Origin of the sequence: Streptomyces sp. NPDC001933 (assembly GCF_042890955.1) — a bacterium.
Taxonomy (GTDB): Bacteria; Actinomycetota; Actinomycetes; order Streptomycetales; family Streptomycetaceae; genus Streptomyces.
Map to the genome: position 1 here is coordinate 462,488 of NZ_JBIASS010000003.1, position 55,598 is coordinate 518,085.

General features: G+C 71.5%; 55 protein-coding genes (1 of these 55 cut by a window edge). 20 read left to right on the plus strand and 35 right to left on the minus strand.

Annotated elements, in window-relative coordinates; translation table 11 throughout:
- Nucleotides 1-257 precede the first annotated feature (257 nt).
- Entirely contained in the window at nt 258-530 is a 273-nt protein-coding gene (locus tag ACFYY7_RS09865; protein WP_388659223.1) for a hypothetical protein, read from the plus strand.
- A 35-nt stretch (nt 531-565) separates the two neighbouring features.
- Here the strand turns inward: ACFYY7_RS09865 and ACFYY7_RS09870 are convergent, their stop codons facing one another.
- Nucleotides 566-1,300: a ferritin-like fold-containing protein gene (locus ACFYY7_RS09870; protein ID WP_266729862.1), complete on the minus strand. Its 735-nt coding sequence runs from the start codon at nt 1,298-1,300 to the stop codon at nt 566-568.
- A gap of 483 nt (nt 1,301-1,783) precedes the next feature.
- Between ACFYY7_RS09870 and ACFYY7_RS09875 the strand changes: the two genes are divergently transcribed.
- Together ACFYY7_RS09875 and ACFYY7_RS09880 are read left to right on the plus strand one after the other, a co-directional pair.
- On the plus strand, nt 1,784-3,646 hold the full coding sequence (locus tag ACFYY7_RS09875; RefSeq protein WP_388659226.1) for a DEAD/DEAH box helicase: 1,863 nt from the start codon (nt 1,784-1,786) through the stop codon (nt 3,644-3,646).
- A 143-nt stretch (nt 3,647-3,789) separates the two neighbouring features.
- Nucleotides 3,790-4,641, plus strand: coding sequence for an alpha/beta fold hydrolase (locus ACFYY7_RS09880; protein WP_388659229.1), 852 nt, complete (start codon nt 3,790-3,792; stop codon nt 4,639-4,641).
- Between the two features lie 27 nt (nt 4,642-4,668).
- On the opposite strand, the gene ACFYY7_RS09885 is transcribed toward ACFYY7_RS09880, so the two are convergent.
- Entirely contained in the window at nt 4,669-5,556 is an 888-nt protein-coding gene (locus ACFYY7_RS09885; RefSeq protein ID WP_266729865.1) for an NYN domain-containing protein, read from the minus strand.
- Between the two features lie 220 nt (nt 5,557-5,776).
- Between ACFYY7_RS09885 and ACFYY7_RS09890 the strand changes: the two genes are divergently transcribed.
- Nucleotides 5,777-5,929: a hypothetical protein gene (locus tag ACFYY7_RS09890; protein WP_266729866.1), complete on the plus strand. Its 153-nt coding sequence runs from the start codon at nt 5,777-5,779 to the stop codon at nt 5,927-5,929.
- A gap of 76 nt (nt 5,930-6,005) precedes the next feature.
- On the opposite strand, the gene ACFYY7_RS09895 is transcribed toward ACFYY7_RS09890, so the two are convergent.
- The 3 genes from ACFYY7_RS09895 to ACFYY7_RS09905 all read right to left on the minus strand — a co-directional run bounded on the left by ACFYY7_RS09895 (nt 6,006) and on the right by ACFYY7_RS09905 (nt 8,574).
- A complete protein-coding gene (locus ACFYY7_RS09895) occupies nt 6,006-6,611 on the minus strand; it encodes a MarC family protein (RefSeq protein WP_388659231.1) in 606 nt (201 codons plus the stop codon).
- 150 nt (nt 6,612-6,761) lie between these two features.
- Entirely contained in the window at nt 6,762-7,628 is an 867-nt protein-coding gene (locus tag ACFYY7_RS09900; protein ID WP_388659233.1) for a PHP domain-containing protein, read from the minus strand.
- A gap of 307 nt (nt 7,629-7,935) precedes the next feature.
- Nucleotides 7,936-8,574: a DUF6758 family protein gene (locus tag ACFYY7_RS09905; protein WP_388659236.1), complete on the minus strand. Its 639-nt coding sequence runs from the start codon at nt 8,572-8,574 to the stop codon at nt 7,936-7,938.
- Between the two features lie 156 nt (nt 8,575-8,730).
- On the opposite strand from ACFYY7_RS09905, the gene ACFYY7_RS09910 reads away from it, so the two are divergent.
- Complete coding sequence (locus tag ACFYY7_RS09910; RefSeq protein ID WP_388659237.1) at nt 8,731-9,963, plus strand: MFS transporter; 1,233 nt, start codon at nt 8,731-8,733, stop codon at nt 9,961-9,963.
- 133 nt (nt 9,964-10,096) lie between these two features.
- Here ACFYY7_RS09910 and ACFYY7_RS09915 read toward each other — a convergent pair whose 3' ends face one another.
- Entirely contained in the window at nt 10,097-10,681 is a 585-nt protein-coding gene (locus ACFYY7_RS09915; protein ID WP_388659240.1) for a suppressor of fused domain protein, read from the minus strand.
- 417 nt (nt 10,682-11,098) lie between these two features.
- Between ACFYY7_RS09915 and ACFYY7_RS09920 the strand changes: the two genes are divergently transcribed.
- Together ACFYY7_RS09920 and ACFYY7_RS09925 are read left to right on the plus strand one after the other, a co-directional pair.
- On the plus strand, nt 11,099-12,214 hold the full coding sequence (locus ACFYY7_RS09920; protein ID WP_388659243.1) for a magnesium and cobalt transport protein CorA: 1,116 nt from the start codon (nt 11,099-11,101) through the stop codon (nt 12,212-12,214).
- 35 nt (nt 12,215-12,249) lie between these two features.
- Nucleotides 12,250-12,777: a hypothetical protein gene (locus ACFYY7_RS09925; RefSeq protein ID WP_388659245.1), complete on the plus strand. Its 528-nt coding sequence runs from the start codon at nt 12,250-12,252 to the stop codon at nt 12,775-12,777.
- Nucleotides 12,778-12,814: 37 nt separating this feature from the next.
- Here ACFYY7_RS09925 and ACFYY7_RS09930 read toward each other — a convergent pair whose 3' ends face one another.
- Nucleotides 12,815-13,576: a hypothetical protein gene (locus ACFYY7_RS09930; protein ID WP_388659247.1), complete on the minus strand. Its 762-nt coding sequence runs from the start codon at nt 13,574-13,576 to the stop codon at nt 12,815-12,817.
- Between the two features lie 203 nt (nt 13,577-13,779).
- Here ACFYY7_RS09930 and ACFYY7_RS09935 point away from each other — a divergent pair, with 203 nt between their 5' ends.
- Genes ACFYY7_RS09935 through ACFYY7_RS09945 form a run of 3 tightly spaced genes read left to right on the plus strand, consistent with a single transcriptional unit; the run spans nt 13,780 to nt 16,780 of the window.
- Entirely contained in the window at nt 13,780-15,054 is a 1,275-nt protein-coding gene (locus tag ACFYY7_RS09935; RefSeq protein ID WP_351261049.1) for a magnesium transporter MgtE N-terminal domain-containing protein, read from the plus strand.
- Nucleotides 15,044-15,601, plus strand: coding sequence for a DUF1003 domain-containing protein (locus ACFYY7_RS09940; protein ID WP_388659251.1), 558 nt, complete (start codon nt 15,044-15,046; stop codon nt 15,599-15,601). Before ACFYY7_RS09935 ends, ACFYY7_RS09940 begins: the two co-directional genes overlap by 11 nt.
- Nucleotides 15,602-15,646: 45 nt before the next feature.
- On the plus strand, nt 15,647-16,780 hold the full coding sequence (locus tag ACFYY7_RS09945) for an Mrp/NBP35 family ATP-binding protein (protein ID WP_388659254.1): 1,134 nt from the start codon (nt 15,647-15,649) through the stop codon (nt 16,778-16,780).
- Between the two features lie 63 nt (nt 16,781-16,843).
- Here ACFYY7_RS09945 and ACFYY7_RS09950 read toward each other — a convergent pair whose 3' ends face one another.
- The 5 genes from ACFYY7_RS09950 to sigE form a co-directional block, all read right to left on the minus strand.
- The gene (locus ACFYY7_RS09950) at nt 16,844-17,503 is read right to left on the minus strand and encodes a hypothetical protein (protein ID WP_388659257.1); all 660 of its coding nucleotides are present in this window, start codon (nt 17,501-17,503) and stop codon (nt 16,844-16,846) included.
- Nucleotides 17,504-17,623: 120 nt separating this feature from the next.
- Nucleotides 17,624-18,109 (minus strand): sec-independent translocase, encoded by a 486-nt coding sequence (locus ACFYY7_RS09955; protein WP_388659260.1) that lies wholly within the window; start codon nt 18,107-18,109, stop codon nt 17,624-17,626.
- A gap of 99 nt (nt 18,110-18,208) precedes the next feature.
- Nucleotides 18,209-19,957: a S1C family serine protease gene (locus ACFYY7_RS09960; RefSeq protein WP_388659263.1), complete on the minus strand. Its 1,749-nt coding sequence runs from the start codon at nt 19,955-19,957 to the stop codon at nt 18,209-18,211.
- Nucleotides 19,958-20,067: 110 nt separating this feature from the next.
- Entirely contained in the window at nt 20,068-21,099 is a 1,032-nt protein-coding gene (locus ACFYY7_RS09965) for a zf-HC2 domain-containing protein (protein ID WP_388659265.1), read from the minus strand.
- Nucleotides 21,096-21,857: an RNA polymerase sigma factor SigE gene (gene sigE / locus ACFYY7_RS09970; RefSeq protein WP_351261037.1), complete on the minus strand. Its 762-nt coding sequence runs from the start codon at nt 21,855-21,857 to the stop codon at nt 21,096-21,098. Before sigE ends, ACFYY7_RS09965 begins: the two co-directional genes overlap by 4 nt.
- 181 nt (nt 21,858-22,038) lie before the next feature.
- On the opposite strand from sigE, the gene ACFYY7_RS09975 reads away from it, so the two are divergent.
- Nucleotides 22,039-22,704 (plus strand): O-methyltransferase, encoded by a 666-nt coding sequence (locus tag ACFYY7_RS09975; RefSeq protein ID WP_388659268.1) that lies wholly within the window; start codon nt 22,039-22,041, stop codon nt 22,702-22,704.
- A gap of 147 nt (nt 22,705-22,851) precedes the next feature.
- Here the strand turns inward: ACFYY7_RS09975 and ACFYY7_RS09980 are convergent, their stop codons facing one another.
- On the minus strand, nt 22,852-23,019 hold the full coding sequence (locus tag ACFYY7_RS09980; protein WP_003966491.1) for a DUF3117 domain-containing protein: 168 nt from the start codon (nt 23,017-23,019) through the stop codon (nt 22,852-22,854).
- A gap of 313 nt (nt 23,020-23,332) precedes the next feature.
- Between ACFYY7_RS09980 and ACFYY7_RS09985 the strand changes: the two genes are divergently transcribed.
- Nucleotides 23,333-24,145: an enoyl-CoA hydratase/isomerase family protein gene (locus ACFYY7_RS09985; protein WP_388659271.1), complete on the plus strand. Its 813-nt coding sequence runs from the start codon at nt 23,333-23,335 to the stop codon at nt 24,143-24,145.
- A gap of 8 nt (nt 24,146-24,153) precedes the next feature.
- On the opposite strand, the gene ACFYY7_RS09990 is transcribed toward ACFYY7_RS09985, so the two are convergent.
- Together ACFYY7_RS09990 and ACFYY7_RS09995 are read right to left on the minus strand one after the other, a co-directional pair.
- Entirely contained in the window at nt 24,154-24,738 is a 585-nt protein-coding gene (locus ACFYY7_RS09990; RefSeq protein ID WP_388659274.1) for a DNA-3-methyladenine glycosylase I, read from the minus strand.
- The gene (locus ACFYY7_RS09995) at nt 24,735-25,184 is read right to left on the minus strand and encodes a hypothetical protein (RefSeq protein WP_388659275.1); all 450 of its coding nucleotides are present in this window, start codon (nt 25,182-25,184) and stop codon (nt 24,735-24,737) included. The genes ACFYY7_RS09990 and ACFYY7_RS09995 overlap by 4 nt, the downstream gene beginning before the upstream one ends.
- Nucleotides 25,185-25,327: 143 nt before the next feature.
- Here ACFYY7_RS09995 and folP point away from each other — a divergent pair, with 143 nt between their 5' ends.
- The gene (gene folP / locus ACFYY7_RS10000) at nt 25,328-26,200 is read left to right on the plus strand and encodes a dihydropteroate synthase (protein ID WP_388659278.1); all 873 of its coding nucleotides are present in this window, start codon (nt 25,328-25,330) and stop codon (nt 26,198-26,200) included.
- Nucleotides 26,201-26,249: 49 nt separating this feature from the next.
- Here the strand turns inward: folP and ACFYY7_RS10005 are convergent, their stop codons facing one another.
- Nucleotides 26,250-26,999, minus strand: coding sequence for a TIGR00730 family Rossman fold protein (locus ACFYY7_RS10005; protein WP_388659281.1), 750 nt, complete (start codon nt 26,997-26,999; stop codon nt 26,250-26,252).
- 102 nt (nt 27,000-27,101) lie between these two features.
- Nucleotides 27,102-28,181, minus strand: coding sequence for a succinyl-diaminopimelate desuccinylase (dapE, locus tag ACFYY7_RS10010; RefSeq protein ID WP_266729886.1), 1,080 nt, complete (start codon nt 28,179-28,181; stop codon nt 27,102-27,104).
- 61 nt (nt 28,182-28,242) lie between these two features.
- On the opposite strand from dapE, the gene ACFYY7_RS10015 reads away from it, so the two are divergent.
- Nucleotides 28,243-29,190 (plus strand): hypothetical protein, encoded by a 948-nt coding sequence (locus ACFYY7_RS10015; RefSeq protein ID WP_388659284.1) that lies wholly within the window; start codon nt 28,243-28,245, stop codon nt 29,188-29,190.
- A gap of 287 nt (nt 29,191-29,477) precedes the next feature.
- Complete coding sequence (locus tag ACFYY7_RS10020; RefSeq protein WP_388659287.1) at nt 29,478-29,879, plus strand: ATP-binding protein; 402 nt, start codon at nt 29,478-29,480, stop codon at nt 29,877-29,879.
- A 91-nt stretch (nt 29,880-29,970) separates the two neighbouring features.
- On the opposite strand, the gene dapC is transcribed toward ACFYY7_RS10020, so the two are convergent.
- Entirely contained in the window at nt 29,971-31,065 is a 1,095-nt protein-coding gene (gene dapC, locus ACFYY7_RS10025) for a succinyldiaminopimelate transaminase (RefSeq protein ID WP_388659290.1), read from the minus strand.
- Nucleotides 31,066-31,205: 140 nt separating this feature from the next.
- Nucleotides 31,206-31,526, minus strand: a complete 321-nt coding sequence (gene fdxA / locus ACFYY7_RS10030; protein ID WP_018956287.1) for a ferredoxin — start codon at nt 31,524-31,526, stop codon at nt 31,206-31,208.
- A 117-nt stretch (nt 31,527-31,643) separates the two neighbouring features.
- Here fdxA and ACFYY7_RS10035 point away from each other — a divergent pair, with 117 nt between their 5' ends.
- Entirely contained in the window at nt 31,644-32,645 is a 1,002-nt protein-coding gene (locus ACFYY7_RS10035) for a GNAT family N-acetyltransferase (RefSeq protein WP_388659293.1), read from the plus strand.
- 18 nt (nt 32,646-32,663) lie between these two features.
- Nucleotides 32,664-33,512: a tetratricopeptide repeat protein gene (locus ACFYY7_RS10040; RefSeq protein WP_388659296.1), complete on the plus strand. Its 849-nt coding sequence runs from the start codon at nt 32,664-32,666 to the stop codon at nt 33,510-33,512.
- A gap of 75 nt (nt 33,513-33,587) precedes the next feature.
- On the opposite strand, the gene ACFYY7_RS10045 is transcribed toward ACFYY7_RS10040, so the two are convergent.
- Both ACFYY7_RS10045 and ACFYY7_RS10050 read right to left on the minus strand, forming a co-directional pair.
- Nucleotides 33,588-35,585 carry a GTP-binding protein gene (locus ACFYY7_RS10045; protein WP_388659299.1) on the minus strand — a complete coding sequence of 666 codons (1,998 nt, stop codon included), beginning with the start codon at nt 35,583-35,585 and terminating at the stop codon, nt 33,588-33,590.
- Nucleotides 35,586-36,115: 530 nt separating this feature from the next.
- Complete coding sequence (locus tag ACFYY7_RS10050; RefSeq protein ID WP_388659302.1) at nt 36,116-37,138, minus strand: hypothetical protein; 1,023 nt, start codon at nt 37,136-37,138, stop codon at nt 36,116-36,118.
- Between the two features lie 285 nt (nt 37,139-37,423).
- Here ACFYY7_RS10050 and ACFYY7_RS10055 point away from each other — a divergent pair, with 285 nt between their 5' ends.
- Together ACFYY7_RS10055 and ACFYY7_RS10060 are read left to right on the plus strand one after the other, a co-directional pair.
- Nucleotides 37,424-38,152: a class F sortase gene (locus ACFYY7_RS10055; protein ID WP_388659305.1), complete on the plus strand. Its 729-nt coding sequence runs from the start codon at nt 37,424-37,426 to the stop codon at nt 38,150-38,152.
- 121 nt (nt 38,153-38,273) lie between these two features.
- Complete coding sequence (locus ACFYY7_RS10060; RefSeq protein WP_388659308.1) at nt 38,274-39,785, plus strand: VCBS repeat-containing protein; 1,512 nt, start codon at nt 38,274-38,276, stop codon at nt 39,783-39,785.
- A 215-nt stretch (nt 39,786-40,000) separates the two neighbouring features.
- Here the strand turns inward: ACFYY7_RS10060 and ACFYY7_RS10065 are convergent, their stop codons facing one another.
- The 8 genes from ACFYY7_RS10065 to ACFYY7_RS10100 all read right to left on the minus strand — a co-directional run bounded on the left by ACFYY7_RS10065 (nt 40,001) and on the right by ACFYY7_RS10100 (nt 47,534).
- Entirely contained in the window at nt 40,001-40,612 is a 612-nt protein-coding gene (locus ACFYY7_RS10065) for a response regulator (RefSeq protein WP_383714722.1), read from the minus strand.
- Nucleotides 40,609-41,793, minus strand: a complete 1,185-nt coding sequence (locus ACFYY7_RS10070) for a sensor histidine kinase (protein WP_388659311.1) — start codon at nt 41,791-41,793, stop codon at nt 40,609-40,611. Before ACFYY7_RS10070 ends, ACFYY7_RS10065 begins: the two co-directional genes overlap by 4 nt.
- A complete protein-coding gene (locus tag ACFYY7_RS10075; protein WP_388659313.1) occupies nt 41,790-42,545 on the minus strand; it encodes an ABC transporter permease in 756 nt (251 codons plus the stop codon). Before ACFYY7_RS10075 ends, ACFYY7_RS10070 begins: the two co-directional genes overlap by 4 nt.
- Complete coding sequence (locus ACFYY7_RS10080) at nt 42,539-43,477, minus strand: ABC transporter ATP-binding protein (protein ID WP_388659316.1); 939 nt, start codon at nt 43,475-43,477, stop codon at nt 42,539-42,541. The genes ACFYY7_RS10075 and ACFYY7_RS10080 overlap by 7 nt, the downstream gene beginning before the upstream one ends.
- A gap of 185 nt (nt 43,478-43,662) precedes the next feature.
- On the minus strand, nt 43,663-45,480 hold the full coding sequence (locus tag ACFYY7_RS10085) for a peptidoglycan binding domain-containing protein (RefSeq protein WP_388659319.1): 1,818 nt from the start codon (nt 45,478-45,480) through the stop codon (nt 43,663-43,665).
- A 418-nt stretch (nt 45,481-45,898) separates the two neighbouring features.
- On the minus strand, nt 45,899-46,345 hold the full coding sequence (locus tag ACFYY7_RS10090; RefSeq protein ID WP_388659322.1) for a DUF6113 family protein: 447 nt from the start codon (nt 46,343-46,345) through the stop codon (nt 45,899-45,901).
- A complete protein-coding gene (gene mshB / locus ACFYY7_RS10095; RefSeq protein WP_388659325.1) occupies nt 46,342-47,241 on the minus strand; it encodes an N-acetyl-1-D-myo-inositol-2-amino-2-deoxy-alpha-D-glucopyranoside deacetylase in 900 nt (299 codons plus the stop codon). The genes ACFYY7_RS10090 and mshB overlap by 4 nt, the downstream gene beginning before the upstream one ends.
- A gap of 98 nt (nt 47,242-47,339) precedes the next feature.
- Nucleotides 47,340-47,534 carry a hypothetical protein gene (locus tag ACFYY7_RS10100; RefSeq protein WP_093896879.1) on the minus strand — a complete coding sequence of 65 codons (195 nt, stop codon included), beginning with the start codon at nt 47,532-47,534 and terminating at the stop codon, nt 47,340-47,342.
- Between the two features lie 165 nt (nt 47,535-47,699).
- Between ACFYY7_RS10100 and ACFYY7_RS10105 the strand changes: the two genes are divergently transcribed.
- Nucleotides 47,700-49,832 (plus strand): prolyl oligopeptidase family serine peptidase, encoded by a 2,133-nt coding sequence (locus ACFYY7_RS10105; protein ID WP_388659328.1) that lies wholly within the window; start codon nt 47,700-47,702, stop codon nt 49,830-49,832.
- Between the two features lie 64 nt (nt 49,833-49,896).
- Here the strand turns inward: ACFYY7_RS10105 and ACFYY7_RS10110 are convergent, their stop codons facing one another.
- The 6 genes from ACFYY7_RS10110 to ACFYY7_RS10135 form a co-directional block, all read right to left on the minus strand.
- Nucleotides 49,897-50,898 carry a hypothetical protein gene (locus ACFYY7_RS10110; RefSeq protein ID WP_388659330.1) on the minus strand — a complete coding sequence of 334 codons (1,002 nt, stop codon included), beginning with the start codon at nt 50,896-50,898 and terminating at the stop codon, nt 49,897-49,899.
- Nucleotides 50,899-51,093: 195 nt separating this feature from the next.
- Nucleotides 51,094-52,338, minus strand: coding sequence for an ABC transporter ATP-binding protein (locus tag ACFYY7_RS10115; RefSeq protein ID WP_388659333.1), 1,245 nt, complete (start codon nt 52,336-52,338; stop codon nt 51,094-51,096).
- Nucleotides 52,328-53,305, minus strand: a complete 978-nt coding sequence (locus tag ACFYY7_RS10120; protein WP_351260990.1) for an ABC transporter ATP-binding protein — start codon at nt 53,303-53,305, stop codon at nt 52,328-52,330. Before ACFYY7_RS10120 ends, ACFYY7_RS10115 begins: the two co-directional genes overlap by 11 nt.
- 13 nt (nt 53,306-53,318) lie before the next feature.
- Complete coding sequence (locus tag ACFYY7_RS10125; protein ID WP_388659336.1) at nt 53,319-54,293, minus strand: ABC transporter permease; 975 nt, start codon at nt 54,291-54,293, stop codon at nt 53,319-53,321.
- The gene (locus ACFYY7_RS10130; RefSeq protein ID WP_266729909.1) at nt 54,286-55,209 is read right to left on the minus strand and encodes an ABC transporter permease; all 924 of its coding nucleotides are present in this window, start codon (nt 55,207-55,209) and stop codon (nt 54,286-54,288) included. The genes ACFYY7_RS10125 and ACFYY7_RS10130 overlap by 8 nt, the downstream gene beginning before the upstream one ends.
- Nucleotides 55,210-55,323: 114 nt before the next feature.
- On the minus strand, nt 55,324-55,598 hold the 3' end of the coding sequence (locus ACFYY7_RS10135) for an ABC transporter substrate-binding protein (RefSeq protein WP_388659339.1). It continues 1,360 nt past the right edge of the window; only the last 275 of its 1,635 coding nucleotides appear in the window; its start codon lies beyond the right edge, outside the window — the gene reads right to left on this strand; its stop codon occupies nt 55,324-55,326.

Below are 55,598 nucleotides of genomic sequence, written 5' to 3' on the forward strand. Positions count from 1 at the left end.
TCGGCGTTGGGGTCTTCGGGGGGGCGCGCCCCCCCGGGGGGGGGGGGGGTGGGGGCGGGGCGCGCGCCCCCCCCCCCCCCGGCGGGGGGGGGGGGGGGGGGGGGGGGCCCCCCCCCCCCCCCCCCCCCCCGCCCGTTCCCGCCGGTGCCGGCGTTCTCCGTGTGAAGCCTGTGCCCAGGAGGGTTGCGTTCAGCGGCCCACGGGTAGGACCGCTAACGACCGATTTACCCGCCCCGCAACTCGCGAGGTGATCATCTGTGATCCTGGAAATGCTCGGCTCCGCAGTGCTCGGACTCGCCCTCGCCTGGCTGGCGCTCCGCTTCCTGCCGGACCGGCTCCCGTCCCGCCGTGCCGTCCTCACCACCGGCGCCCTGGGAGCCCTGTTCGGCGCATATCTCATGCACTCGGTGCTGGGTCCGGGCCATGTCGTGGCCACGCTGGTCGGCGCGGCGCTGGTCGGGGCCGTGACGCTCTCGCTGCTGATCCGGCCGCGGAGCAGCAGTCGGCTGAGCCGATCAGCGGCGGCCTGACGGCCGGCCCGGAGGGCCGGCCCCCGGTGATCCGGTTACGCGGCCAGTCCCAGCGCCGCCATCCGCTTGGTGTGCGCCTCGGTGATCCGCGAGAACATCCGGCCGACCTCCGCCAGGTCGAAGCCGTCCGCCACGCCGCCGACGAGCATCGTCGACAGCGCGTCGCGGTCGGCCACCACCCGCTGCGCCTGGGAGAGCGCCTCGCCCATCAGGCGGCGCGCCCAGAGCGCGAGCCGGCCGCCGACGCGCGGGTCCGCCTCGATCGCGGCGCGCACCTTCTCCACGGCGAAGTTCCCGTGCCCGGTGTCGTCGAGCACGGCGAGGACGAGGGAGCGGGTGTCCGAGTCGAGACGGACCGCGACCTCCCGGTAGAAGTCACTGGCGATCGAGTCGCCGACGTACGCCTTGACCAGGCCCTCCAGCCAGTCCGACGGCGCGGTCTGGCGGTGGAAGTCGTCGAGCGCCTTGGCGAAGGGTTCCATCGCGCCGGTCGGCTCCACGTCGATCGCGGTCAGCCGGTCGGTGAGCCGCTCGAAGTGATGGAATTCGGCGGAGGCCATCTTTGCCAGCTCCGCCTTGTCGGCCAGCGTCGGCGCGAGTTTGGCGTCCTCGGCGAGCCGCTCGAAGGCCGCCAACTCCCCGTAAGCGAGTGCTCCCAGCAGGTCCACGACCGCTGCCCGGTACTGCGGCTCCGCGGACGCGGTGGCCCAGTCCTGGGCGGCGATTCCGGTGGGTTCGGAGGTTTCAGTGGCGTTGTCAGGCGTCTCCATGAAGCGCAGAATAGCCCGCCCGGCGGGGTACGGAAGGGCCTGGCCGGCCAGTGACATCACACCGTTCCGATGAATTCGCCCAACACACATGCGCGAATCCGGGGTACAGTGGTATTGCGCCTACTGAGTATTTTGGATGTTCGGTGGCGTGAAAATGGTGAAAACGAATGAGGATGCCCGGTCGGTGGCCCGATCGGCTCCGACCCGACAGCCCTCCACGCGGGGCGTACGACACGTACGACCGCAGATGAGGGGCCCCCTCAGCGGCACGAGCGCTCGAGCGACGGCAGTGGTCCCGCGCCACCCGGCCCATCCACGGCCGGATGACCAACCCCGGCACGGTACGACCCCCAGCGTTCGCCTCGGGCCGCGTCTCACAGAAGAGGCAGCACCCTGACTACGTTTCGTGAACTCGGGATTCTTCCCGAGACGGCCGAGGCCCTTGAGGCCGTCGGCATTGTGTCCCCGTTCCCCATCCAGGAGATGACGCTCCCCGTCGCGCTCTCCGGCTCCGATGTCATCGGCCAAGCCAAGACCGGTACGGGCAAGACCCTCGGTTTCGGTCTGCCGCTGCTGGAGCGCGTCACCGTCCCCGCGGACGTCGAGGCCGGCCGGGCCGCGCCCGAGGAGCTGACCGAGGCGCCGCAGGCGCTCGTCGTCGTCCCCACCCGTGAGCTCTGCCAGCAGGTGACCAACGACCTGCTGACCGCCGGCAAGGTGCGCAACGTCCGCGTCCTCGCGATCTACGGCGGGCGCGCGTACGAGCCGCAGGTCGAGGCCCTGAAGAAGGGCGTCGACGTGATCGTCGGCACCCCGGGCCGCCTGCTCGACCTGGCCGGGCAGCGCAAGCTGGACCTCTCGCACGTCCGGGCGCTGGTGCTCGACGAGGCCGACGAGATGCTCGACCTGGGCTTCCTGCCCGACGTCGAGAAGATCATCACAATGCTTCCGGCGAAGCGCCAGACGATGCTGTTCTCGGCGACCATGCCGGGTGCCGTCATCGGTCTCGCGCGTCGCTACATGTCGCAGCCGACGCACATCCGCGCCACCTCGCCCGACGGCGAGGGCGCGACCGTCGCGAACATCTCGCAGCACGTCTTCCGGGCCCACTCGATGGACAAGCCGGAGATGGTCTCCCGCATCCTGCAGGCCAACGGCCGCGGGCTCGCGATGATCTTCTGCCGCACCAAGCGCACGGCGGCCGACATCGCCGAGCAGCTGGAGAAGCGCGGCTTCGCGTCCGGCGCGGTCCACGGCGACCTCGGCCAGGGCGCACGCGAGCAGGCGCTGCGCGCGTTCCGCAACGGCAAGGTGGACGTGCTCGTCTGCACCGACGTCGCGGCGCGCGGTATCGATGTCGAGGGTGTGACCCACGTCATCAACTACCAGTCGCCGGAGGACGAGAAGACCTACCTGCACCGCATCGGCCGGACCGGCCGCGCGGGCGCCAAGGGCATCGCGATCACGCTGGTCGACTGGGACGACATCCCGCGCTGGCAGCTGATCAACAAGGCGCTCGACCTGAAGTTCAACGACCCGGTCGAGACCTACTCCACCTCGCCGCACCTCTTCGAGGAGCTCGACATCCCGGCCGGCACCAAGGGTGTCCTGCCGCGCGCCGAGCGGACCCGGGCGGGTCTGCGGGCCGAGGAGATCGAGGACCTCGGCGAGACGGGCGGCCGCGGCCGCAAGTCCGCCGCGGCTTCGGCGCCCGCCGTCCGCGAGGAGCGCGCACCGCGCACGCCGCGTCAGCGGCGTCGCACCCGGGGCGGCTCCGCCGTCTCCGACGCGGCGTCCACCGCCGCGGTGCCGGCCCCGTCCGCCGAGGCCGGCGACGCCCCGGCGGAGCCGCGTACGCCGCGCCGCCGTCGCCGTACCCGGGTCGGTGCCGCGGAGGCCGCTGCCGAGGCCGTGGTGAGCACGGTGGAGGCCGTGGTCGAGGTCGTGGTGGAGCCGAAGGCCGCCAAGGCTGCCAAGGCCGCCCCGGTCGAGGCCGAGCCCGTGGCCGAGACCAAGCCGCGCCGCCGCCGCGCCCGCGTGGTCAAGCCGGCCGAGGACGAGGTCGACTTCCAGATCGCCCCGTTCTCCGAGCCGGTGGCCGAGACGAAGACGGTGACCAAGCCGCGTCGCCGCCCCCGTGTCGTCAAGCCGGCCGAGGACGAGGTCGACTTCCAGATCGCGCCGATCTCCGAGCCGGTGGCCGAGACCAAGCCGCGCCGTCGCACCCGTGCGGCCGCCAAGCCGAAGACGGAGACCGTGGCCGAGGCCCCGGCCGCCGAGGAGGGCGAGGCGAAGCCGCGCAGGCGCCGGGCGCCGCGCGCGGCCGCCGCCAAGACCGAAGGCTGAGCAGCAGCCGACCGACGCCGGACGGGCCCGAGGACATCCTCGGGCCCGTCCGGCGTTCGCACACCTCCGCACTGTCCCCGGACCGGGCCACGACTCCGGGCCTGTCCCACCCTGAGCCGCCGGACAGGCCCTACCCTCGTCCCATGAGCCGGCCGCACACCTTCACCCCGCCCCCCTGCGCCCACGCCCACCAGCTGCGCACCTCGCGCGGCGACTTCGCCGTGCTGGACGCCTCGCCGCCCGGTGCCGTGCGCGGCACCGCCCTCCTGCTGCCCGGATACATGGGCAGCAAGGAAGACTTCATGGCGCTCCTGGAACCGCTCTCGTCCGCCGGGTACCGGATCGTCGCCGTGGACGGCCGCGGCCAGTACGAAAGCGACGGGACGGACCGTCAGGAGGATTACGCGCAGGGCGAGTTGGCCCGCGATGTGCTCGCGCAGGCCACCGCGCTCGGCAACGGGGGCGCGGGCACCGTACATCTGCTGGGGCACTCGCTCGGCGGGCAGATCGCCCGCGCCGCCGTGCTGCTCGACGCCTCGCCGTTCCGCTCGCTGACGCTCATGTCGTCGGGGCCCGCCGAGGTCGTCGAGGCCCAGCATCTCAAGGTGAAGGTGCTCAGCGACGCGCTCGCGACGCTCAGCATGGCCCGGGTGTGGGACGCGATGCGCGCCCTCGACCCGCCGGAGGAAGCGGCGACGGCGAACGGCGAGGCGCTGCGCCGGCGCTGGCTGCGCCACCGGCCCGCCCAGCTGATCGCCACCGGCCGCCAGCTGGTGACCGAGCCGGACCGGGTGGCCGAACTCGCCGCCCTGCCGCTGCCGGTCCATGTGCTCTCCGGCGAACGCGACGACACCTGGCCGGTGCCGCTGCTCGACGAGATGGCGCGGCGGCTCGGCGCGCACCGCACCCGGATCGCGGGGGCCGAGCACTCCCCCAACACGGACCGCCCGGAGCAGACGGCGGCCGCGCTCGCCGCGTTCTGGGACAGCCTGTAGACGGGGCGGGGCAGGGCCGCGAGTGGCTCAGTACTGCGACTGGAGGTGCTGCCAGAAGCCGTCGCGCAGCGCCCGCCGCAGATGTGCGTGGCCGCGCAGCGAGTGCTGGAGCAGCCGCTCGGCCTCGACCAGCAGGTCCTGGTCGACGGAGCCCGGCAGGTACGGGTGTCCGGGCAGCAGGTCGGCGAGGGACTCGCGGCCCCGGGCGGCCAGCCAGGCCGCGGCGATCTGCGCGCCGACGAAGCGGACGTCCTCGCGCGCGGGTGCGGGGGTGTCGTCCTCGTAGGTGGTGACGGGGCGTCTGGTGACGTACGGGCGGCAGAAGTCCAGGTCGAAGGTGCGCTGGCTGTCGACCTCCCAGAGCAGCGGCTCGGCCTGGTTGCGCCCCTCCCCCGCCTCGATGCCCCACAGGTGCACCCGGGCCCCGTACCCCTGCGCCGCCTCCACCGCGGAGACCAGGTCCTCGTCGCCGCCGACCAGGGCCGCGTCACTGATGGCGCGATGCCGGGCGAGCGATTCGAGGTCGGTGCGGATGAGTGAGTCGACGCCCTTCTGCTGGTTGTTGGCGTTGAGGTTGCCGAGCCGGACCTTGACGTCGGGGAGTTCGGCGATGGACTGCTGCTCGGTGGTGTGGATGCGCCGCCTGGCTCCGTCGTACCAGTACACGCGCAGCAGCCTGCTGTCCGCGAAGATCGTGCGGGCCTTGTCGATGAAGGCCTCGATCAGTCCTTCCGCGTCGAGGTCGAAGGAGCGGCGGTCCTCGGTGCCGGTGACGAGCAGTCCGGCCGCGGCGTACACATAGCCCGCGTCCACGAAGATCGCGTGGGTCGAGGGGGTCTTCGACACCTCGGCGAGCATGCGCTGGAGCAGCTCGTTGGTGCGGTCCAGGCGCTCGCGGATCTCTGCCTCGTTCATTCGGGCCTCGTCGTGGACCTCGTCGCCCGTGCGTGCTCGATGACCTGCTGATACTTAGACATCCAAAAAATTTCCTTAGCGTAGGGAATGTTTGCAGGCAGCAAGCCGTTGTACATCTCGTGGAGCGCAGGACAGTGATTCCGGTGCTCTCATCCTTGCGGACGGGACACCCGTCCTCCCAGTAGTTCTCCAGCAGGAGGATCAGACGAAGGGAAGCCTTATGCGCTTCGAGATCATGCGACTCGACGATGTCGACGGTACCGCCGTGGACAGCACCGTCGTGGACGCCGCCTCCGTCAACCGGATCGTGCAGCAGGCCGCAGCCGTGGGCCAGCGCATCTATATCCGCCCGGCCGAAACCTCGGCTTCGTAACGCACGACGACGCACAAAGACGTGGCGCCCCCGTACGGAAGGTCCGTACGGGGGCGCTGTGGCGTCCGGGGAGCCGTCAGGCGTTCTGGATGACCTGGGTGACGCCGTTGATGATCTGCTGTACGGCGATGGCGGAGAGCATCATTCCGGCGAGCCTGGTCACCAGCACGACGCCGCCGTCCTTGATGACCCGGATGATCAGCAGCGAGTAACGCATGGTCAGCCAGAGCACGATGTGCATGACGACGATCGCCGACCAGACCGAGATCTGGCTGCCCACGCTGTCGGCGTGCTGCACCGCCAGGATCACCGACACGATCGCGCCGGGCCCGGCGAGCAGCGGCATGCCCAGCGGTACGAGCGCCACGTTGACGTCCTTGGTCTGCGTCGGCTCGTCGGTCTTGCCGGTGAGCAGATCGAGTGCGATCAGCAGCAGGAGCAGTCCGCCCGCGATCATCAGTGCGGGTACGGAGACATGCAGGTAGTCGAGGATCTGCTGGCCGAGCACACCGAAGACGGCGATCACGCCGAAGGCGACGGCGACCGCCTGCAACGCCATCCTGCGCTGCATCTTGGCGGGGCGGCCCGCGGTGAGTGCGAGGAAGATCGGGGTGATCCCGGGGGGATCCATAATCACAAAAAGCGTGAGAAAAAGGGATCCGAAGACAGCGACGTCGAACACAGTGAGCCTTGCGAGAGAGAAACGGCCTGAAGGAGCGCACCCCGAAGCCATGACGGCGGCCCGACGGCCGGGTGCGCGGAAGTGGAACGTGAAGGTGGAGGGACGGCGGTACGTGTACGGGTCCGTGCTCCGGCCCCGACGCGTGCGTCGTTACGCGGGGCCCCGCCCGCCGGCGCCCGGCACCGGGAAGGCTCCCGTGGCGCGCCGGGTGATCTCGCCGTAGATCTCGGGGTCGGTGGTGTACTCACCGAGCCCGACGGTCTTGCGACTGCCGTGGTAGTCGCTGGATCCGGTCGTCAGCAGCCCCAGATCGCCGGCGAGCCCGCGCAGCCTGGCCCGGGTCGGCTCGTCGTGGTCCATGTGGTCGACCTCGATGCCGTCGAGCCCCGCGGCGGCGAGGAGCGCGATCGAGGACTCGGGCACCACTTCGCCGCGCTTGACGGCGGCCGGGTGCGCGAAGACGGTGACGCCTCCGGCGGCCTTGACCAGCCGTATCGCGTCGAAGGGGTCGAGTTCGTGCTTCTCGGCGTAGGCGCGTCCGCCGTCGGCGAGCCATTCGGGCGTGAAGGCGTCGGAGACGGTCCCGACGACGCCGAGCTCGACGAGCGCGGTGGCGATGTGCGGCCGGCCGACCGATCCGTCCCCGGCGATCCTGGCGACCTGCTCCCACTCGACGGGCACGCCGAGCTCCTGGAGCTTGCGCACCATGGTGCGGGCGCGCGGCACCCGGTCGTCCCGTACGAGCTCGCGTTCGCGGGCGAACTCGGGCTCGTCGGGGTCGAAGAGGTAGGCCAGCATGTGCAGGCCCACGCCGTCGACCCGGCAGGAGAGCTCGGCGCCGGTGACGAGGGTGAGCCCCTCGGGAAGGGCTGCGACCGCAGCGGCGTGGCCGCGCACGGTGTCGTGGTCGGTGAGCGCGACGACGTCCAGGCCCGCGGCGGCGGCGTTCGCCACCAGCTCCGCGGGGGTGTCCGTGCCGTCCGATGCGGTGGAGTGGGTGTGCAGGTCGATGCGCACGACGCGTACTCCAGTGCTCGGGGCCGGACAAGGGGACGTTCTAGGATAACCGCCCTTCGTCCGCCGCCCGGCCGGTGCGCCGGGCCCCTCAGGTCGGCGAGGCCCTGAGGGCTGTCCCGTAATCCCTGGCGGATCAGCGTGCGGCGTCGGACGCGGTGCATCGCAAGGCGGAGGGACGCCCGAATACTGGATGTGTTCGGGCGTTCCGACAACACGGCGAGGGATGGGGTCTCCCCTGCTCGAGCGCAGCCGAGAGCTTGGGGAAGTGGCTGTCGTCGCACGCCCGCCAGGGATTACGGGACAGCCCTCAGTTGAGCAGGCGCGGGGTGAGTGCCCCGCAGGGTACGAGCTCCATCTCGCCCCCGGCCTCGCGCAGATCGGCGAGCACCAGCTCGTCGTACATCAGGAGCCCCGACTGCTCGGGCCAGACGATCGCCCAGAGCCAGAGCCCGCGCGCCTCGCCCGCGAAGACCGCCCGGTCCGCGGGGGCGCCCTTGACGTGCCACAGCGGGGTGGGGCGTCCGGCGGCGAGCATCTTGACGTCCGGCGGGCCGCCGACGTCCAGATGCGGGCCGGGGTCGGGGCCGTCGATCCCCGCGTAGCGCGCACCCAGCCCGACGCCCAGGTCCTCGGTGACGAGCAGCAGTTCACCGATGCCGCCGACGGGACCGGGGCCGGAGCAGGCGACGGCGGTGGCCCGGCCGCCGCTGCGGTCGTCGCCCGCGCTCGCCACTCCGGTGAACAGCCAGCCCACCGGGAGCGGCCAGGGCATCCACACCGGGACCTCGGCCCGGCGCACCACCACTCCCAGCGCTTCGACGCTGGGCGGGACGACAGGCTGGAGCGGTTGCACGCTGCCGTGCACGGCACACTGCCAGGTGTCGGCGAACAGACCGGGCGCCCTGACCCGGCCTCCGCACTTCGGGCAACTGGCTTCGCCCCTCATAGCGACCAACGGTCCTCCACGACCGTCGCCGCGTCAAGGAAGATCACCCGTCCGCAGTGCGGCTTCACCTGCAGAAATAGATGTAACTTGCACTCATTAGCTTCTCTAACTTATTCTATGCATATCGCAACTATCTAGTGGAGAGCGAGAAGACCCATGCAGGGAGAGGATCCGTTCGATCAGGGCGCGGGCAGCATCCTGCGCCAACCGAAGGCCGTCTGGGCCACGGCGGGCGCCTCTGTCGTCGCGTTCATGGGAATCGGCCTGGTGGACCCGATTCTGCCGTCCATCGCCAAGGGCCTGGAGGCGACGCCGAGCCAGGTGTCGCTGCTCTTCACCTCGTACTTCCTGATCACCGCCGTGGCGATGCTCGTCACCGGCTTCGTGTCGAGCCGGATCGGCGGCCGCAAGACGCTGCTGGCCGGCCTCGCGCTCGTCGTCGTCTTCGCCGCGCTCTCCGGCACCTCGTCGTCCGTCGGCGAGCTCGTCGGCTTCCGGGCCGGCTGGGGGCTGGGCAACGCACTCTTCGTGTCGACCGCGCTGGCCGTGATCGTCGGCGCCGCGGCCGGAGGCAGCTCGGCGGCGATCCTGCTCTACGAGTCGGCACTCGGCCTCGGCATGGCCTGCGGGCCGCTGGTCGGCGCCCTGCTCGGCGACGCCAGCTGGCGCTACCCGTTCTTCGGCACGGCCGCGCTGATGGCCATCGGCTTCATCTGCATCACGGCGTTCCTGAAGGAGCAGCCCAGGCCGGCCAGGAAGACCTCGCTGCTCGACCCGATCAAGGCGCTCGGCCACGGCGGTCTGGCCTCGGTGGCGACCTCGGCGTTCTTCTACAACTACTCGTTCTTCACGATCCTGGCGTTCACCCCGTTCGTGCTGAACATGACGCCGTACAAGTCGGGCGCGGTGTTCTTCGCCTGGGGCCTGCTGCTCGCGGTCTTCTCGGTGCTGGTCGCCCCGCGGCTCCAGGAGCGCTTCGGCTCGCTGAAGGTGCTCGGCGCCTCGCTGGTGCTGCTCGCCGCCGACCTCCTGGTCCTGGGCTACGGCAACCACACCACCGCCATCGTCTGCACGATCGTCTCCGGCGCCTTCATCGGCATGAACAACACCGTCTACACGGAGCTGGCGCTCGGTGTCTCCGACGCCCCGCGCCCGGTGGCGAGCGCCGGCTACAACTTCGTCCGCTGGTTCGCCGCGGCCGCCGCCCCGTACCTCGCGCCGAAGATCGAGGAGTGGAGCAACATCCACATCCCGTTCGTGGTCGCCGCGGTCACGGCCGTGGCCGGTGCGGTCGTCGTCTGGATCCGGCGGTCGGCGCTGACCCACGAAGCGGCCGAGCTGGAGCCGGTCCACGCGACCGAGGACGGCGTCACGGTCTTCGCCGACTGACCTGCCCCACCCCCGCACCGCCCCGCCCGCGGCTCCCCCTCCTGGCCGCGCGGCGGGGCTTTCCCGTACCTGCGGCGGGCGTGGACCGGTCCAGGGGACCCGCGCCTGCGGCGGTGCGGACCGGTCCGGCGGATCAGTCCAGGGATACGGAGCCGCGCAGCGGATCGCGCAGATCCGTGCCGTTGGAGAGCCACCGCTCCTGGAGCTCCTGCGCACCCCTGACCCGCTTCCACGCGGCCTCGTTGTGCGTCATCGGCAGCAGCGGCAGGAACCGCACCGGGTCCATGGGCTCGTCCAGCTCCAGGTCCTCCACCAGGCCGCCCGGCTCCGCGACCAGCACCGAGCTGAACGGTGCCCCGGGCCACAGCGGTTCGCCGACCTCCAGCGATCCACCCGGCGCCACGATCACCCCCTCGACCTGCGGGGAGGCGGCGAGCACGGCGAGCGGGCGGAGCACCTTGTCGGTGTCGGCGAGCCCGGCGCGCACGGAGAGCACCAGTTCGGCGCGCGGCCCCTTCACCGGGTCCGCCAGGACCGCGGTCGGATCGGCCATCGGCTGCGCGGACATGCCGAGCGTGGCGTAGCGCACCACATCGCCGTCGACGAAGCGGAGCACCTCGATCCGGTCCGTGCCGAGGAACGTCACCGCCGCGCGCGCGTCCGGTTCACCGAGGGCCGTCCGCAGCCGGGCTTCGACCAGAGCAAGAATTTCTCCCATCCCGCGAGCATAGGGCGCGTATGGAATGGGCAAAGTAAGGGATTGGCCGTCAGTCGGCTGATAGTCTTGGCCGCTGGTCGGGGCAGCACGCAGAAGCGTCGCTCTCAGCCCCGACGACACGTCATCCCCCAAGGGGGACCGGCTGGAGGAGGTGGGGCTGCAATGGATCGAAGTCGATCGTGCAGTACCAACCGCTCTTCCGCCCTCCACCTCTCTCGGTGATCTGAAGCCTCCCGAGCCTCCTGGCCGAGGCCCATGGCTTTGCGCACGACGGAAGAGCACTCCTTTCTTTGCCTGTCTGTAGCGAACGCCGTCATCGCGCCGCCGCGGTGCCGCCCGCTTTGCGGACGTGAGCACACGTCCCCATTCCGGGCTGTTCCACGTGCCCGACGACGGCCCTCCGTGAAGGAGCCAGCCATGTCGATGATCCGTGACCTGCGCGCCGTCGTGCGCCCGTCCCTGCGCAAGAGCACCGCCCTGCACAACGCCTACGACACCACCCGTGACCCCTCCGCCTCCAGCGCGGTCGTCGACTGCGCGGTCTACCGCGACGGCCGGCGCCTGGAGAGCGGCACCTGCCGCACGCCGCACGAGGCGATGCTCCAGGTGCGGGAGGAGGGCGGGTTCGCCTGGATCGGCCTGCACGAGCCGACCGAGGAGGAATTCGCCGGTATCGCCCGGGAGTTCGGGCTGCACCCGCTGGCCGTCGAGGACGCCGTCCACGCCCACCAGCGGCCGAAGCTGGAGCGGTACGACGACACGCTCTTCACCGTCTTCAAGACCATCCACTACGTCGAGCACACCGAACTCACCGCCACCAGCGAGGTGGTCGAGACCGGCGAGGTGATGTGCTTCACCGGCCGGGACTTCGTCATCACCGTGCGGCACGGCGGCCACGGCTCGCTGCGCGCGCTGCGGCACCGGCTGCAGGACGACCCCGAGCTGCTCGCCAAGGGCCCGTCCGCGGTGCTGCACTCCATCGCCGACCATGTCGTCGACGGCTACATCGCGGTGGCCGGCGCCGTCCAGGACGACATCGACGAGGTGGAGATCGAGGTCTTCTCCACCCCGGCGAAGGGCAGCTCGCGCGGCTCGGAGGCGGGCCGGATCTACCAACTGAAGCGTGAGGTCCTGGAGTTCAAGCGGGCGGTGTCGCCGCTGCTGCGGCCGATGCAGCTGCTGAGCGAGCGGCCCATGCGGCTGATCGATCCCGACATCCAGAAGTACTTCCGTGACGTCGCCGACCACCTGGCGCGGGTGCACGAGGAGGTCGTCGGCTTCGACGAGCTGCTGAACTCGATCCTCCAGGCCAACCTGGCGCAGGCGACCGTCGCGCAGAACGAGGACATGCGCAAGATCACGTCCTGGGCGGCCATCGTCGCCGTACCGACGATGATCTGCGGCGTCTACGGCATGAACTTCGACCACATGCCGGAGCTGCGCTGGCGGTACGGCTACCCGATGGTGCTGGGCGTCATCGGGGTGGTCTGCTTCTCCATCCACCGCATGCTCAAGCGCAACGGCTGGCTCTGATGCCGGCCCTTGTGCGCCTCCCATAGAGTTTGGGCATGACTGCTGCTGCACCTGACGTGCCACTGGGCCGGGCCCTCGTCGAGGAGGCCACCAAGAAGTCGGGCCTGATCTGGGTACGGGGCACCGGGCCCGCACGGGCGCTGTGGCACGTATGGCACGAGGGCGCGGCGCACCTGGTCGGGGACGGCCCCGGCGAGCAGCCGCTGCCGGCCGGGCTCGCCGACGGGTCCGCCGCCGAGGTGACCGTGCGCAGCAAGGACAAGGGCGGCCGGCTGATCGCCTGGACCGCCGCCGTGACGGAACTGGCCCCGCACTCCGAGGAGTGGGAGGCCGCGGTCGCCGAGCTCAAGGGCAAGCGGCTGAACGCACCGGACGCCGAGCAGATGACGGAGCGGTGGGCGCGCGAGTGCCGGGTGCTGCGGCTGACGCCCGGCGAGTTCCGTACCGAGCTGCCGGACGGCTCGCTGGCCGCGGCGCCGCTGCCGACGTCCGCGACCACGCGACGGCCGGTGCCTGCGGGGCTTCCGCGGCTGCTGAGGCAGGGGCGCGGGAAGAAGGGCTGACCGGGCCGGGCTTGGTGTCCAGCGGCCCGGTCCGCGCTCAGGACGAGGTCTTGGGCAGCTGCTTCCCGTAGTCGACCGTGTCCACCTGCGACGGGGCCTGGAGAGCGAAGTCCTTGCCCCAGTCCGAGAGGGTGACGGTGCCCCCGCCACCGCCGCGCGCGAAGCGCAGCGGATACGCCTTGCCCTCCAGCGAGACGTCGAGCGTGCCGCCCTCGCCCTTGCCGCCCATGATCTGGACGGTCCGGGTCGCGCCGACCTCCTCGCGGTCCCCCTTGTTGAGGGTGCCGTGCAGCGTGAGCATGCCGTCGAGCAGGGTCTTCTTGTCCGTGAAGCCGCGCAGCTGCTTGTACGTCGGGTCGTCCTCGGGCACCTTCACGTACTTGTTCTGGAGCTTGTCCGCGGCGGCGCCGCCCGCGGCGCTGTCGGTGCCGGACTCCTCCTCGTGGTTCCAGAACCCGGAGTCCGCCTTCAGATAGAGCTCGTCACCGATCCGCAGCAGTTCGAAGGTGCTGTCCTTCGAGACGACGGAGCCGGTGCCGCCCTTCTCCTTGAGCTGCATGTTGAGCTTGTACGTGCCGCCCTTGCTGACCAGCGTCCCGGCGAGGCGCACCGCGTCGGCTGAGTCCGCCGCGCTCTGTGCCTTCTTCTCGATCTCCGTGGCGCTCAGCTTGCCGACGCCATTGGTCCCCTGGTCCGGATCCTCGCCGCACGCCGTGAGGGCGGTGGCCAGCCCCGCACAGAGCAGAGCGGCGAGAGCGGTCCGGCGTCGGGCCCGGACGGGCGGAACGGAAGAGGTCACGGGCGCACTGCCTCTCATCTGCATCGCGGGGGTGACAGACGGCAGCGTACCTGTGCCGTACACGCCTTCCGGCAGGGAGCCGTACGGGCGGCTCCACCGGGGCAACCCGGAGCGGTACGGGCTAGCCTGATCCCGTCATAACGGTTGATTGACTGCCAAACGGACCGGTCGGCGAAGTCGTACACGGAAGAAGGAGGCGCACCATGGCGGCAGGCGCCCCCCGGGTGTTCGTCTCCCACCTCGCCGGTGTCCCGGTCTTCGACCCCAACGGCGACCAGGTGGGCCGCGTCCGCGATCTGGTCGCGATGCTCCGGGTCGGCGGCAGGCCGCCCCGGCTGCTCGGGCTCGTCGTCGAAGTGCTCAGCCGCCGCCGGATCTTCCTCCCGATGACCCGGGTCACCGGGATCGAGTCCGGCCAGGTCATCACCACCGGCGTGGTCAACATGCGGCGCTTCGAACAGCGGCCCACCGAACGCCTGGTGCTCGGTGAGTTCCTGGACCGGCGGGTCCGCCTGGTGGAGACCGGCGAGGAGGTCACCGTCCTCGACGTCTCCATCCAGCAGCTCCCGGCCCGCCGCGACTGGGAGATCGACAAGTACTTCGTGCGCAAGGGCAAGGGCGGGGCGCTGCGCCGCAAGGGCGAGACCCTGACGGTCGAGTGGTCGGCGGTCAGCGGGTTCTCGCTGGAGGAGGTCGGGCAGGGCGCCGAGACCCTGGTCGCCACGTTCGAGCGGCTGCGCCCGACGGACGTGGCCAACGCGCTGCACCATCTGTCGCCGAAGCGGCGGGCCGAGGTCGCCGCCGCGCTCGACGACGACCGGCTTGCCGACGTCCTGGAGGAGCTGCCCGAGGACGACCAGGTGGAGATCATCGGCAAGCTCCAGGAGGAACGCGCCGCCGACGTCCTGGAGGCGATGGACCCGGACGACGCGGCCGACCTGCTGTCCGAGCTGCCCGAGGAGGACAAGGAGCGGCTGCTGACGCTGATGCGGCCGGACGACGCGGCCGATGTGCGGCGCCTGATGTCGTACGAGGAGCGGACCGCGGGCGGGCTGATGACCACCGAGCCGATCATCCTGCGGCCGGACGCGACGGTCGCCGACGCGCTCGCCCGGGTCCGGCAGGCGGACCTGTCCCCGGCGCTCGCCGCCCAGGTGTACGTGTGCCGGTCGCCCGACGAGACGCCGACCGGCAAGTACCTGGGCACCGTGCATTTCCAACGGCTGCTGCGGGATCCGCCGTACGCCCTGGTCAGCTCGATCGTCGACAGCGATCTCGTCCCCCTCACGCCGGACACCCCGCTGCCGGCCGTGACGAGCTATCTGGCCGCGTACAACCTGGTCTCGGTGCCCGTCGTGGACGAGAGCGGGTCGCTGCTCGGCGCGGTGACGGTCGACGACGTGCTCGACCACCTGCTGCCCGAGGACTGGCGGGAGACGGATTTCCACGGCGCGGAGGGGGTGGCCGATGGCCGCTGAGGACCGTTCGAGGGCCGCGCCGGTGGGGGCCTCGGGCATCGTGCGCCCGCCCCGTTCCCGGCTGGACCAGCCGAAGGACCCGCGCCGCCGGATGCTGCCCGACTACGACCCCGAGGCGTTCGGCCGGTTCTCCGAGCGGATCGCCCGCTTCCTGGGCACCGGGCGGTTCATCGTCTGGATGACTCTGGTCATCATCGTCTGGGTGGTGTGGAACGTCTTCGCGCCCCAGCCGTTGCGGTTCGACCAGTACCCGTTCATCTTCCTGACCCTGATGCTGTCGCTCCAGGCCTCCTACGCGGCGCCGCTGATCCTGCTCGCGCAGAACCGGCAGGACGACCGCGACCGGGTCACCCACGAGCAGGACCGCAAGCAGAACGAGCGCTCCATCGCGGACACCGAGTACCTCACCCGGGAGATCGCGTCGCTGCGGATGGGGCTCGGCGAGGTCGCCACCCGCGACTGGATCCGCTCCGAACTGGAGGACCTCGTGAAGGACCTGGACGACCGGCAGGCCCTGTTCCCGGCCGAGAGTGACGAAGACCGCTGACGGGGGCTACTCACGCGTAGCGGCAGGCGCCGTAACATCGTCCATATGGCTACGGAAGACGCGGTGCTTGAAGCACTGGCGACAGTGAACGACCCGGAGATCCACCGCCCGATCACCGAGCTCGGCATGGTGAAATCGGTCGAGATCGATGCTGACGGTGTGGTCGCTGTCACGGTCTATCTCACGGTCTCAGGCTGCCCCATGCGCGAGACGATCACCAAGAACGTGACGGACGCGGTCGCCCGCGTCGAGGGTGTCTCGCGGGTCGACGTCACGCTCGACGTGATGAGCGACGAGCAGCGCAAGGAGCTCGCGTCCTCGCTGCGCGGCGGCACGGCGGAGCGCGAGGTGCCGTTCGCCAAGCCCGGCTCGCTGACCCGGGTCTACGCGGTCGCGTCCGGCAAGGGCGGCGTCGGCAAGTCGTCGGTGACGGTGAACCTGGCGGCGGCGATGGCGGCCGACGGCCTCAAGGTCGGCGTCGTGGACGCGGACATCTACGGGCACAGCGTGCCGCGGATGCTCGGCGCGGACGGCAAGCCGACCCAGGTCGAGAACATGATCATGCCGCCGTCCTCGCACGGCGTGAAGGTCATCTCCATCGGGATGTTCACCCCGGGCAACGCCCCGGTGGTGTGGCGCGGGCCGATGCTGCACCGCGCGCTCCAGCAGTTCCTCGCCGACGTGTACTGGGGCGACCTCGACGTCCTGCTGCTCGACCTGCCGCCGGGCACCGGCGACATCGCGATCTCGGTGGCGCAACTCGTGCCGAACGCCGAGATCCTGGTCGTCACGACCCCGCAGCAGGCGGCGGCCGAGGTCGCCGAGCGGGCCGGTTCGATCGCCGTGCAGACCCACCAGAAGATCGTCGGTGTCGTCGAGAACATGTCGGGCATGCCGTGCCCGCACTGCGACGAGATGGTCGACGTGTTCGGTACCGGCGGTGGCGCGAAGGTCGCCGAGGGCCTGACGAAGACGGTCGGCGCGGAGGTGCCGGTGCTCGGCTCCATCCCGATCGACGTACGGCTGCGCGAGGGCGGCGACGAGGGCAAGCCGGTCGTCCTGTCCGACCCCGACTCCCCGGCCGGCAAGGCGCTGCGCACCATCGCGGACAAGCTGGGCGGCCGTCAGCGCGGCCTGTCGGGCATGTCGCTGGGCATCACCCCGCGCAACAAGTTCTGAAACGGCGAGCGGTGACCGGCCCCTGGGCCGGTCACCGCTCCGTGTTCCGCGTACGTCCCCGTGCTACGCGTACGCCGTGATGTCGCCGATCACCGAGAAGCCCAGCCCGTACGCGCTCAACCCACGCCCGTACGCGCCGATGTGCGCCCCGCCGGGCGCCGATCCCGCCAGCACCCAGCCGAACTCGGACTCGCGGTAGTGGAACGGGACGGGGACCCCGTCCACCGGCAGTGACAGCACCGACCACGCGGGGCCGTCCAGGTCGTCGGCGAGTTCGAACGCCGTCTCCGTCTGCTGGTCCAGCCAGTCGTCGCGCAGCGCGTGGTCCATCTGCGGCGGCCAGGTGCAGGCGAGCAGACCGGACCCGGCCAGCCAGGCCGCGGAGGACACCGTGGTCGCGTCCAGCACCCCCGTGCCGTCACCGCTGTGCCGCACCGGGCTGCTGGCCATCGACACGACGACGGCGAACCGTTGCTTCTCGGCACCGGCGTCGGCCCGGACCGACGGCTCGTCACCATGACCGATGGAACCGTGCTGCACCGTGCCGTCCGCCGCGGTGCCCACCTGCATCAGCCGGCGCGGGCCGGTGAAGGCCTCGTCCAGTCCGTACCAGGGGAACGTGGCCGCCAGATAGCCGTCGACAGTACGCCGGGCCGCCGGCATCCCCTCTGCCGTGCCTGTGCTCGGCACGTCTTCCGCGCCCACCCGACTTGTCGTCTCCATCTGCCCGGCCGCCTCCTCGATCCGTTGGGTCCGGAGCGGCCCGCCCCCCAACGGGCGTACTCACAACCGGACAGATGGAGAATAGCCATACCCTCCGGACGGGCCGGGATTGGCGGGGGGTCAGGTGGCGTCGGCGTCGAACGGCGGCCGGTCGTCCTTCGCGGGCTGGTCACGCTTCTTGAGCAGGTCCGGAGCACCGGCGGAACCATTGGCGGCGGTGATCGCGGCGCCGCTCGACACGCTGCTCCGGGAGTCCTCGGACTCCGCTTCCTTGCTCTCCCGGCCGTTCACCGCGTCGGTGACCTCGGCCAGATCCTTGCGGAGGTCGAAGCTCTCGCGGATCTCCTTCAGCCCCAGGTCGTCCTTGCCGTCCATGAGCTGCTTGCGGACGAACGTCTTGGGGTTGAGGTCCTCGAACTCGAAGTCCTTGAACTCCGGGCCGAGCTCCGTACGGATGTCCTCCTTGGCGCTCTCCGAGAACTCACGGATCTTGCGGATGAAGCGCGAGGCGTCCTGGATAACCTTCGGCAGCTTGTCCGGACCGAAGATCAGCACGCCCAGAACCGCGAGCGTCACCAGCTCGAGTGCGCCTATGTCATTGAACACCCTGTTGCCCTTCGTGTTCTCCGAGACCATGTCGGTCGAGGTCCGGACCCGGCCCACGGTACCCGTCGGAACTGTCCGCGCGGTAGCGTGCCGGGCCCGTCACGTGCCGCTTGCGGAGCCGAGCGTCAAAGAGATGGACAGGTCTTTACCACCGCGGGTCAGCTTGAGGTCCAGACGGTCTCCCGGACGGTGTGCGCGGATCTTCACGATGAGTTCCTCGCCGCTGTGCACGCGCCGGCCACCGACCTCGGTGATGATGTCTCCGGGCCTGATCCCGGCCTTGGCCCCGGGCCCGCCCGGCGTCACCGCGGACTTTCCGGCCGTGCCCTTCTCCCCGACCCTGGCGCCGTCCCCGGCGTACTTCATGTCGAGGGTGACACCGATCACCGGGTGGGTGGCCCTGCCGGTGTTGATCAGTTCCTCGGCGACCCGCTTGCCCTGGTTGATCGGGATGGCGAAGCCGAGGCCGATGGAGCCCGCCTGCCCGCCCTCCTCGGACGCACCGCTGTCGGCGGCCCGGATGGCGCTGTTGATGCCTATGACATGGGCGTCGGTGTCGACCAGCGGACCGCCGGAGTTGCCGGGGTTGATCGGCGCGTCGGTCTGCAGCGCGTCGACGTAGCTGATATCGCTGCCGTCGCCCTTCTCGCCGCCCGCGGTGATCGGCCGGTCCTTGGCGCTGATGATGCCGGAGGTCACGGTGTTGGACAGGTCGAAGGGGGCACCGATCGCCACCACGGGGTCGCCGACCTGCACGTTGTCGGAGTTGCCCAGCGGCAGCGGCTTGAGGCCGGAGACACCGGTGACCTTGACCACGGCCAGGTCGTAGCCGCTGTCCTTGCCGACGACCTCGGCGCGCGCGGTCTCGCCGCCGCTGAACGTGACGGTGATCTCGCCGGCCTGGCCGGCCGGGGCGACGACGTGGTTGTTGGTGAGGATGTGGCCGGAGCCGTCGAGGACGAAGCCGGTGCCGGTGCCGGACTCGGCGGAGCCGCTGACGTGGAGGGTGACCACGCTGGGCAGGGCGCTGGCGGCGATGCCCGCGACGCTGTCCGGGGCGCGGCCGCCGCTGCTGCGTCCTGCCTGCGGGAGCTCGACCTGGGTGAGGCCGCCGTTGCGCTCTATGTAGGCCCCGATGCCGCCGCCGATGCCGCCCGCCACCAGCGCGAGCAGTACCGCGCCGATCAGGAGCGAGCCGCGCCGGTTCTTCTTGCGGCCGGTGTCGGCCCCGAGCGGCGGGCCCGGGTGGGTGAGCGGCTGCCTGGGGGCGCCCCAGGGGTCGTACTGGAGCCACTGCGTCGACGCCCCGTGCGGCTGCGGCTGGAGCTGGGGCTGCTGAGGTGTGTGGGGCGGCGGGGGCGTGAAGCCGGCGGGGGCGGGTGAGGCCGGGGCCGACGGTGCGGGGATGGGCGACGTGGGAATGCCCGCGCCGTTCGTCCCCGCGTACTGCGGGGGTACGGGGGTGCCGTGCGCCGGGGTCGGTACCGGCCGCTGCACGGGTGGTGCGGGCGCCCAGGGGCCGGGTCCGCCGTAGGGCGGGGTGCTGTACTCGTCGGGCTGGTGCAGCGGCGTCGCGGGCCTCGCGGCCGGTACGTCGGGAACCGGGGCCGGGACGTCGGCCGTGTGCGTCCCGGGCTCCGCCGTGCCGTTCTCAGCCGTCGTGTCCGTCGCTTCCGTCGATTGCGCCGCCCGCGTCGCGTCCGTCGCCGGAGCCGCGTCCGCCGGGTCGGCCGTGGGCGCCGCGTCCGCTACGGGGGACGGCTCCTCCGGTGCTGTGCGGGAGGTTCGTCCCGGCGTCGGCCGGCTCCACCACTTCGCCTTCGGCCCGGTGGACTTCCCGTCTTCCATGCTCTCCCCGCAACTGCCGCAACTGGCCTCTGCACGCCCCGGCGGGGGCGTCCCTCCCGGAACTGCTCCCGGAATTCAACCAGGTTTGCGAATGCTTGCGCAGACCCCGGTCAGCGCCGGACGGAAAGCGGCAGACCAAGATCGTCGGGGGTGGGGAGGGCCGAGGCCGACGACTGCTCCCAGGGCGGTGGTGACGACTGCGTCCCGGACGGTGGCGCGGAGGGCACCGGGGACTGCGCGGCGAGCCGCCCGAACACCTGGGCGAAGAGCGGGGTGGTGCCGGTCGGTCGTATCAGCGGTGGCGCGGACATATTGGCCAGGACGGGTGTGGCGTAGGGGTTCCCCTCAAGGCTCGCGGTGGAGAGCACCACGGGAGTCGCGGAGGGCGCCGCCGGTGCGACGCTCGGCGCGGTCGACGGGGCGACGGCGATCGAGCGCTCCCCCGATCCCCGGGTGGCGAGCGTGCCGTGGCCGCCGGTGGAGCGGCGGCCGGCCGGGCTGCCGCTCTCGCCGCGCGAAGGCGCGTCGAGCGGGGTCACCGCGTTTCCGCCGCCCGTGGCCCGGGCCGCGGAGCTGGGGCCCGCACCCGTAGGCAGGGCACCGCCGAGGGCGATGGCCGCCAGCGAGACGGCGCTCGCCGCCGCGAAGGCGAATCTCCGGCCGCGCCAGGGCGACCGCTCGCCCTCCCGGCCCACCTCATGGATCCGGAAACCGGAACGGGAGGGCCCGCCCGGCAGTACGGCCGTCGAGCCGTGCGAGGTCGGGAGGAAGCCGAAGCCGCCGAGCGGCCGGCTCCCCGGCGAGTCCGGGCGGCTGCCGGACGGCTGGATCACGGGGAAGAGCCCGCCGCCGAAGCGCCCGGAGCCGCCGAATGGTCTGTCCGGGCCGTCGTCGTCACCCCCCGGCCCCCCGGGAAGGCCCTGCAGCCGGGCAAGGAAGCCCTCGGACGGCGACGGCGGGGCGGACTGGGCGAAGACACTCTTCAGGCGACGCTGCGCCGCGGCCTCGGCCTTGCACTTGGCGCAGGTCGCGAGGTGGGCGAGCACCCGCTCACGGGCGTCGTGTTTCAGCTCGCCGTCGACAAGCGCGGCGAGGCGGTCCCCCAGGTGTTGTTCCGCGGGGGTCGGACCTGTGCCACTCACGCCGTTCCGCCCTCCCCTGCCAGGATCGCGCCCGCCAGCGAGCGCTGCTCGGCACGGGCCTCGGGCGAGCGGTGCTTCAGGGCCTTGCGCAGGTGCGAACGGCCACGGTGGATGCGGCTGCGCACGGTGCCGAGCTTCACGCCCAGCGTCGCGGCGATCTCCTCGTACGAAAGACCCTCGATGTCGCAGAGCACGACGGCGGCACGGAATTCGGGCGCGAGGGTGTCCAGCGCCTGCTGGACGTCCGCGTCGAAGTGGGTGTCGTTGAAGACCTGCTGCGGGGACGGCTCACGGCTCGGCAGCCGCTCGGCGGCGTCGTCGCCGAGGGAGTCGAAGCGGATCCGCTGCTTACGACGGACCATGTCCAGGAACAGGTTGGTCGTGATGCGGTGCAGCCAGCCCTCGAAAGTGCCCGGCGTGTAGGTCGACAGTGACCGGAACACTCGGACGAAGACCTCCTGGGTGAGGTCCTCGGCATCGTGCTGGTTGCCCGTCAGACGGTAGGCCAGGCGGTAGACCCGGCCGCTGTGCGTGCTGACGATCTCTTCCCATGAGGGTGGCGTCCACGCCTGGGAGTCCGCGTCTGAGGCGAAGGTCGCGGTCGGTGCGGAGTCGTTGGAAGAACGGTCAGCAATGTAGGTCACGGATTTCGGCTCACCCGCCGACCTGAGAAAGCGCCGCAGCGCTCCTCTCCGATCCACAGGCGCAGCCGCACCTCCCCTATCGGCTCTGGTGGTGTCCAGTGGAGCCCCTACCATAGCCACCTCGCCCGTTAGCTCCGGATAAGCCTTTTTCCTGCTGGGGCCGGGGATCGCCCCGGAACCGCCGGCCCGTGGCTCCCGGACCCGATCCGCGGGCCGATTCCACAGGCTCTCCCCTGCCTCTCCATAACGCCCGGTCCCATCTGCGGGTTCCCGGGTGCAGCGGATACAGTCACCGTTGCGCCAACTACGGGGACAGGAGAGGGTCATTACCGCCAACCGGCAGACGAGCTGGGCGTTCGCCGACGCCTTTGTCGCCGAGGACGAAGCACTGCACTGGGCCCGGGACCGGGCCCAGGAGGCGGGGCTCCGCTCGGTGTCGCCAGGTACCGGCGCCGCGCTGCGCTTGCTCGCTGCCACGACGGACGCGAAAGCGGTGGCCGAAATCGGTACCGGGACCGGCGTGTCCGGTCTCTATCTGCTGCACGGAATGCGGCCCGACGGCGTGCTGACCACGGTCGACCCGGAGCCCGAGCGCCAGCAGTTCGCCCGCGAGGCGTTCCGGGCCGCCGGGTTCGCCGCCAACCGTGCCCGCTTCATTCCCGGCCGCGCCCTGGACGTACTGCCCCGGCTCGCGGACGGCGGATACGACCTCGTGTTCTGCGACGGCGACCGGCTGGAGAGCCTGGACTGCCTCGCTGAATCGTTGCGCCTGCTGCGCCCCGGCGGCCTGGTCTGCTTCGAGGGCGTCTTCGCGGACGGCCGTACGGTCGATTCCGCGGCCCAGCCCGCGGAGGTGCTACGGCTGCGGGAGCTGCTGCGTGCGGTGCGGGAGAGCCAGGAGCTGCTGTCGACGCTGCTGCCGGTGGGCGACGGGCTGCTGTGCGCGGTGCGCAGGGGCTGAGGCTCTCAAGGCCGTCCACGGCCCGCCCGGCCGTCCGGGCCGTGGACGGCCTCGAAGGGCCGGGAACAGTCGTGAACGGTCATGGACGCAGCACTGCCCCGGCACGGACTCCGTGCCGGGGCAGTGCTGAAGTGTGGGCGCCTCTGCTCAGCCGACGACCTTCTTGAGGGCATCGCCGAGTGCATCGGCCTCGTCCGGAGTCAGCTCCACGACAAGCCGACCGCCGCCTTCGAGCGGAACGCGCATGACGATGCCCCGCCCCTCCTTTGTCACCTCGAGCGGGCCGTCGCCCGTCCGCGGCTTCATGGCCGCCATGCTCGTTCCCCTTCCTGAAACCAGCTCATCGCAACCGGCGGCCCCATGACAGGCGCTGTGTCACCGGCATCGAACACATTGCTTCCAGGCCATTATCCCGCATCACAGACCCCAATGACCAACATCGGTCTGCATCGCTTGCGCAACGCGCTCTCTCAAAACCACCCAATTCGGCGATCGGCCTGCGATACTCCGCCACCCGCACCCCCGCATCGGAGCGCAATTGTTAGACGCAGGTCACATATCGGCTCCCGCCCGAGTCGGCCATGCTTGCCTGGACAGGCATTGCCCGAGGTGCGAAGGGGACAACGAAATGGCCGACCACATGGCGGACAGCGTGCTCTACGAAGTGAGCGACGGGCTCGCGACGATCACGATCAACCGTCCCGACGCGATGAACGCCATGAACACCGCGGCCAAGGTGGCGCTCCGGGACGCGCTGCGGTCCGCGGCGGCCGACACCGCCGTACGCGCCGTGCTGCTCACCGCGACCGGGCGGGCGTTCTGCGTCGGCCAGGATCTGAAGGAGCACGTGGCCACGCTCGAAAGCACCCGCGAGTCGGGCAGCGGCAACGCGCTGAGCACCGTGCAGGAGCACTACAACCCGATCGTGCGGGCCATCACCGAGATGCCCAAGCCGGTCGTAGCCGGGGTCAACGGCGTCGCCGCCGGTGCCGGTTTCGGCTTCGCGCTCGCCTGCGACTACCGGGTGGTCGCCGACACCGCCTCGTTCAACACCTCCTTCGCCGGCGTGGCCCTCACCGCCGACTCGGGCGTCTCGTGGACGCTGCCGCGCCTGATCGGGCAGAGCCGCGCCGCCGATCTGCTGCTCTTCCCGCGCTCGATCTCCGCACAGGACGCCCATGAGCTGGGCATCGTGAACAAGCTGGTGCCCGCCGCCGACCTGGCCGCCGAGGCCGCCGCCGTGGCCCGCACCCTGGCGTCCGGCCCCACGGTGGCGTACGCCGCGCTCAAGGAGTCCCTGGCGTACGGCGCCGGTCACACGCTGGGCGAGGCGCTGGAGAAGGAGGACGAGCTCCAGACCCGGGCGGGCGCGTCCGAGGACCACACGATCGCGGTGCAGGCGTTCCTGAACAAGGAGCGGCCGAAGTACCTCGGCCGGTAACCCCCGGGCTACGCCCCCGTACCGCGTGCCACGCAGTCGGCCAGGTGGTCGTCGACCAGGCCGCACGCCTGCATCAGCGCGTAGGCCGTGGTGGGCCCGACGAAGCGCAGGCCGCGCTTCTTGAGGTCCTTGGCGAGTGCGGTGGACTCCGGGGTGACCGCGGGGATGTCCTCGGTGGTGCGCGGGACCGGGCGGTCGGCCGGGTCGGGGGCGTGGGACCAGATCACCTCGTCCAGCTCGCCGTCCGCCCAGCCCGCCAGCACCTTGGCGTTGGCGAGGGTCGCCTCGATCTTCGCGCGGTTGCGGATGATGCCGGCGTCGGCGAGGAGGCGCTCCTTGTCGGCGTCGGTGAACTCCGCGACGGCGGGGATCTTGAACCCGGCGAAGGCGGAGCGGAAGCCCTCCCGGCGGCGCAGGATCGTCAGCCAGGACAGGCCCGACTGGAAGGCCTCCAGGCAGAGCCGTTCGAAGAGGGCGTCGTCGCCGTGGACGGGGCGGCCCCATTCGGTGTCGTGGTACGCGAGGTAGTCCTCGGTGGAGAGCCCCCACGGGCAGCGCAGGCCGCCGTCCGGGGCCGCCTCGGCTCCGCTCATTCCCGGGGCTCCTCTCCGGGGTGCCCGGTCCGCCGCGGGTCCGGTCCTGGCGCCTCCCACGGCGCTCTCGGGCGGTCCTCGGGCAGCTCCCACGCCTGTGGCGGCTGTTCCTTCGGCGGCTTGATCAGATCGGGGCCGCCGACCGCGGTCGCCTGGGCACCGGCCAGCGCCGACTCCAGCTCCGCGATCCGCGCGTCCCGCTCGGCGAGCTCGGCACCGAGCCGGCTGAGCGCGACATCGACGTCCGCCATGCGGTAGCCGCGCACGGCCACCGGCAGGCGCAGCGCGTCGACGTCCGCGCGGCCGACCGGTCTCGTCTCGGGCAGCGGGTCGGTCAGCTGCTCGGGAGCCACGTCCTGCAGGACGGCACTCTTCCCCCCACCGACCACCGCCAGGGTGACCACGGCCACGACCACGACCATCGTCGCCAGCAAGAACCAGAACACGCGCATCTCCCCAAGAGCGGAAACCTGTCCGGGTCCGATCGTGCCATGCGCCACCGACAACCGGTGGCCGCCCGGACAGGGCCGGGACAGCCCTTAGGGTCGCAGGTGACTCACATGGCGATCCGGCAAAGGAGAAACGCGGTATGCGAAGCGGTGCGCTCAGGCTGGGACGGCGCGAATTCGGTGCGCACGAGCCGGTGATCATGGCGATCGTGAACCGTACCCCGGACTCCTTCTACGACCAGGGTGCGACCTTCCGGGACGAACCGGCGCTCGCCCGGGTCGAGCAGGCGATCGCGGAGGGTGCGGCGATCGTCGACATCGGGGGCGTGAAGGCGGGACCGGGCGAGGAGGTCACCGCCGAGGAGGAGGCGCGCCGCACGGTGGGGTTCGTCGCGGAGGTGCGCCGCCGCCATCCGGACGTGGTGATCAGTGTCGACACCTGGCGCCACGACGTGGGCAAAGCGGTCTGCGAGGCCGGCGCCGATGTGCTGAACGACGCGTGGGGCGGCGTCGACCCGAAGCTCGCGGAGGTCGCCGCGCGGTACGGCGCCGGTCTGGTGTGCACGCACGCGGGAGGCGCCGAGCCCCGGACCCGGCCGCACCGGATCGCGTACGAGGACGTGATGGCGGACATCCTGCGGGTGACGGTGGGGCTGGCCGAGCGGGCGGTGGAGCTCGGGGTGCGGCCCGACGGGATCATGATCGACCCCGGTCATGACTTCGGGAAGAACACCCGGCATTCCCTGGAGGCGACGCGGCGGCTCGGTGAGATGACGCAGACCGGCTGGCCGGTGCTCGTCTCGCTGTCCAACAAGGATTTCGTCGGCGAGACGCTCGACCGTCCGGTGAAGGAGCGGGTCATCGGGACGCTGGCGACCACGGCCGTCTCCGCGTGGCTGGGGGCGCAGGTGTACCGGGTGCACGAGGTGGCGGAGACCCGGCAGGTGCTGGACATGGTGGCGTCGATCGCGGGACACCGGGAGCCGGCCGTGGCACGGCGCGGACTGGCCTGAGCGGAGCGGTGCGGGGCCCTGCGACGGGCCCCGCAACCCGGACGCCCCCCTACCGGCCGACCTCCTTCGTCACGAGGTCGACCGCCTCGTCCACGTCGTCGGTGACGTGGAACAGCAGCAGGTCGTGCTCGGACGCCTTGCCCTGCGCCACCACCGTGTTCCGCAGCCAGTCCACGAGACCGCTCCAGTACGCGGTGCCGAACAGCACGATCGGGAAGCGGGTGACCTTGCCCGTCTGGACGAGGGTGAGCGCCTCGAAGAGTTCGTCCAGGGTGCCGAGCCCGCCGGGCAGTACGACGAAGCCCTGCGCGTACTTCACGAACATCGTCTTGCGGACGAAGAAGTAGCGGAAGTTCACGCCGATGTCGACGTGCGGGTTGAGGCCGGACTCGAAGGGCAGCTCGATGCCGAGTCCGACCGAGACGCCCTTCGCCTCCCGCGCCCCCTTGTTCGCCGCCTCCATCGCGCCCGGCCCGCCTCCGGTGATCACCGCGAAGCCGGCCTCCACCAGGGCCTTGCCGATCCGTACGCCCGCCTCGTAGTCGGGCCCGCCGGCCGGGGTGCGGGCCGAACCGAAGACGCTGATCGCGCTCGGCAGTTCGGCCAGCGCGCCGAATCCCTCGACGAACTCCGACTGGATGCGCATCACCCGCCAGGGATCGGTGTGCACCCACTCGGAGTCGCCCTCGGTGTCCAGCAGCCGCTGGTCGGTGGTACCGGGCTGCACCTGTTCCCTGCGGCGCAGTACCGGCCCGACCCGCTGCTCCTCGGGTACGTGTGCTCCCTCGGGGTTGCCCATGACCTGCTCCCTCCGACGACGATCGACGGCCATCTGCCGATGACCATCCGTTGTCAGGTCAGGGTAGATCGACGGAGGTTACGGAGAGGGGAATGCCATGGGTCAGGAGGTGAGCCAGGAGCGGAGCCGCTCCTCGCACCGGGTGATCCGCTCGACCACCACGTGCTCGTCCCGCTTGTGGGCGAAGAGCGGGTCGCCCGGTCCGTAGTTCACCGCGGGGACGCCGAGGGAACCGAAGCGGGAGACGTCCGTCCAGCCGAACTTGGGCCGGGCGGTGCCGCCCACCGCCGCCATGAACGCCTTGGCCGCCGGGTGCGAGAGGCCGGGCATGGCCGCGCCCGAGTGGTCGTCCACGACGAATTCGGCGACGCCGCAGTCCGCGAAGACCTCGTGGACGTGGGCCAGCGCCTCCTCGGCGGTCCGGTCGGGCGCGTACCGGAAATTGACCACGACGGTGCAGGCGTCCGGGATGACGTTGTTGGCGACGCCCCCCTCGATCCGTACCGCGTTCAGGCCCTCGCGGTATTCGAGGCCCTCGATGACCGGGCGGCGCGGTTCGTACGCGGCGAGGCGGGCCAGGATCGGGGCGGCGGAGTGGATGGCGTTGGACCCCATCCAGCCGCGCGCGGAGTGGGCCCGCTCCCCCTCCGTGCGAAGGAAGACCCGCAGGGTGCCCTGGCAGCCGCCCTCGACCTCGGCGTCGGTGCCCTCCAGCAGGATCGCGAAGTCGCCCGCCAGCCAGTCGGGGTGGGCGTCGGCGATGTGGCCGAGCCCGTTGAGGTGCGCGGCGACCTCCTCGTTGTCGTAGAAGACGAAGGTCAGGTCGCGGTTGGGCTCGGGCACGGTCGCGGCGATCCGCAGCTGGACGGCGACGCCCGACTTCATGTCGGTGGTGCCGCAGCCCCACAGCACCCCGTTCTCGTCGAGCCGGGACGGCACATTGTCGGCGATCGGGACGGTGTCGATGTGCCCGGCGAGCACCACCCGCTCGGCGCGGCCCAGGTTCGTCCTGGCCACGACGTTGTTGCCGTACCGGTCGACGGTCAGGTGCGGGAGGGTGCGCAGCGCCGTCTCGATCGCGTCGGCGAGGTCCTTCTCCTGACCGCTGACCGACGGGAAGTCGACGAGCCGGGCGGTGAGCTCCGGGCCGTCCAGGGTGAGGTCAAGTGTGGTTTCGGGCATGGGACCGACCCTAAGGGACTGGGCCCTCGGCCCCGGGCGGGCACTCCAGTACGGTGGGCCCGTGCCCCGGACCGTCTCCCCCGCCCGCCGACACACCGGCCGCAGCCGCCCCTTGCGCATCGTGGCGGCCCTCGTCGTGCTCGCCGCGCTCGGCGGCTATCTGACCGTTCAGTACATAACCGGCAGCCAGGTCGTCGAAGGATGCGTCGTGCGGTCCGCTGACGGTTCGGACGGCAAGGGCCGTACGTACCGGATGAGCCCGGAGCAGGCGGTCAACGCCGCGACGATCTCCGCGGTCGGCACCTCGCGCGGGATGCCGGAGCGCGCCGTGACGATCGCGCTGGCGACCGCGCTCCAGGAGTCCGGGCTGCGCAACATCGAGCACGGTGACCGGGATTCGCTGGGGCTGTTCCAGCAGCGCCCCTCGCAGGGCTGGGGCACCGAGGAGCAGATCCTGGACCCGGTCTACTCCGCCGGGCAGTTCTACCGGCATCTCGCCGAGGTCCCCGGTTACTCGCGGCTGCCGCTGACGGTCGCCGCGCAGCGGGTCCAGCGCAGCGGTTTCCCGCAGGCGTACGCGAAGCACGAGCCGGACGCGGCCCTGCTGGCGGCCGCGCTGACCGGTCGTACCCCCGCCGCGCTGAACTGCGCGCCGCCGCGGGCGACGGCGGCGAGCGCCGACGCGGAGAAGGTGCGGGCGGAGCTGGTGCGCGCCTTCGGCAAGGACGTGCTGCCCGCGGCGCGGACGGCTCCCGGGGGCGGCGGGGGCGCCGCCGGCGCGGCGGCGACGAGCACGGTCTCGGTGCCGGTGCCGGCACCCCGGGCGTCCGAGGACGACGGCTCGGCCCGGCGCGGCTGGGAGCTGGCGCACTGGGCGGTCGCGCAGTCCGAGGCGCTCCGCCTGGGCGAGGTCTCGTACGCGGGCCAGGTGTGGGAGGCCGGGTCGGGCTGGCGGACGGAGCGCAATGAATCGGGCACCACCGAGGTGCGGATCAAGCTCGCTCGCTAGTTCGCGCGATCACCCGGAGGTGTCGTCCGAACCCCTCCGGACACCCCCTCGGACAACACCTCCCGCAATCCCCTCCCCGCACCTCGGTTCCCTTCCCGCAGAAGGGAAGCGACGGTTCACCGGCCCTCCCGGGAATGCTGCGTTTGCCCGGATTCCTCCATTGCACATCATGTGACGCATTACCGACTCTTTACCTCGGCACACCGCAACCTCCCCTGCCCTTCCGACGGTTGTCATTGCGTCCGGTCAACGGACAGACCCATTTCTCATCCTGTCGAAGGAGCATCATGTCCCTCCCCCTGACCCGCCGGATCGCCCGTGCCGCGCTGCTGATCGCCGCCGGTACCGCTCCCGTGGTCGGTGCGGCCGGAGCCGCGGGTGCCGCGGGGCTCCCGCAGGCCCCGGAGCTCGGCGGTCTGACCACCGTCGACGGTGCCGGTCTCGGCAAGACGGTCGACGGCGCCTCCCAGCAGGGCGCCCAGGTGGCGGGCGACACCGGCGGCAGGATCGTCGGGACGACCCTCCCTGCCGCGACCAGGACCGCGGGCAAGGCCGGTGCCGAGACCACCCCCGCCGTGCAGAAGGCCGCGGGCGGCGCCGCGGGCAGCGCGGGCCGGCTCGTCGGCGAGGCCGCCGGTACCGCCACCCAGGGCGGCCTGCCCACCCAGGGCCTGCCGATCGGCGGCTGACCCGCACCGGCCGCCGGCCGGCACATCACATACGCGAGGGGCCTCGGGAGTGCGCACTCCCGAGGCCCCTCGCGTACATGCCGCCGGTGTCTCAGCCCAGCCGCTTGACCGCGGCCGCCACCCGCTCGTCCGTCGCAGTGAACGCCACCCGTACGAAGTGGTCGCCGGCCGGTCCGTAGAAGTCGCCCGGCGCCACCAGGATGCCGAGCTCCGCCAGGTACGCCACGGTCTCCCAGCACGGCTCGTCGCGCGTCGCCCACAGGTAGAGGCTCGCTTCGCTGTGCTCGATCCGGAAGCCGTGCGCCTCCAGCGCGGTGCGCAGGGCCGCGCGCCGCTGCGCGTACCGGGTCCGCTGCTCGGCCACGTGCTCGTCGTCGCCGAGCGCCACGACCGTCGCGGCCTGGACCGGGGCGGGCGTCATCATGCCGCCGTGCTTGCGGATCAGCAGCAGCTCGCCGAGGACCGCCGCGTCGCCCGCGATGAAGGCCGCGCGGTAGCCGGCCAGGTTGGAGCGCTTGGAGAGCGAGTGGACGGCGACGATGCCCTCGTACGTACCGCCGCAGACGTCCGGGTGCAGCACGGAGACCGGTTCGGCCTCCCAGCCCAGCTCCAGGTAGCACTCGTCGCTGAAGACCAGCACGTCGTGCTCGCGGGCCCAGGCGACGATCCGGATCAGCTCGTCCTTGGCCAGGACGCGGCCGGTCGGGTTGGACGGCGAGTTGAGCCAGAGCAGCTTGAGCCCGGCCGGGTCCAGCTCCGCCGGGTCGTCGTAGACCACGGGCTCGGCGCCGCAGAGCCGGGCGCCCACCTCGTACGTCGGGTAGGCGAGGCGCGGGTAGGCCACCTTGTCGCCCGCGCCGAGACCGAGCTGGGTCGGCAGCCAGGCCACCAGCTCCTTGGAGCCGACGACCGGCAGGACGTTGTGGTGCGTCACCCCGACCGCGCCGAGCCGCCGCTCCACCCACCCGGTGATCGCGTCACGCAGCTCGGTGGTCCCCCACACCGTCGGATAGCCGGGGCTGTCCGCGGCGGCGACGAGCGCCTGCCGGACCAGCTCGGGCACCGGGTCGACGGGCGTGCCGACGGACAGGTCCACGATGCCGTCGGGGTGGGCCCCGGCCGTCGACTTGTAGGGCGCGAGCTTGTCCCAGGGGAAGACCGGGAGACGGGAGGAGACTGCGGACAAGGAACTCTGCTTTCTCGTACGGGGGTCACGCGGGACACGCGAGGGGGCTCGGGCCGCTCGTCACCCGGGCGTGGAAACGCCTCGGTCCCGCACGGTGACGAGCCGTACGGGACCGGGGCGGCGCACGTGCCGGCCGCCGGCTACTGGTTCTGCGGCGGCAGCGCGGCGATGAACGCGTGGTCGCGCTCGATCAGGCCCAGCTTGGAGGCACCACCGGGCGACCCGAGGTCGTCGAAGAACTCGACATTCGCCTTGTAGTAGTCCTTCCACTCCTCCGGGGTGTCGTCCTCGTAGAAGATCGCCTCGACCGGGCACACCGGCTCACAGGCTCCGCAGTCGACGCATTCGTCCGGGTGGATGTACAAGGACCGCTGGCCCTCATAGATGCAGTCGACGGGGCACTCTTCGATGCAGGCCTTGTCCTTTACGTCGACACAAGGCTGCGCGATGACGTAGGTCACGCTGTCGTTCCTCCTCGGTAGGGCGTTGGCTCTCGCGCGGGAGCGCGGCGTCGTCGATGCCCGCACCTAGTATCTCCGTTCCGGGGCACGAACCGAACAGGAGGGGCGTACAGAGCTGTGGAATTCACCATCGGCGGACAGCTCAAGGTCCGAATCACACCGGCTGACGTGGGCAAACGGGTATCAGTCCGGCGTGTGTGCGAGACGGCCCCACAAGGAGCGACGTTTGCCGACACGGTAGGGGTTCTCACATCGTGGGACGACGGTGTGCTCTCGATCACACCGAAGAGCGGTGAATCGGTCCGCATCCCGGAATCGTTTCTGGTGGCGGGCAAGGTCGTGCCCGCCGCTCCGGCCCGGCGGCGCGGTCCGGCGGCCTCCTTCGAAGAGCTCGCGCCCGTCCTCGCCCGAGCCTGGCAGCCGGTGGAGAGCGAACCGCTCGGCGACTGGCGGCTGCGCGCCGCGCGGGGGTTCACCCGGCGCGCCAACTCCGTACTGCCGCTCGGCGATCCCGGCGTCCCGCTCGACGAGGCGCTCGGGCGCGTCCGGCAGTGGTACGGGGAACGGGAGCTGCCCGCGTACATCCAGACCTCGACCGGCGCCGAGGGCACCCAGGAGCTGCTCTGCGCGGAGCTGGAGGAGCACGGCTGGCACCGCGAGGTGACGGCGGAGGTACGCACCGCCGGGCTCGCCCCGGTCGGCGATCTGGACGCGGACGTGTCCCGGGTGCGGCTGAGCCGGGACCTCGACGAGACCTGGCTCTCCCGCTACCAGCGCTTCGAGACCCCGGGACCGCACGTCCTGGCGGTGCTGCGCGGTGGCCCCTCGGTGTGGTTCGCCTCGGTGCCCGGCGACGAGGAGGGCGCGGCGCCCGCCGCGATCGGGCGGTGCGTGGTGGACGGGCGCTGGGCCGGCTTCATGGCCGTCGAGGTCGATCCGGCGCACCGGCGCCGGGGGCTCGCCTCCGCCGTGATGGCCGCGCTCGCCCGCAGGGCCCTGGAGGAGGGTGCCTCCGCGGCCTGGCTCCAGGTGGAGACGGACAACGAGGGGGCGCGGGCGATGTACGAGGGCATGGGGTTCGCGGTCCACCACCTCTACCACCACTTCCGGTCGGCGTGACGGGGACGGACGGACCCGATGAACCCTGAACCCGCCGGGCGCCCGGACCCGGACGAGCTGCGCCGCCGGTTCGCAGAGGAGGCGCGCGCCGAACGGCCGGACCTGGCGCTGCTCTGCCTGCTGCTGGGAGCGGTGGCCGATCCGGCGCTGGACGCGAACGGGATCGACGCGGCGCAGATCGAGCTGGACGAGCTGGCGGGCCGGCTTCCGTACGGGGTGCGGGGCGGCCGGGCGTGGGCCTCGGCGCTGGCCGAGCTGCTCGGGGAACGGTACGGCTTCGCGGGCTCGTCGGCGGACTACCAGCGGCTGGAGTCGTCACTGCTGCACGAGGTGCTGCGCAGGCGTCGCGGGCTGCCGATCCTGCTGTCGGTGGTGTGGATCGAGGTCGCGCGGCGGGCGGGCGCCCCGGTGTACGGGGTGGCGCTGCCCGGTCATTTCGTCGTCGGGTTCGGCGATCCGGCCGAGCGGGTGCTGGCCGATCCGTTCGACGGCGGCCGGCCGATGACCGGGCAGGACGCGGAGCTGCTGGTGGCCGGGGCCACCGGGGAGCCGTTGGAGGAGTCGATGCTGGTGCCCGCCCGGCCGCTGGAGATCGTGCTGCGGATCCTGAACAACATCAGGGCCTGGGCGGCGGCCCGTCCGGAGCGCACGGACGTGGCGCTGTGGGCGGTGGACCTGTCGCTGCTGCTCCCCTCGCACCCCGCCAGGCTGCGGTACGAGCGCGCCCAGCTGCTCGTACAGAGCGGGCAGTTCCTGCGCGGTGCGGCGGAGATGGAGGAGTACGCGGACGTGGTCGACGAGGTGGAGCCCGCGGCCGCGGAGGCGATCCGCCGCCGGGCGCGGGCCGCCCGGTCGCTGCTGAACTGAGGGCGGTCCGCAGGGCGACGGGGCGGCGCGGGACCGCCGCGTGCCCCGTCGCCCTGCAGCCCTGCGGACCGGCCCTCAGCCGACCCTGCGTGCCGTGCGCAGCAGGTACTCCTTGCGGTTGAGCGGGTCGCGGTCGGTGCGCGGCCGGTCCGGGGCCGTTCCGGCGACCGCCCGGTAGGAGGCGAACTCGGACTCCAGGACCCCTTCGCCACGCGTCAGGGCCGGCAGCTGCTGCTGGAGTTCATGGACGCGGGCCGCCGGGATCTCGCCCTCCAGCACACAGAGGGAGCCGTGCACGGCCGGTGTCCCGGGGACGGCGCGCAGCTGGGCGAGTACGGGCAGGACCGGGCCGAGCAGCTCCGCCGGGAGTTCCAGACGGAACCGGTGGATCGGCTCGTGCACCGTGGTGCCGGCCTCCGTCAGAGCGCTCATCAGGACCAGCGGGGTCAGATTCCGGAAGTCCCCCGCGGTGCTCGACATGCTCTTGTCGAAAACGGCGTGGGAATGGCTCTGGCGGGGCCAGTAACCGGAATGCGTCATGGTGACGACACAGTCGGTGACCTGCCAGCCGTGAATGCCCTGCCGCAGGGTCTCCCCCACCGTCTCCTCCACCGCCCTCATCAGGGAGAAGGGCATCGATCCGAGCTCCACCTCCAGCCGGTAGGCGATACCGCTGCCGACCGGGGCGGGGTCGACCCTCAGCCCGACGGTCGCCAGAAACGGATTCCCGCCCTGATCGATGATCTCGTACGCCGCTCCGCTGCCCTTCGGCCGCTCCAGGCAGATCGTCGTGGTCTCGCGGAAGGTGACGCCGATTCCGTATTCGTCGGCCAGCGTCGCCTGGACGACCTCCTTCTGCACTTCGCCGTAGAGCGAGACGGACACCTCTTCACGGATGTCGTCCTGCCGCAGATCGATCAGCGGGTCCTGTTCGGCGAGTTGCGCGAGCGCGAAGAGCAGTTCGCCCCGGCTCGCCGGAGGGCTGGGGACCACCACCGATTCCAGCGTCGGCGGGGCGAACCACCGGCCCGGCGGGGCCGCGCCCGGTTCGCCGACCGGATCACCGATCCGGATGCCGTCGAGCCCCTGGAGCTTCGCGATCCGGCCTGCCGGGACCGCCGCCCCTCGGACGGCCGAGCCCTGGTCGAAGACGCTGATCCCGGTCACCCTGCCCTCGGCGCGCCCGTCGCCCCGTCCGAACGGCAGCCGGTCGCGGATCCGTACCGTGCCGGAGAACATCCGGACGTACGCCGTCCGCTCGCCGCCCGGTCCGCGCTCCACCTTGAAGACGGTGCCCGAGACCGGCCCGTCGGCATCGCCCCGGCTCGCCGGGAGCAGCTCCGTGACCCCGTGGATCAGGGCGTCCACCCCGGCCCCGGTGATCGCCGAGCCGAAGTACACCGGATGCACCGCCGCCCGCCCGGTCTGCGTCGACAGCTCCTCGCGGAGCCTGTCGTACGGGAGCGCCACGGCGTTCTCGACGTACGCGGCCAGAAGCGCGTCGTCGTGATCGGCGAGCAGCTCGGTCAGCCGGTCGGTGAAGCCGGCGTCGGCGTGGGTGTACGGCGTGCAGCGGGCGTCGCGGCCGCCGGGAGCGTCGACCGACCCCATGGCGACGACGGCCGGGGTGAGCTTCTCGGAGATGTCCCGCAGGACGGAGTCGCACCGCGCACCGCCGCGGTCGACCTTGTTCACGAAGATGAGCGTGGGAATGCGCAGGCGTCGCAGCGTCCGCATCAGTACGCGGGTCTGCGCCTGTACGCCCTCCACCGCGGAGACGACCAGCACCGCGCCGTCGAGCACGCTCAGTACCCGTTCCACCTCGGCGATGAAATCCGGGTGCCCGGGGGTGTCGATCAGATTGACCGTGGTGCCGTCGACGGCGAACGAGACGACGGCGGACTTGATCGTGATGCCGCGTTGCCGTTCGAGCGCCAGGGAATCGGTCCGGGTGCTGCCCTTGTCGACGCTGCCGATCTCGTCGATGACGCCGGCGGTGTGGAGCAGCCGCTCGGTCAGGCTCGTCTTACCGGCGTCGACATGCGCCAGGATTCCCAGATTCAGCGTGTGCACGAAACTCCATGTCCTCAAGATCGGTGGCAATTCCCGCCTGAATGAACATGTGAGTTCCTCGCATGACCCGCTCCTTCGTCGATCGAATTCCGTGGGTGAGTACAGCAGGGGATCCGGACCCCGGACAACCGATTTAACACTCGAAGGCAAGCAGGTCGATGTAACGGCGCGTCGCCGGATTCGGGTCCGTCACCGACGCGGACCCAAAGACGCACGCACGGCAACCCAGCAGGTCACAAAGGCCGCGCCGTCCGGACCGGCACACCGCTCGGACCATTTTTCAACTCACCTGCCCACAGGCGCTGTTGATGGCGATTCGAGGAGGCCCGAGGGGCGGGCAGCGGACGGCTCCACCACGTGGCGGGGTCGGCAAACGAGTGGAACCCCTTCGCCCAAACCTCACGCGCCGCTGCGTGCAGTCCAACGGGTGATTATCGGCCGCACTCCACCCGAAGAGCCCACGGCGTAGCCCCAATGCGGCGTTTTGCATTGGCGCGAATTCACATTCCGGCTGACGGTGGATCACGTCGCTACTGCGCCACAATGAGTCGACACCCAGTCACTCTTCGCAGTTGCGCCGGAAGGAATGTGTTCAGATGCGCTCTGCCCGCACGCTGTTCGCTTCGGCCGCTGTCACAGCGGTCCTCGCCATCACCGGCCCGTCCGCCTACGCCATGGCCGCGTCGGGCGACTCGGGCCACGACAACGGTTACTCGTCCTCGCGCGGCGACGACCACGAAAACTCCGACCGCGGTGAGGGCCGCGGCGGCGACGAGGGAGGCCGCGGTGGAGGCCGCGGTGGAGATGAGGGTGGCCGCGGCGGCGACGAGGGTGGCCGCGGCGGCGGCTACGGCGGTCGCGGCGGCGACGAAGGTGGCCGCGGCGGCGGCCGTGGCGGCGACGAAGGTGGCCGCGGCGGCAACGAAGGTGGCCGCGGCGGCGATGGCCCCCGTGGCGGCGTCAGCGCCGGCGGCGGCTTCATGGCCTCCGTGATCGCCAGTGACGACGAAGGCGGTCGCGGCGGCGGCCGTGGCGGCGACGAAGGCGGTCGCGGCGGCGACGAAGGCGGCCGTGGCGGCAACGAAGGCGGCCGCGGCGGCGACGAGGGCGGCCGCGGCGGCGACGAAGGCGGCCGCGGTGGAGGCCGTGGCGGCGACGAGGGTGGCCGTGGCGGCAACGAAGGTGGCCGCGGCGGCGACGAGGGTGGCCGTGGCGGCAACGAAGGTGGCCGCGGCGGCAACGAAGGCGGCCGCGGCGGCGATGGCCCCCGTGGCGGCGTCAGCGCCGGCGGCGGCTTCATGGCCTCCGTGATCGCCAGTGACGACGAAGGCGGTCGCGGCGGCGGCCGTGGCGGCGACGAGGGCGGTCGCGGCGGCGACGAGGGTGGCCGCGGCGGCGAGGGCGGTCGTGGCGGCGACGAGGGCGGTCGTGGCGGCGGCTACGGCGGTCGCGGCGGCGACGAGGGCGGTCGTGGCGGCGGCTACGGCGGCCGTGGCGGCGACGAGGGCGGCTACGGCGGTCGCGGCGGCGACCAGCCCCGTGGCGGCGTCCACGCCGGCGGCGGCGGCATGGCGATGACCGGTGGCGGCCTGGCCGCCGGCTCGGCTCTGCTGCTCGGCGGTGTCGGCGTCGGTGCGTACAAGCTGCGCCGTCGCCAGTCGACCGGTGGCGCGATGGCCTGACCGGGCCAACCCTCCAGCCAGTAGTTCGGTTGTCGCGGTCGCTGCCCTTCGGGGCGGCGGCCGCGGCGACTGCTTTTACCTCCCGATAAGCCCCGGATAAGCCCGGCTCCGCCCCCGCTCTCCTCCTCGACACCGCACGACCGAAAGGCACGTCCCATGGCCGCCCCGCAGTCGACCGGCTCCACCCCCACCCGGACTGCCCCCCGAACCACACTGGGCCGCGCCCTGATGTGGCCCGCCGTGACAGCCGGGCTCGGCATGGTCCTCATCTACAACTCCTTCGGCACCTCGGCCGACGACAAGCCGCCGGCCCCGCCCGCAGCCGTCGCGCCCGCCGTCCCCGAGGTCCCCGAAGTCCTCGGCTCCCATGCCGCGCCCGACCCCGTCACCTCGTCCAAGGCCACCGTCGGCCCGGCGATGTCGGCTTCCGCCCCGAAGCGGCTGCGGATCGCGACCATCGGCGTCGACGCGCCGTTCACCGACCTGTCCCTCGGCCCCACCGGCCAGCTGAACGCGCCGCCCGCCAACGACAACAACCTGGCCGGCTGGTACAAGGACGGCATCACCCCCGGCGAGCGCGGCGCCGCGATCGTGGCGGGCCACGTCGACACGATGACCGGCCCGGCCGTCTTCCTCCAGCTCCGGTACCTCAAGCCCGGCGCCAAGGTCGACATCACCCGCGCCGACGGCTCGGTGGCCACCTTCAAGGTCGACTCCGTCGAGCAGTTCAGCAAGGCGAAGTTCCCGGACGACCGGGTCTACGCCGGCACCGACTCCGCCCAGCTCCGCCTGATCACCTGTGGCGGCACGTACAACAAGACCGCGAAGGACTACGAGGACAATGTGGTGGCCTTCGCCCACCTGGACACCTTCAAGAAGGGCTGACCACCGGCGCTCATCGGCGGTGCGGCACAACCATCCACCGGGCCGCGAGGTCGTACGGAGCAGTACGGAAGCTGATTCCGCACTGCCCCGACTCACGTACCGAGCACCGGAGTTGATCGACGTGCCCGTCCTTTCCCAACGCCGCCGGCTGGCGATCGCGACCGGGATCGCCCTGGTCGCCGGAGCCGTGGCCGCTCCCGTCGGCCATGCCGCCGCGCGGTCGTCCGCCCCGGCGGCACAGCCGCCCGCCCAGGCGGCGAGCGCGCCGAGCAGCAAGCGGCTGCGCGACGACTTCAACGGCGACGGCTACCCGGACGTGGCCGTGGGTGCCCCCATGGCCACCGTCGGCAACTCGGAGGGCGCGGGCGCCGTGAGCGTCCTCCTCGGCGGCCCCGGCGGCCTGTCCTCCACCCGCAAGCAGGTGCTGACCTGGCCGAACCGCTCGGGCATCAACAACCCGGGGGACGCGCGCTACGGCACGAACCTGCGCAGCGCCGATCTGGACGACGACGGTTACGCGGATCTCGTCGGCCGTCTCTGGGGGACGTCGACGGACGGCGACAAGGGCACGGTGCTGGCCGTCAACTGGGGTGGCGCGTCCGGCCTTTCGAAGAACGTCACGATCCTGGAGCCCGTCCCCGGCGAGCAGAAGGACGCCACCGGCGACCTCGATGTGGGCGACGTGGACGGTGACGACGTCCCCGACATCGCGGTGGGCGACGTACGGCGCGGCGGCCACGTCCTGCACGGCCCGGTCAGCCGCACCGGCCAGTGGAGCAGGGTCAGCTCCTTCACGGTCGACGGCACGGACGTCCTCGACACCTCGGAGATCGCGGTGGGTGACGTGACCGGCGACGGCGTGGGCGATCTGGTGATCCTCGGCTTCGGTCCGGGCGACCCGTGGCAGCAGCACACGTACCTGCTGAAGGGCGGCCGCACCGGTTTGGCCGCCCCGGTCGAGATCAAGGACGCGGACGGTGCGGGCGTCGGTGGTAACGCCGTGGGCATCGCCGACCTGGACAAGGACGGCCACGGGGACATCGTCATCGGGCGCGGCGACGAGTGGGCGAACGAGGACACCCCGGTGAAGAAGGGCGGCGCGCTCTTCATCTCGTACGGCGGCCCGGCGGGGCAGAGCACCGGCCGCAAGCCCGTCTGGATCAACCAGGACACCGAAGGCGTCTCGGGCACGGCCGAGTACCACGACCGGATGGGCTACAGCCTGGCGCTGGGCGACACGAACGGCGACAGCTACCCCGACATCGCCGTGGGCCTGCCGAACGAGAAGATCAAGGGCATCGCCGACGCCGGCCGGGTCCTGGTACTCAAGGGCGGCCCGAACGGTGTGAGCGGTGCGGGCTCCAAGGAGTTCGGCCAGTACACGGCAGGCGTGCCGGGCGCCACCGAGGCGGGCGACCAGTTCGGCGCGGCACTCTCGCTGGGCGACTACGACGGCAAGGGCCGCACGGAGATGGTGGTCGGCGCCCCGACGGAGAACAGCGGCAGGGGCGCGCTGTGGATCTTCGGTACGGATGCCTCCGGCATCATCGCGAAGGGTTCCGTCTCGTTCGGCGCCGCCACGATCGGCGCCCCGACCGGCCCGTCCCGCTTCAGCGAGACGCTGACGCACTGACGGGCTGACGGGCTGCGCGGCAGGCTGCGGGGGCCACAGGGCCCCGCACAACCGACTGTCCCATCGGCGTCAGCCGCTTCTGCGCATGGCGGCCGCACTTCGAAGCCGCTTTCCGCGAACGGGGCCACGCGCTCGTGCCGACTGCCACGGCTGCGCTCGACTGGCAGTACCCGGACGCGGACTGACGATGCGTGGCGCGTCACAGCCGTGGCGCTCTACAGCCAGCCCTTCTCGCGGGCGATACGGACGGCCTCCGCGCGGTTGCGGGCCGCCATTTTCTGGATGGCCATGGAGAGGTAGTTGCGGACCGTTCCCTGCGAGAGGTGGAGAGCGGCGGCGATCTCCGCGTTGGTGGAGCCGTCGGCCGCCGTGCGCAGTACGTCGCGTTCGCGGTCGGTGAGGGGGCTCGCCCCGTCGGCGAGGGCCGCTGCCGCGAGGGTGGGGTCGATGACTCGTTCGCCGGCGAGCACCTTCCGTACCGCCTCGGCCAGTTGGGAGGCCGGGGCGTCCTTCACCAGGAAGGCGTCGGCGCCCGACTCCATCGCCCGGCGCAGATAGCCGGGGCGGCCGAAGGTGGTGACGACGACGACCTTCACGGCCGGGAGTTCGCGGTGCAGGGCGGCCGCCGCGTCGATGCCCGTCATGCCCGGCATCTCGATGTCCAGGAGCGCCACGTCGATGTCGTGTGCGTGGGCGGCGGCCAGCACCTCGTCCCCGCGGGCGACCTGGGCCACCACCTCGATGTCGGGTTCCAGGCCGAGAAGCGCCGCGAGGGCCTCGCGCACCATGGACTGGTCCTCGGCCAGGAGAAGTCTGATCATGCTCATTCCGTGGATCCTAGGCCGGAATCGAGCGGAACACTCAAGGTCAGGGTGAAGCCTTTACCGGAACCGGAGACGGCGTCGCCGGCCGAGGTCAGCAGCGTGCCGTCGACCGTGGCGAGGCGTTCACCGATGCCGGTGAGGCCGTTGCCTGGCTTGCTGCCCGAGGGGCCGACTCCGTCGTCGCGGACGGTGAGTTCGAGGAGTCTGCCGTCCAGGGTCTGGCGCGGGACGAGGTTGACCGTGCAGCGGCGGGCCCCGCTGTGCCGTACGACGTTGGTGACGGCTTCCCGCAGCGCCCAGGCCAGCACCTCCTCCGGCTTCTCGGGGAGGTCGTCGGGGGCCTCGGCCGGGATGTCGGCGGTGATGCCCGCGGCGGCCAGGGCCGTGCGGGCGCCCGCGAGTTCGCCGGGGAGGGTCGGGCGGCGGTAGCCGGTGACCGCGCTGCGTACGTCGATCAGGGCCTGGCGGCTGACCTGTTCGATGTCCGCGACCTGGGCGGCCGCCTGTTCCGGGTGGTCGGGGAGCATCCGGCCGGCGAGTTCGCTCTTGAGCGTGATCAGGGAGAGCGAGTGGCCGAGCAGGTCGTGCAGATCGCGGGCGAGCCTGAGCCGTTCCTCGTTGGCGGCGAGCTGGGCGACGGTGGCGCGGGCCTCGCGCAGCTCGATCGTCGTACGGATCAGCTGCCGTACCCCGGTCATCGAGAATCCGCCGAGCAGCGCGGGGAAGATCAGTGCGGTGATGATCTCGCGGGGGTGGTCGCCGGTCAGGCCGACGGTGACCAGGACTGCCGTGACTGCGGGGATGAGCCAACGGGCCGTCCGCAGCGGCAGGGTGGCGCCGACGGAGACCGACACGTACACGAAGAGGACCAGCCACGAGGTGCCGAGCGTCAGGGTGAGGAGGAGGGCGAGGGCACCGAGGAAGGCGATCGCGGTGTGTACGAGCCGGCGGTCCAGGGGTTCGGACGTGTGGCGGAAGACCAGGAGCAGGTAGGCCCCGACGAAGGTCAGCAGGCCGAGCGAGCCGAGCGCCGTCGCCCAGGGGGTGTGGTTGCCGTCGGCCAGGTCCTTGACCGGGGCGCTCATGAACGCGAGCCAGATGCCGATCCACAGCAGTTTGATCCAGAACTGCTTGCGGTTGGTGGGCGGGCGCCCGATGCCCACGGACGTCTCGTCGTCGTTCACGCCTTCAGGGTGTCCTTCCGGTAGAGCCAGGCCGCGCCGCCCGCGAAGACCAGGAAGTAGGCGCAGAGGACGGCGACGTCCTTGGCGTGCGGCGATCCGCCCATCTCGATCGCCTGGCCGAGAGAAGCGTACGCGTGTGTGGGCAGCCACTCGGAGATGTTCTGGAGCCACTGCGGGAAGGTCGCGCTGGGCATCCACAGGCCGCCGAGTATGGAGAGACCGAAGTAGATGATCATGGTGAGCGGGCGGACCGCGTCCCCGCTGGCGAGGTAGCCGATGGCGACGCCGAGCGCCGCGAAGACCAGCGAACCGGCCCAGATGACCCCGGCCAGCGCGAACCACTGCCAGGTCTCGACCCGTACGTGCTTGACGGTGGCGGCGACCAGGAAGACCACGACGATGCAGGGCAGGGTGACCGTCGCCGCGCTGGCGATCTTCGCCAGGATGTAGCCGCGGCTGGGCAGCGCGGTCAGCCGCAACTGGCGGACCCAGCCCTTCTCGCGCTCCTTGGCGATGCGTTCGCTGTTGCCCATGAGGACGGCGGTCAGCGCCCCGAAGGAGGCCATCGAGACCATGAAGAAGGCCTGGAAGGTGAGCTCGGTGTGCGGGATCCGGTCGGTGGTGTTCCGGGTGCCCGAGATGAGGAGGTAGATAACCGAGGGGTAGATGACCGAGAAGAACATGAACTTCTTGTTCCGCAGGGTGCGGGTGACTTCGAGCCTGATCAGTGCCCAGGAAAAGAAGCTCAGCATGCGGTCCTGGCCTCCTCGGCCTCGGTGATGGCGACGAAGGCCTGCTCCAGGCCGAGTCCGGCGACTTCGAGTTCGCGCGGGTAGAGGCCGAGTCCGTACACGGCGTGGACGGTCGCGTCGGCGTCGTGCGACTGGATCCGGACCCGGTTGCCGGTGATGTCGAGCACGGCAAGGAACGGCAGGCCGCGCAGGGCCGCCTCGTCGACCGGGCCCTCCAGCTCGAAGGAGATCCGGCGGGCCCCGGCCTTCGCCTTGATCTCGGCGGCGGTGCCGTCGGCGAGGAGCCGGCCCTTGTGGAGGACGAGGACTCGGTCGGCGATCGCGTCGGCCTCTTCGAGGTAGTGGGTGGCGAACAGGACGGTACGGCCCTGCTCGGCCTGCTCGCGCATGGTGGCCCAGAAGGCCTGCCGGGCGGTGACGTCCATGCCGGTGGTCGGCTCGTCGAGGACGATCAGGTCGTTGGCGCCGACGGTGGCGAGCGCGAAGCGGACGCGCTGTTCCTGGCCGCCGGAGAGCTTGTTGACCATCCGGTCGGCGATCTGCGCGATACCTGCGCGGGACAGCACCTCCGCCACCGGGAACGGCTTGGGGTGCAGGTCGCAGGCGAGGCCGACCAGTTCCTTGACAGTGACGTCCTCCATCAGGCCGCCGGTCTGGAGCATCGCGCCGACCCGGCCCGCGGCGATGGCGTTCTGCGGGGTCGTGTCGAACACCCGGACCGAACCGGAGTCGGCGGTGCGCAGGCCCAGCAGCAGATCCAGGGTGGAGGACTTCCCGGCGCCGTTGGGGCCGAGGAGTGCCACGGTCTCGCCGGGGTGCAGGTCGAGGCTGAGTTTGTCGACGGCGCGTACCGCTCCGTACGCCTTGCTGACCTGATCGAAGCGGACCGCGGCGGTCTTCGCCCCGGTGGCCCCGGCGGTTGTCGTTGTCATGCGTCAAGCGTGGCCGAGGAGGGGGTGGCCGCGGCAGGGCCGCCGGTCGTGGAAACGGGATGACAGATGTCATGCCGTGTCCGTGACGCCGATGTCGTCGGGCGGGGCGCTGCGGATACGGCGCCGCCCCCGGCCGGGGGTCCGGTCGGGGGCGGGTGTGCGGTGCGGTGCTCCGGGTCCTGCGGTCAGCCGTTGCCGCCGAGGTCGATGACCACGGTCCGCTCGGCAGGGGTCTTGCCGAGCAGCGCGCTCTGCATGGCGTGTGCCACGTCGTCCGCGCTGAGCTGGTGCTTCTTGCCGTCGCCCTTGGTGACCATGATGCCGTCGAAGACGCCGTCGCAGAGGGTGTCGATGGCCTTCTTGTCGTAGTGCGGGACCAGCTTGCCCTCGACGGGCACCATCGAGAGGATCTGCGGCAGCGACCTGGCCGGGCCGAACTGGATCTGCTTGGCACCGGCCTTGATGGTGATCAGGCCGGACATCGCGGGCTTCGCGAACTCCTTCATCGCCCGGTCCAGTTCGGCCTGGGTGATGGTGGGTTCGCTGGTGGTGACGGGCAGTTGGACGACCTTCGTCCGGCCGGTCTGCACCTGGGCGCGGTACGCGTCGCGCACCGAGGTCATCGACTGGTTGACGTCCAGCGTCTTGCCCGACTTCCCGGGTACGGCGACGGCCTTGCCCGGCTCGAACTTGATCGTGCCGTCGTTGGCCGAGCCCGAGACGCCCGCCAGGTCCGTCAGTGCGACGCCGAGCTTCTCCTTGTCGACCGGGATCACCGGGTCGACGGCGCGCTTGCCGCCGAAGAGCGAGCCGATGACGGAGACCGGGTTGTAGTCGCTGCCCGCCGCCTCGCGCACGGTCTCCTGGCTGTCCAGGGCGAGCCCGGCCTTGTCCGGCGCGAGCTCGGTCTTCCTGCCGTCCACCGAGAGCTGGAGCGGGGTCGCGGCACGCTTGCCGAGGGCGGCGTCCAGCTTGGTGACGCCCTCTTCCTTCGTGCCGCCGCCGATGTCGACGCCGAGGACGGTGGTGCCCTTGGGCACGTCGGAGTGGTTCATCAGCAGCCCGGCGCCGTACGCGACACCGAGCAGCACGACGACACCGGCGCCGAGGAGGACCAGCTTGGAGCGGCCCTGCTTCTTGGCGGGCGCGGGCGCCGGTTCGGGACGCGGGGCGGGAGCCTGCGGCCCGGCGGGACCGCCGGGTCCGGTGCCCATCGGGTCGGCCGGGCCGCGGGGCGCCGCTTCGGGGCCGTCCGCACCGGGCGTGCCCGGGAACAGGGACGGCGCCCGGAACTCCGGCGGAACGACGGGGATGCCGCTGGTGAGCGTGTCACCGGAGACGTTGCCGCCGGGACCGGAGGCGGCCGGGGCCGGGGCCGGGGCCGCGAACTGCGGCGTCAGCACCGCGGTGTCGTCGGACATCCGCGGCGGGCTGTCGGGGCCGGAACCCATCGGACCGGAACCCATGGGGCCTTGGCCGCCCGGTCCGCCGAGGTTCGGCGTGAGGGACGAAGTACCGGTGACCGGGCCCGTGGTGGGTCCGGCGGGGCCGGGGGTGCGCACGCCTAGGTTCGGCGTCGGACGCGAGCCGCCGGACGCGGGGCCACCGGTCCCGAAGTCGTCGGGGCGGGGGGCGCCCTGGTCGCCGCCGCGCTGCGGACCGTCCGAGAAGTACGGCAGATCGGCACGGGGCGGCTGGGGTGCGGCACCTCCGGCACCTCCGATGCCTTCGGCGCCACCGGCCGTACCGCCGCCGGGCGCACCGCCACCGGCGACCGAGGTGTTCGTCGGGGCCTTGCGCGGGGCGAACCAGTCGCTGCCGCTCTTCTCCCTGGCCGGCTTCTCGGCAGCCGGTTCCGCGCTCGCGGAATCGGTCCGGGCCTCGGCCGCCGACGGGGCGTCGGACACGCCCGGCGCACCGTCCGCCGCGGGCGAACCGGGGCGCGGAATGCTGCCGGTGCGCTCGGCGTCGGGGTTGTCGGTGTCGCCCACGGGCGTGCGCATGACGACGGGCGGGATGGGACGCGAGCCCGGAATGTTGATCCGGATACGCGTCGTCAGGGTCGTCTCGGTCCTCGGCTCCTCGGACTGGGACTGGTCCGCAGGCTCCGGGGCCCCCGCCGGGGCATCCTGCGAGGGGTGCAGCGACGGATACTGGCGGGATCCGTACGGCGGCGTCCCCGAGGGGTACGCGGCTCCTCCGCGCCCCTGGGGCCCGGAGGACGAACTGTCAGTTTCACGACTCAAAGCAGGTTCTCCCGATTGGCTCCGCCGCCCGTACTTCCCCCATGCCGCAGTCCAGGGGACGGCTCGGCGCGCGAACCACCATACTGGGCGCCGCCGGCGCACACCCCGCGACCGGGGGAAACGGCCGCGCGGACACCGGACGGACAAGGGGCATTACGGGATCGGACGTGGCACATTACTTGCCAGGTCGGCCACTGTCGGCGCCCTGTTGGGGCGACCGCGACATGGTGGCACAGATCACAGCGACAGCCATCCCGCCCAGCATGAAAAGAGTCAGGCCCAGTTCATCGCCGAAGACATAGTCGCCTTCCGGGCGCCCACCCAGCAGAACGACGATCGAAATCAGCCATCCCGCGGCGGGCGCCAGGGCGCCGAGCTGGGTGCCGAAGAGGAGGCGTCCGCCGTGGAAGAGCCCGGCCACGGCCAGCAGCGCGAGCAGCAATCCGGCGGGGAACCAGGCGGCTTGGACGAGTGCCCCGGCGAGCCCCACTAGCGCGCCCAGCACGGCGAGGCCCACATAGGAGGCGATCCGCCCGGGGTCGAGGGGCGCGGCGAGACCGGTGGGCGCGCCGCCCCCGGCGGCGTTCGAGGGGCGCGGTGCGCGCTGCTTGCCGCCGCTCATCGCTCCGCTCCCGCCACGCCCGCGAACAGGTCGTCCTCGCGGGCCCCCCGGGGGGCTCCGGAATCGCCGTGCACCAACTCGTAGTACTCGGTGGTGAAGAGGGGCTGGCCGAGGTCGTTGGAGAGGGCGAAGAAGGGGCCGTCCACGGAGATCTGGGTGGCGTGGGCCCGCATCGCGGCGCTCTTGGCGGCGGCGTGTGCCGTGCCGTCGATCCGCGCGGTGATCCTGGCGTCGTCGACCACGCCCGGTACGTCGTCGATGGCGGCGATGGCGGGGAAGGCGTCCGGCGCCGTCTCCCGGAGGCGGGCGAAGCCCTCCTCGGCGACCGTGCGGGGCACCCGGTTCCAGTAGATCTTGGCGATGGTGTGCGGGGCGCCGGACCCGGCGCGGTACCCGGGATCGGCGGCGAGCTCGGCTGCGCGCATCGCGACGCGGTGGGCCTGGATGTGGTCGGGGTGTCCGTAGCCGCCGTCGGGGTCGTAGGTGATCAGGACCTGCGGGCGCACCGAGCGGATCACCTCCACCAGGTGCCCGGCGGCGTCGTCCACGTCGGCGGCCCAGAAGGCGCCGGGGCGGTGGTTCTGCTCGGCGCCCATCATTCCGGAGTCACGGAAGCGTCCGGGCCCGCCCAGGAGCCGGTGGTCGGTGACCCCCAGCTCCTTCATCGCCGCGTCGAGCTCGCCCCGGCGGTACGGGCCCAGGGTGTCGTCCCGGTCGGCCGCGAGATGGGCGAGGGAGGGCGGGATGACCTCGCCCTCCTCGCCGAGCGTGCAGGTCACCAGGGTGACCTGGGCACCCTCGGCCGCGTACTTGGCCATGGTGGCGCCGTTGTTGATCGACTCGTCGTCGGGGTGCGCGTGCACCAGGAGGAGGCGCCGGGCGGGATGGTCCGTCATGGGGACCACCCTACGAGCCGGGCGCACCGATCACCGCCCGCGTCACCACCGCACCCCGCACACCCACCACCGCGCACCGACCGCCGACGGGCCGGGCCTCAGAACTTGAGGCTTCCGATCATGCCCGCCACATTCGTGGTCAGGTTCGAGATGCTCGGCGCGATCGACGAGCTGGCGAGATAGAAACCGAGCAGTGCGCAGACCACCGCATGTCCGCCCTTCAGTCCGGATTTCCGGATCAGCAGGAAGACGACGATCGCCAGCAGCACCACCGCCGAAATCGAGAGTGCCACGGCGGTTCACCTCCATCAGTACGGTCGGGACGGGCAGCACACATGGAGCCAGCAGGTTCATACCCACCGAGCGCTACGGATCATAACTATCCGTCGTAACGCATTGATCGGGGCACAGCAGCACGAGGGGCGCACGACCGGGCGGTCGGGGACTAGGTTCGGTGCATGACTTCGCAGAAGATCTCCTTTCCCCGTCAGCACGCCAGGACGATGCGGTTCACCCTCGGCGCCCCTCGGTCGTTCACCGTTTCACCCGACGGGGAGCGGGTGATCTTCCTGCGCTCGGGCTCCGGGACGGACCGTTCGGGCCAGTTGTGGGTCCTCGACCTGCCGAAGGACGGAGCGCCCCGGGAGCGCGTGGTCGCCGATCCCCAGGCCCTGCTGGGGGGTTCGGCGGAGCGGCTGTCGGCGCAGGAGCGGGCCCGGCGCGAGCGCAGCCGCGAGGGGTCGTCGGGGATCGTCGGCTACGCGGTGGACGCGGCGGCCGAGTTGGCCGCCTTCGCGCTCTCCGGGAAGGTGTACGTCGCCGAACTGCGGGCGGGTACGGCCCGCGCGCTGCCGGTGCCGGGCCCGGTGATCGACCCCCGGCCGTCACCGGACGGACGACACATCGCATATGTGTCCAAGGGTGCTCTGCGGGTCGTGGGCGCGGAGGGCGACGGCGACCGGGCGCTCGCCGAGCCGGACGGGGACGATGTCTCGTACGGTCTCGCGGAGTTCATCGCGGCCGAGGAGATGCAGCGCTCGCGCGGCTTCTGGTGGTCGCCGGATTCGGACCGGCTGCTGGTCGCCCGGGTCGACAACGCCCCCGTGCAGCGGTGGTGGATCGCGGACCCCGCGCACCCGGACCGCAGGCCCGCCGAGGTCGCCTACCCGGCGGCCGGAACGCCCAACGCCGACGTGCGGCTCTTCGTGCTGGGCCTGGACGGCGCCCGCACCGAAGTGGTCTGGGACCGGGCGCGCCACCCCTATCTGGCTCAGGTGCACTGGTCGTCACAGGGGGCGCCGCTGCTGCTGGTGCAGTCCCGCGACCAGCAGAGTCACCTCTTCCTCGCGGTGGACCCGGAGACCGGTTCGACGCGGACGGTGCATGCCGACGAGGACCCGATTTGGCTGGAAATCTTCCCCGGGGTGCCGGCCTGGGCGCCGGACGGCCGGCTCGTGCGGATCGCGGACGAGGGCGGGGCGCGGGTGCTCGCAGTCGGCGACCGGCTGCTGACCGGGGCGCAGTTGCAGCTCCAGGCGGTGCTGGACATCGGCGAGTCGGACATCCTGATCTCGGCCACGGCCGGTGAGGAGGCGGCCGAGCCGGAGCTCGGCGAGACCCATGTCTACCGGGTCAACGAACTGGGCGTGGAACGGATTTCCGAAGGGGCCGGGATGCACTCGGCGGTCCGCGCGGGCGGGGTGACGGTGCTGGTCACCCACTCCCCGGACCGGTCGGGGGCCCTGGTCCAGGTGGTCCGGGACGGCAAGCGGATCGCGACCGTGACGAGCCATGCGCAGGAGCCGGTTCTCTCCGCCCGGGTCCACCTCACCGAGGGGGGCGCACGGCGAATTCCGTGCGCCGTGCTGCTCCCCGAGGGGTACAAGGAGTCGGACGGTCCGCTTCCGGTACTGATGGATCCGTACGGCGGACCGCACGGCCGCCGGGTGGTCGCCGCGCACAATCCGCATCTGACGTCGCAGTGGTTCGCGAACCAGGGCTTCGCGGTCGTCGTCGCGGACGGCCGGGGCACACCGGGGCGTTCGCCCGGCTGGGAGAAGGCGGTCAAGAACAACCTGGTGCTCTCCTTGGACGACCAGGTCGAGGCCCTGCACGCCCTCGCGGACCGGTTCCCGCTGGACCTCGGCAAGGTCGCGATCCGCGGCTGGTCGTTCGGCGGATATCTGGCGGCCCTGGCCGTGACCCGTCGGCCCGACGTCTTCCACGCGGCCGTGGTCGGCGCCCCGGTGACCGACCAGCGGCTGTACGACACCCACTACACCGAGCGTTATCTCGGCGACCCGGCGAAGCAGCCCGAGGTGTACGCGCACAACTCGGTGGTCACCGACGAGGGGCTCTCGGAGGCCGCCGAGCAGGTGCGGCCGATGATGATCGTCCACGGCCTCGCGGACGACAACGTGGTGGTCGCGCACTCGCTCAGGTTCTCATCGGCGCTGCTCTCGGCCGGGCGCCCGCACGAGGTGCTGCCGCTCAGCGGGGTGACGCACATGACCCCGCAGGAGCAGGTGGCGGAGAATCTGCTGCTGCTCCAGGTCGACTTCCTGAAGCGGTCGTTGGGGCTGCTGGACTGAGATCCTGTCGGGTGACCTCCGACCGGGCGGTCACCCGACAGGCTCCGAGCCACCGCCCTCCCCGTCACCAGCCGGGCGGCGGCTGGGACGGGGGCGGCGGCCCGAAGACGCCGGGGCGCGGATAGCCGTACCCCTGCCCGTAGCCCTGGTCGGGCAGCGGCGGGGGTGCGGCCGGGCCCGGCCGGGCCAGCGCCAGCAGCACCACGACGCCGACGAACACCTCGAAGAACCCGGTCGCCACGGTGAGCTGGGCCTCGACCGGCAGATCGGCGAAGTGCTCCAGCAGCTCTTCGTGCACCGACCGGGCCACGCCCACCCCGCCGCCGCCCAGCAGCAGCGCGGCGGCGATCAGGCCGAACGGGCGCGCGTGCACGGCGCGCGGCAGCCCGCTCACCCCCGCGAACAGGCAGAGCAGCGCCAGGACGGCCGTGAACCAGCCGGGCGGCGGGTCGGTCAGTCCCTGGAAGATCTTGTCCCCGCCCAGGAACCAGTCGGGGTAGATGTACGGGATCCGCACCGCCTGACGGATCTCCCAGGCGATCGTGACCGCTCCCGCCGCGCCGAGGCAGAGGAAGGCGATCACCCCCGCGCCCTGCCCCGGCCGGGCCGGGGCGCCTTCGGAGAAGTCGTGCGGTGCCCGGCGGCCGGCCGCCGCGGTGATGATCAGCGCGATGCCCGCCGCGAGCGACGCGAAGGCGCAGAGCAGGGCGCGGGTGCGGAGGTCGTCGACGAACCGGCCGTCCATCCGGGGCTCGCCGATGTTCCAGAGTCCGGGCAGCCGTACCACGATCGTGAGCACGCCCGTGGCGACCAGCGCGGCGGCGGCCACCGAGGACCGCAGGGACGCGACGGCCGCGGCGACGTACACCACGAACAGCACCACGTCGTACGGTGAAGTGGCCGGGCTCAGCGTAATCTGCGCGTCGCGATAGCCGGCCCAGTAGTGCCACAACCGCTCGATGCCGTCGGCCGCCCTGACGTCCCGTACGACCCAGCCCGCGACGATCAACGCGAGCGCGGCGCAGAGAACGGCACCTGTGACCCTTGCCCCCCGAGTGAGTATCACCCGAGCGATACTTCACCGTCCCCGCCCGCCGGACAAGGGGTTCGTCGGCGTGGTGCGTCAACGGGCAGCCGGCCGGGAGGACTTGGCGGCCTCCCGGCCGGTACACGGCACCCGCACGGCCGTACCCGGACATGCTGGCCGGTCCGTATACCGGACGTGAGACGCCCGGGTTGCCCACGCGTTAACGCGCCCGCGTCAGCCGCCCCGGGCGGACCCGGACGGAGCCGCCCCGTTCTCCCCGTTCTCTCCGTCCGAACCCTCCGAACCGTCTGCACCCTCCGAGCCCTCCGAGCCCTCCGGCGGACCGTCCTCCTGCGCCGTCTCCCCCGGCGTCTCCTCCGCCGCCTCACCCGGCGCCTCCTCCGCCGCCTCACCCGGCGTCTCCAGCAGCCCCTCAGGCGGCACCACCTGCTTCTCCTCCGCGAAGTGGCAGGCCGAGTCGTGCCCGGCCGGGGTGTCCGCCAGCCGGAAGACGGCCGGGACCGCCAGCAGCGGCACCTCCAGTTCGCACCGCTCCTGCGCCTTCCAGCACCGGGTGCGGAAGCGGCAGCCGGAGGGCGGGTTGGCGGGCGAGGGGACGTCGCCGTGCAGGATGATCCGCTCCCGGTGCTCCCGGGCCGCCGGGTCCGGCACCGGGACGGCGGACAGCAGCGCCTGGGTGTACGGGTGCGTGGGGTGGTCGTAGATCTGCTCGTCGGAGCCGATCTCGACGATCCGGCCCAGATACATCACCCCGACCCGGTCGGAGATGTGCCGGACGATCGACAGGTCGTGCGCGATGAAGACGTAAGCGAGCCCGAACTCCGCCTGGAGCCGGTCCAGCAGGTTGACGACCTGCGCCTGCACGGAGACGTCGAGGGCGGAGACGGGTTCGTCGGCGACGATGATCTCGGGGTTCAGCGCGAGACCGCGGGCGATGCCGATGCGCTGGCGCTGGCCGCCGGAGAACTGGTGCGGGTAGCGGTTGATGTACTCCGGGTTGAGGCCGACGACGTCCAGCAGGTCCTGCACCTTGCGGCGCCGCTCCCCCTTCGGGGCCACCTCGGGGTGGATCTCGTACGGCTCCCCGATGATGTCGCCGACCGTCATGCGCGGGTTCAGCGAGGTGTACGGGTCCTGGAACACCATCTGGATGTTCCGGCGTACGGCCTTCAGGGCACGGCCGGACAGCTTGGTGATGTCCTCGCCCTTGTACTTGATCGCGCCGGCCGTCGGCTGTTCCAGATGGACCAGCATCTTCGCCACGGTCGACTTGCCGCAGCCGGACTCCCCCACGATGCCGAGCGTCTCGCCCGCCGCGAGGTCGAAGGAGACCCCGTCGACCGCCTTGACGGCGCCGATCTGCTTCTTGATCAGGATGCCCTGGGTCAGCGGGTAGTACTTGACCAGATCGCGGACCTCCAGGATCGGTTCGCCGCCTTCGCGCGCTTCAGCGTGCATCGAGCGTCTCCTTCCAGAAGTAGCAGGCGCTCTCGCGGTGCTCGGCCACCTCGAACAGCGGCGGCACCTCGCCCCGGCAGATCTCCTGGGCCATCGGGCAGCGCGGGTTGAAGGCGCAGCCGGGCGGGATGTGCAGCAGGTTGGGCGGCAGGCCCTTGATCGCGTACAGCTCCCGGCCCTTCTGGTCCAGGCGCGGGATCGACCGGAGCAGGCCCTTGGTGTACGGGTGGGCGGGCGCCCGGTAGATCTCGTGGACCGGGGCGGACTCGACGATCCGGCCCGCGTACATCACGGCGATCTTGTCGGCGACGTCCGCGACCACGCCCAGGTCGTGGGTGATCAGGATCAGGCCCATGTTCAGCTCGCGCTGGAGCTCGGCGAGCAGGTCCATCACCTGGGCCTGGACGGTCACGTCGAGGGCGGTGGTGGGTTCGTCCGCGATGATCAGCGACGGTTCCAGCGCCATCGCCATGGCGATCATGATGCGCTGTCGCATGCCGCCGGAGAACTGGTGCGGGAAGTTCCCGACACGTTCCTTCGCCGCCGGGATGCGGACCCGGTCCATCAGTTCGACGGCCTTCAGCTTCGCGTCCTTGTGGGACATCCCCCGGTGCACGACGAACATCTCGCCGAGCTGCTCCCCGACGCTGAGCACGGGGTTGAGGGAGGAGAGCGCGTCCTGGAAGATCATGGCCATCTCCTGGCCGCGGATCTTCCGGCGTTCGTCCTTCTTCATCTTCAGCAGGTCGCGGTCCTTGAAGAGGATCTCGCCGCCGCTGATCTTTCCCGGGGGCATGTCGAGGATGCCCATGATGGCCTGGGCGGTGACCGACTTGCCGGAGCCCGACTCGCCGAGGACGGCCAGCGTCTCGCCCTCGGCCACCGAGTAGTTGACCCCGTTGACGGCCTTGGCCACTCCGTCGCGGGTGTGGAACTCCACGTGCAGATCGCGCACTTCGAGCAACATGGCAGCGGGCTCCTCAGCGCAGCTTGGGGTCGAGGGCGTCGCGCACCGCGTCGCCGAGCATGATGAAGGCGAGCACGGTGACCGCCAGGGCTCCGGCGGGCCAGAGCAGCATGTGCGGGGCGTTGCGGATGTACTGGGAGGCGGCGGAGATGTCGATGCCCCAGGAGACGGCCGGCGGTTTCAGGCCGACGCCGAGGAACGAGAGGGTCGCCTCCAGCGAGATGTACGTACCGAGCGCGATGGTCGCCACGACGATGACCGGCGCGATGGCGTTCGGGGTGATGTGGCGCAGCATCATCCGCGAGTTGGAGGCGCCGAGCGCCCGTGCCGCCTGTACGTAGTCGTTCTGTTTGGCGGTGATCACGGAGCCGCGGGCGATGCGGGCGATCTGCGGCCAGCCCAGCAGCACGATGAAGCCGATCACCGGCCAGACGGTGGAGCTGGTGACCACGGAGAGGAAGACCAGGCCGCCGAGGACCACGGGGATACCGAAGAAGACGTCGGTGAGGCGGGAGAGGATCGAGTCCCACCAGCCGCCGAAGAACCCGGCCAGGCCGCCGAGGACACCGCCGAGCAGGGTGACGCCGAGGGTGGCGCAGACGCCGACGGTCACCGAGTTCCTGGCCCCGTAGACGGTACGGGTGTACACGTCGCAGCCCTGTCCGTCGAAGCCGAAGGGGTGGCCGGGCTGGGAGCCCTGCTGAGCCTTGGCCAGGTCGCAGTTGAGGGGGTCCTGGTCGGCGATCAGCGACGGCCAGATCGAGATGATCACCAGGAAGAGGATGATCAGGGCGGAGATGATGAAGACCGGGTTGCGGCGCAGGTCCCGCCAGGCGTCGGACCACAGGCTGCGCGGCTTCTCGGCCGGGCCGGTGCCCTCGGGGCCGCCGGGTGTCTTTTCGAGGGTCGTGCCCTCTTCCAGGGCGAGGTCCATCACGCCTCCCGCTCCGGCCGGTGAGATCGACTCGTCCGGTGTCTGCTCAGGCATAGCGGATCCTCGGGTCGAGTACGGCGTACAGCAGGTCGACGATCAGGTTCGCCGCCAGGAAGACGAGGACGAGGATGGTGACGAAGCCGACGACCGTCTGGGAGTTCTGGCGCAGGATGCCCTGGTAGAGCTGGAAGCCGACGCCGTGGATGTTGAAGATCCGCTCCGTGACGATCGCCCCGCCCATCAGCGCGCCCACGTCGGTGCCGATGAAGGTGACGACCGGGATCAGTGAGTTGCGCAGCAGGTGCCGGATGACGACGCGGCGTCTGGGCAGGCCCTTGGCGACGGCGGTACGGACGTAGTCGGCGCGGGCGTTCTCCGCGATGGAGGTCCGGGTGAGCCGGGTGACGTACGCCAGGGAGACCGAGGCGAGGACGAGGCCGGGCACGAGCAGCTCGTTGAAGGGGGCCTCCGGCGAGACGGAGGGTTTGATGATGCCCCACTCGACTCCGAGGAGGAGCTGGAGCAGCAGGCCGGTGACGAAGGTCGGAATGGAGATGACGACCAGGGTCAGGATGAGCACGGTGGTGTCGACGGGGCGGCCGCGGCGCAGGCCGGTGACGACGCCGAGGCTGATGCCGATGACGATCTCGAAGACGATCGCGACGACGGTGAGCCGGATCGTGATGGGGAAGGCGGTGGCCATCAGCTCGGTGACCTTCTGCCCGTTGAACGCGGTGCCGAAGTCGCCGGTGAAGACATTGCCCATGTAGGTGAGGTATTGCTGCCAGACCGGCTTGTCGAGGCCGAACTCCGCGCGGAGCTGGGCCTCGGTCGCGGGGTCGCACGCGCGGTCGCCGCAGAGACCCGCGATGGGGTCGCCCATCACGTTCACCATGAGGAAGATCAACAGCGTGGTGCCGAAGAAGACCGGGATCATCTGCAGCAGCCGCCGGATCACATAACGTCCCATGCAGGGCTCCGGGGGTCGCGGGGTCAGGGGCTCGGGGCTGGGGAGTGACGCGTCGGGGACGGGCAGGCCGGGTGGCCGGTGCCAGGAGCGCACCGGCCACCCGGCCTCAACGGGTCACTTGACCTTGATCTGCTCGTAGACCGGGACGCTGAACTGGTTCAGCGACACGTTGGAGATCCGGTCCGAGTAGCCGGCGCTGCCGTTCTGGTACCAGAGCGGGATGACGGGCATCTGGGCGACCAGGACCTTCTCCGCGTCCTGGAAGGTCGCCACGGCCTTCGCTCGGTCGGACTCGGCGTTGGCCTTGTCGACGAGCCCGTCGAACTCCTTGTTGCTCCACTTGCCGTCGTTGGACGAGGCGTCGGTGTAGTACAGGGGCTGGAGGAAGT

Coding starts and splice junctions, on each gene's coding strand:
- ACFYY7_RS09925 (WP_388659245.1), top strand. CDS start 12,250: ATGACTGCTGCTGCACCTGACGTGCCACTGGGCCGGGCCCTCGTCGAG.
- ACFYY7_RS09875 (WP_388659226.1), top strand. CDS start 1,784: ATGACGCTCCCCGTCGCGCTCTCCGGCTCCGATGTCATCGGCCAAGCC.
- ACFYY7_RS09990 (WP_388659274.1), bottom strand. CDS start 24,738: ATGAGCGGAGCCGAGGCGGCCCCGGACGGCGGCCTGCGCTGCCCGTGG.
- ACFYY7_RS09910 (WP_388659237.1), top strand. CDS start 8,731: ATGCAGGGAGAGGATCCGTTCGATCAGGGCGCGGGCAGCATCCTGCGC.
- ACFYY7_RS10085 (WP_388659319.1), bottom strand. CDS start 45,480: ATGCGCACGCCCGTGGGCGACACCGACAACCCCGACGCCGAGCGCACC.
- ACFYY7_RS09880 (WP_388659229.1), top strand. CDS start 3,790: ATGAGCCGGCCGCACACCTTCACCCCGCCCCCCTGCGCCCACGCCCAC.
- dapE (WP_266729886.1), bottom strand. CDS start 28,181: ATGCCCGAAACCACACTTGACCTCACCCTGGACGGCCCGGAGCTCACC.
- mshB (WP_388659325.1), bottom strand. CDS start 47,241: ATGACGGACCATCCCGCCCGGCGCCTCCTCCTGGTGCACGCGCACCCC.
- ACFYY7_RS10075 (WP_388659313.1), bottom strand. CDS start 42,545: ATGCTGAGCTTCTTTTCCTGGGCACTGATCAGGCTCGAAGTCACCCGC.
- ACFYY7_RS09870 (WP_266729862.1), bottom strand. CDS start 1,300: ATGGAGACGCCTGACAACGCCACTGAAACCTCCGAACCCACCGGAATC.
- ACFYY7_RS10090 (WP_388659322.1), bottom strand. CDS start 46,345: ATGAGCGGCGGCAAGCAGCGCGCACCGCGCCCCTCGAACGCCGCCGGG.
- ACFYY7_RS09920 (WP_388659243.1), top strand. CDS start 11,099: ATGTCGATGATCCGTGACCTGCGCGCCGTCGTGCGCCCGTCCCTGCGC.
- ACFYY7_RS09890 (WP_266729866.1), top strand. CDS start 5,777: ATGCGCTTCGAGATCATGCGACTCGACGATGTCGACGGTACCGCCGTG.
- ACFYY7_RS09980 (WP_003966491.1), bottom strand. CDS start 23,019: ATGGCGGCCATGAAGCCGCGGACGGGCGACGGCCCGCTCGAGGTGACA.
- ACFYY7_RS09885 (WP_266729865.1), bottom strand. CDS start 5,556: ATGAACGAGGCAGAGATCCGCGAGCGCCTGGACCGCACCAACGAGCTG.
- ACFYY7_RS09940 (WP_388659251.1), top strand. CDS start 15,044: ATGGCCGCTGAGGACCGTTCGAGGGCCGCGCCGGTGGGGGCCTCGGGC.
- ACFYY7_RS10125 (WP_388659336.1), bottom strand. CDS start 54,293: ATGCCTGAGCAGACACCGGACGAGTCGATCTCACCGGCCGGAGCGGGA.
- ACFYY7_RS10080 (WP_388659316.1), bottom strand. CDS start 43,477: ATGACAACGACAACCGCCGGGGCCACCGGGGCGAAGACCGCCGCGGTC.
- ACFYY7_RS09985 (WP_388659271.1), top strand. CDS start 23,333: ATGGCCGACCACATGGCGGACAGCGTGCTCTACGAAGTGAGCGACGGG.
- ACFYY7_RS09960 (WP_388659263.1), bottom strand. CDS start 19,957: ATGGAAGACGGGAAGTCCACCGGGCCGAAGGCGAAGTGGTGGAGCCGG.
- ACFYY7_RS09915 (WP_388659240.1), bottom strand. CDS start 10,681: ATGGGAGAAATTCTTGCTCTGGTCGAAGCCCGGCTGCGGACGGCCCTC.
- ACFYY7_RS10120 (WP_351260990.1), bottom strand. CDS start 53,305: ATGTTGCTCGAAGTGCGCGATCTGCACGTGGAGTTCCACACCCGCGAC.
- ACFYY7_RS10020 (WP_388659287.1), top strand. CDS start 29,478: ATGTCCCTCCCCCTGACCCGCCGGATCGCCCGTGCCGCGCTGCTGATC.
- ACFYY7_RS10130 (WP_266729909.1), bottom strand. CDS start 55,209: ATGGGACGTTATGTGATCCGGCGGCTGCTGCAGATGATCCCGGTCTTC.
- ACFYY7_RS09945 (WP_388659254.1), top strand. CDS start 15,647: ATGGCTACGGAAGACGCGGTGCTTGAAGCACTGGCGACAGTGAACGAC.
- ACFYY7_RS09905 (WP_388659236.1), bottom strand. CDS start 8,574: ATGAGGGGCGAAGCCAGTTGCCCGAAGTGCGGAGGCCGGGTCAGGGCG.
- ACFYY7_RS09950 (WP_388659257.1), bottom strand. CDS start 17,503: ATGGAGACGACAAGTCGGGTGGGCGCGGAAGACGTGCCGAGCACAGGC.
- ACFYY7_RS10055 (WP_388659305.1), top strand. CDS start 37,424: ATGGCCGCCCCGCAGTCGACCGGCTCCACCCCCACCCGGACTGCCCCC.
- folP (WP_388659278.1), top strand. CDS start 25,328: ATGCGAAGCGGTGCGCTCAGGCTGGGACGGCGCGAATTCGGTGCGCAC.
- ACFYY7_RS10065 (WP_383714722.1), bottom strand. CDS start 40,612: ATGAGCATGATCAGACTTCTCCTGGCCGAGGACCAGTCCATGGTGCGC.
- ACFYY7_RS10040 (WP_388659296.1), top strand. CDS start 32,664: ATGAACCCTGAACCCGCCGGGCGCCCGGACCCGGACGAGCTGCGCCGC.
- ACFYY7_RS10115 (WP_388659333.1), bottom strand. CDS start 52,338: ATGCACGCTGAAGCGCGCGAAGGCGGCGAACCGATCCTGGAGGTCCGC.
- ACFYY7_RS10005 (WP_388659281.1), bottom strand. CDS start 26,999: ATGGGCAACCCCGAGGGAGCACACGTACCCGAGGAGCAGCGGGTCGGG.
- ACFYY7_RS09935 (WP_351261049.1), top strand. CDS start 13,780: ATGGCGGCAGGCGCCCCCCGGGTGTTCGTCTCCCACCTCGCCGGTGTC.
- ACFYY7_RS10105 (WP_388659328.1), top strand. CDS start 47,700: ATGACTTCGCAGAAGATCTCCTTTCCCCGTCAGCACGCCAGGACGATG.
- sigE (WP_351261037.1), bottom strand. CDS start 21,857: ATGGTAGGGGCTCCACTGGACACCACCAGAGCCGATAGGGGAGGTGCG.